This is a genomic window from Terribium retamae (assembly GCF_022347545.1).
GTDB classification, from domain to species: domain Bacteria; phylum Pseudomonadota; class Alphaproteobacteria; order Rhizobiales; family Rhizobiaceae; genus Mesorhizobium; species Mesorhizobium retamae.
Genome location: NZ_JAKREW010000001.1, coordinates 627,188 through 682,933, shown reverse-complemented (window position 1 = coordinate 682,933; position 55,746 = coordinate 627,188). Strand labels below are relative to the sequence as shown.

The window sequence follows — 55,746 nt, the reverse complement described above, 5'->3', positions numbered from 1 at the left end:
TTGAAGGTAACGTCCAGGGTTTCTCGGTTGTAGCGCTTGCCGTGGCAGACGTCGCAGGTGACATAGACGTCCGGCAGAAAGTGCATCTCGATCTTGATGACGCCGTCGCCCTGGCATGCCTCGCAGCGGCCACCTTTGACATTGAAGGAGAAGCGGCCGGGCTGGTAGCCGCGCGCCTTGGCTTCGGGCAGGCCGGCAAACCAGTCGCGGATCGGCGTGAAGGCGCCGGTATAGGTTGCCGGGTTGGAACGCGGGGTACGGCCGATCGGGCTCTGGTCGATGTCGATGACCTTGTCGAGGAACTCCAGACCCTCGATGCGATCGTGCTCGGCAGGATGTTCACGCGATCCCATGATGCGGCGCGACGCTGCCTTGAACAGCGTCTCGATCAGGAAGGTCGACTTACCGCCGCCGGAAACGCCAGTCACCGCAGTGAACGTGCCGAGCGGAAACTCGGCGGTGACGTTCTTCAGATTGTTGCCGCGGGCGCCGACAACCTTGACGCGCTTGCCCTTCTTACCGGGGCGTCGTTCGGTTGGTGTGGCAACCTCGAGCTCTCCGGAAAGATATTTGCCGGTAATGGAGGCCGGGTTTGCCATGACGTCGCGCGGCGTGCCTTGCGCAATGATACGGCCGCCATGAATGCCCGCTGCCGGCCCGATATCAACGACATAGTCGGCAGTCAGGATGGCGTCCTCGTCATGTTCGACGACGATCACCGTGTTGCCGATGTCGCGCAGGTGTTTCAGCGTGTCCAGCAGGCGCGCATTGTCGCGCTGGTGCAGGCCGATCGACGGCTCGTCCAGCACATAAAGCACGCCGGTGAGGCCCGAGCCGATCTGCGAGGCGAGGCGGATACGCTGGCTTTCACCGCCGGAAAGCGTGCCGGAATTGCGCGACAGCGTCAGGTAGTCAAGACCGACATCGTTGAGGAAACGCAGCCGCTCGCGGATCTCCTTCAAGATGCGGATGGCGATTTCGTTTTGCTTTTCGTTCAGTTGCGCCGGCAGTTCATTGAACCACAGGTCGGCCTTGCGGATCGACAGCTCCGTCACTTCGCCAATGTGTTTGCCGGCGATCTTTACTGCCAGCGCCTCCGGCTTCAGCCGATAGCCGCCGCACGCGGGGCAGGGTGTGGCAGCCATGAAGCGCTCGATTTCTTCGCGCATCCATGCCGATTCCGTTTCTTTCCAGCGCCGTTCGAGGTTGGGAATCACGCCCTCGAAGGTCTTGGTGGTCTTGTAGGAGCGCAGGCCGTCGTCATAATTGAAAGTGACTTCGCGCTCGCCGGTCCCACGCAGGATGGCCTGCTTGGCCTCTTCTCTCAGATCCTTGAACTTGTCGCCAAGCTTGAAGTCATAGACCTTGCCCAAAGCTTCCAGCGTCTGGGAGTAGTATGGCGAGGTGGACTTCGCCCAAGGTGCCACCGCGCCGTCGCGCAAGGTCACATTATCGTCGGGCACGACCAGGTTTTCGTCGATGGCGCGCTGGCTACCGAGGCCATCGCAGGTCGGACAGGCGCCGAACGGGTTGTTGAAGGAAAACAGCCTTGGTTCGATTTCCGGGATGGTGAAGCCGGAAACCGGACAAGCGAACTTTTCCGAAAAAAGGATACGTTCGTGCGTCTCGTTCTTGGATTTATAGGCAGATTCTTCCGCCGTTGCTTCGGCTGGCAAGGGCCGGTCGGCGAATTCCGCGACAGCCAAACCGTCTGCAAGTTTGAGGGCGGTTTCCATGGAGTCGGCCAAGCGCGTGGCAAGGTCGGCACGAACGACGATGCGGTCGACGACAACATCGATGTCGTGCTTGTATTTCTTGTCGAGTGCCGGCACGTCGGCGATCTCGTAGAAGATGCCGTCGACCTTGACGCGCTGGAAGCCCTTCTTCTGGAGTTCCAGCAGTTCCTTCTTGTATTCGCCCTTGCGGCCGCGAACCATCGGCGCGGTGATGTAGAGGCGTGTGCCTTCCTCCAGGGCCAAGACGCGATCGACCATCTGGGAAACGGTCTGGCTCTCGATCGGCAGGCCGGTGGCTGGTGAATAGGGCACACCGACGCGCGCAAACAGGAGGCGCATATAGTCGTAGATTTCGGTAACGGTGCCGACTGTCGAGCGCGGATTGCGCGACGTCGTTTTCTGCTCGATCGAGATGGCCGGCGACAGGCCGTCGATTTGGTCGACGTCCGGCTTCTGCATCATTTCCAAGAACTGACGCGCATAGGCCGAAAGGCTCTCGACATAGCGACGCTGGCCCTCGGCATAGATAGTGTCGAACGCGAGTGAGGACTTGCCCGAACCGGACAGGCCGGTCATGACGACAAGGCTGTCGCGGGGCAGATCCAGGTCGACGTTTTTCAGATTGTGTTCGCGCGCGCCGCGAATGGAAATATATTTATGGTCGGCCATGCCGGTCCGCCGCCTCTGCAAGATCTCGGATTGGCGAACCTGCCGCCGCCCGCTCATATGGGTATTATCGCCGCGAGATCGAGAGATCCCCAACATTTCAGCGTTTAACCGCCTTTCGCGCGGGCGAGCAAGCAAAAAAGAACAAAGGCCGAACGTGCTCCTGACAATGCTATGTCAGCAGAACGTGACGTTCCGGACCGTTCCGATCACAATTTTTGGAATCGGCTGGCTGCCGGTTGACGCTGCGGAAGTGAAAGCGCAAGGTTGTTCCGTCGCCTGAACCGATCGCCCACTGGCGATCCTCGAGCCGGAAGGCGGTCTGCGAGGCGCCGCAGACCAGACGAGTGAGAGTTCAGGAAGACGGCAAGAGCAACCAACAGAAGGAGCGAGGTATGACCCCACCGGACAGTCCCTACGGGCTCCAACTGTCGTTGGAGCCGCGGCAGGCATAAGTGTCAGGAAGGCAGCGCCTATCCGAGGCAAGCGGTGACCTGTCGATCCCTCACAATCAGAGACTACTAGTCGGGTCGTCGGCTGTGAGCCGCGAAGCACCCGAAATCCCAAAACCGGTAAAACGCTCCCGGTAGATTTGGGTACAGCCCTTAAAAGCCCCGTCCGCATGCAAACGCTGCGGCGGGGCTGTTCTTATTGGTCAATGCACCGGCTCTAATTCAGCGTCGTGGTGTGGAAATATCACCAGCACCGATATCCACGGTCACCGATCCGGAAATCCGTACATCCATATTGCCGATCTTGAACTGACGACCTGTGGCGGGGTCGTAATCGTCCGGTTCAGGTTGCGGGGCTGCCGGCTTGACGATGCTGTAGCCTCCGTTGACACCGGGCAGCGGCTTTTGCACCTGTTTGCCCGTGTCTCCGGCCAATGCTGCCGAAGCCGAGAGGATTATCACGAGAGTTGCGAGTGCAGGGGCGGCCATAGAGGTCATCGCCGGAACATAAGCGTAATGAACCGACACGACCAGTGCCGGCTCAACCTTCTATTAGTCAGATGATCTGGGACTTCACGCTGCCCGTTTTCGCGAGTCATAAACATGGTCGACCAGCCCCCAAGCCTTGGCTTCCTCGGCATTCATGAAATGGTCGCGGTCGAGCGTGGCCTCGACCTCCCCGGTGGTGCGGCCGCAATGCCGGGCGTACAGGTCGATCATCTGTCGCTTGGTTTTCAGGATGTCCTCGGCGTGACGCTGGATGTCGGATGCCTGGCCCTGGAAGCCGCCTAGCGGCTGGTGCAGCACGATCTTGCTGTTGGGAAGGGCGATGCGTCGACCGGCGTCGCCAGCCATCAGCAGGAACGAACCCATGGAGGCAGCAAAGCCCATGCAGACCGTGGATATCGGGCAAGAGATGTAACGCATCGTGTCGTAGATGGCGAAGCCGGAACTCACCACGCCACCTGGAGAGTTGATGTAAAGCGACACCTCCTTCTCGGGATTGTCTGCCTCCAGCGTGAGCAACTGCGCGCAGATGATTGCGGCCATGTTGTCCTCGATCTGGCCGTTGACGAAAATGATGCGCTCGCGCAGCAGCCGGGAGAAAATGTCGAAGGAGCGTTCGCCGCGGCTCGACTGCTCGATCACCATGGGCACGAGGTTGGCAATGCCGGACATCATCTTGTTCCTTCTCGGTTCAGGCCGCCATGCGCCATTGTGGTGCATTGGTAATGGCGAGCGGTTTGTTGTTCTTCAACGCATTGATGGTGACGCTGCATTTGGCACCGGCGATGCTGCAGGCCATTGTCGTGATTGCGACGAAACCGTCATGGACGACACGTAAATGCGTTCCGCCGCTTGCCGAAGGTTCCAATTCGAAAGTAACCACGCTGGCGAAGCCTTGCGCCTGCTCCGATCCCGCGGTGCCTTGCTCGCGCCAGGAATAGCGCAGCAGCCTTCCGGGCTCTGCATCAAGAACCTTGCAATCGATGCGGCCTTCAGCCCCGAGCGAAAAACGATGCCCCGTTTCGGCTTTGATGTCGTTCGGCATCAGCCAGGCGGCGACGATTTCCGGCTCGGTAAGCGCACGCCACACCTTTTCCGGTGCCTGCGGCAAATCGCATTCGAGAACGATGTCTTCGTGGCAAGGTTTTTCATGGGTCATTGATCCATCTCCTTCAGCACGGTCTTCAGCCTTTCGATGCGCTCAGGCCAGAAGGCGCGGTAGCGTTCGACCCAAGTGAATAGCGGTGACAGCCCTTCCGGGTCGGCCCGGTAGAAGGCGTTGCGTCCGACGCGTCGCTCACTCACCAGTCCGGCATTGCGCAACACCGCGAGGTGCTGCGAGACGGCAGGCTGCGAGATGGGTGTGCCAGTACGCAATTCAGAAACGGTCATCTCGTCTGCGGCAAGTCGTTCGAACAGCGCGCGGCGGGTAGGGTCGGCCAGGGCTTTGAAGATTTCGGATTCGATCATGTCAAAAGCATAAGTGGATACTTATAGATTTGGCAATAGCCTTTCCGCGCAAGCTTCAGAAATACGTTTACACAAGCGTCTTTGCTGACATTCCTTGACAAGTCGGTGTATTAAGAATTAGAACATAAATAGAACAAAAACCTTGTGGGAAAGGCGTGTCCGTGGAGGCGGGCAGGTCACCCAGCCTATATGGTGCGGCGAGAATTGGTTTCGGATGAGCGCGGAGATGTGTGATGGCTGGTAGCGTCAACAAGGTCATTTTGGTGGGCAATCTGGGCGCGGACCCTGAAATCCGCCGGCTGAATTCGGGTGACCCGGTCGTCAATATCCGTGTCGCCACATCGGAAACCTGGCGCGACAAGAATTCGGGCGAGCGCAAGGAAAAAACCGAGTGGCACAATGTCGTGATCTTCAATGACCAACTCGCCAAGGTGGCCGAGCAATATCTGAAGAAGGGCATGAAGGTTTATGTCGAGGGCCAATTGCAGACGCGTAAATGGCAGGACCAGAGCGGCCAGGAGCGCTATACGACCGAAGTCGTGCTGCAGAAGTTCCGTGGTGAATTGCAGATGCTCGATGCGCGCGGTGGGCAGGGCGAAGGCGGCCAGGTCGGTTATTCCGGCGGCAACCGTGACAGCTTCGGTCAATCCGGCCCCAGTGATTTCGGTGGCGGTCGCAGCTCCGGCGGTGGCTTTGGCGGCGGGAACGGCAATCGCGGCGGTGGGGGTGGCGGTTCGCGCGAACTGGACGACGAAATCCCGTTCTGATTTCTGCCGACAGCCCTGACATGATGATCTGGCGAGGAACTGTGACATGAGTGCCTTCGCACGCGTGATGACGTTCGGCCTGCTGTTCTTCGCTGCGTTGTCCGCTGCCGTTTCGGCAGCGGAGCGGCTTGATGACAAACCACGCATCGCGGTCGTTTCTGCCTTTCCACCCGAATGGATCTCTCTCCAGGCCGATCTCTCCGATCAGGTCGAACACGAAATCAACGGGCGCAAATTCATCACTGGAAAGCTCGCCGGCAAGGATGTCGTGCTGTTCCTCAGCGGTGTCAGCATGGTCAACGCGGCAATGACCACGCAGTCGGCGCTCGACCGCTTTGTCGTGACCTCCGTGATATTTTCAGGCATCGCCGGTGGCGTTGACCCTGCGCTCAACATAGGCGACGTCGTCGTTGCGGATCGGTGGGGGGAATATCTCGAGGCGGTTTTCGCGCGCAAAGTCGGCGATGGTTACGAAATTCCGCCCTTCATCTCCAAGGATCAATTTGCCGGTTACGGAATGATCGTGCCGCGTTCGGTGACTGTCACCCGCAAGGGCGGCGAGGAGACGAAGTTCTGGTTCTCATCCGATCCAGCATTGCTGGAGGTGGCTCGCAAGGTTGCGGCCAAGCTCGACCTGCAAGCATGCGCACCGGAAAACAAATGCCTTGCCAAACCGCCGAAGATCATCGTCGGCGGCAACGGTGTTTCGGGCCAGGCTTTCGTCGACAATGCCGAGTTTCGCGACTATGTGCACAGGACCTTCGACGCCAAAGTGCTCGACATGGAAAGTGCTGCGGTCGCGCATGTGACCTACAGCAACGGGGTTCCGTTCCTGGCGGTGCGGAGCCTGTCGGATCTCGCCGGTGGCGGAGAAGGCGCCAATCAGATGGCGACTTTCATGGCGCTGGCGTCAACGAATTCGGCCAATGTGGTCAAGGCTTTGCTGGCAGAAATGCCGTAGGGCGGTTGAGGCAGGTAAGGACACGAGGATGAAGGCGCGTATCAAATGGGTCGAGGGGCGTACCTTCGTGGGCGAGTCTGCGAGTGGTCACAAGCTGGTTCTCGGCACGACGTATGGCGACGACGGCAAGACCCCCGGCCCAAGCCCGATGGAATTGCTCTTGATCGGAACTGGCGGCTGCTCGGCCATCGACGTCGTGCACATTTTGGAAAAGGGGCGCGAGCAGGTCGAGGATTGTGTTGTGGAGCTGGATTCCGATCGTGCGCCGACGGATCCGAAGGTTTTCACGCGCATCCATATGCACTTCATCGTCAAGGGCAAAAATTTGTCACACGACAAGGTCAAGCGCGCGGTTCAGCTGTCGGCGGAAAAATACTGCTCCGCGTCCATAATGATGGGCAAGACAGCGACGGTGACGCACGACTTCGAAGTAATCGATACGGCTGCACAATTGCCTAGCCCGGCCGGTGTATGACCGCGCTGATTGGCGTCTGATCGATCTTGCCGGTTCGATCACGCCGTTGGGAAGCGATCAGCCCGCGGCCAAGGCCTTGATGCCGTCGGCTACGAACTGGACAGCCAGCGCGGCCAGGATCACTCCGAGCAGTCTGGTCAGGATCGAGCGTCCGGTCTGTCCGAGAATTCCGTCGATGCGTTCCGCCAACACGAACACCAGATAGGTGATGAGCAGGCAGGCCAGGATGATGGCGAGCAACGCCAACTGACCGCCGATACCTTGAAACGAACTCGACAGCAGGACGGTGGCCGAGATGGCGCCAGGGCCGGCGATCAGTGGGATGGCCAGCGGAAAAGCCGCGATGTTGTGGATGTGATCCTTGGTGATCGCTACATCCGCGCTTTTTTCTTTGCGATCCTGCCGACGTTCGAAAACCATCTCGAAGGCGATGAAGAACAGCAGGAAGCCGCCGGCCACACGGAAGGCCGGCAGAGTGATGCCGAATACCGATAGGATCGAAGCGCCAGCCACTGCAAACAGCGCGATGACCAGAAAACCGATGATCGAAGCGCGAACCGATACCTGGCTGCGCTGCTCCCTGTTCATGCCTCGGGTCACCGCGAGAAAAAGCGGCGCGAGCCCTGGTGGGTCTATGGTCACGAGCAGTGTCACGAAGGCGTTGAAGAGGCTTTCGTAGCTCGGCATGCCGTTCCCTCTCTCGGCGCAACCGGATCATTGGTAGCGCTATTATGAGGGAGTTGCCAACGCTCAGTCAGGCAACAATCGGCGTTAGTCGTCTGAACTGCAATAGGCCTCTATTCTGTAGCCGTCAGGATCGATGGCAAAGGCCGCGAAATAGCCGTCGCCATAATCGGCGCGCAGGCCGGCCTCGCCATTGTCGTCGCCGCCATGAGCAAGTGCTGCTGCGTGGAAGGCACGAACACTGTTCCGGTTTGGTGCGGCAAAGCAGAAATGAAGACCCGATGCCATATCGGCCGGCACCGGCCGGTCAGTTTGGAGAATCCAGAGAGAGACGCCGTCGCGACCGTAACCCAGCGAACCCGGAAATTCACTGAGGCACGAATAGCCGAGCGGGGCCAGGACAGCGTCATAGAAGGTCTTGGAGCGGGATTGGTCTGCAACGCCGATAGAGACATGGTCGAGCACTTTGAACCTCGCTTTGAGTTGTTTTTAAAAGGGAGATCACGCGATGCGTCGCGCCAGGAATTCCACTTGCAGATGCCAGTCTCCTTCATCACTGGCACGCTCCCCAAGCCAGCGGAACGAATGGTCGCTGATTTCGGTAAAGCGCCAGCGAGTTCTTGTTCCGCTGTCATCGCTGCCGAGCTGGACGATGTCCGCACCGTCGGAACGGCCTGTCTGTCGACTGTAGTATTGCGTGCGCGGATCGCTCCACAGGATATGCCAGGCATCGATGCCGGGGTCATAGACCCGAAGAGTCGTGCCATAAAATTTCCAGGGGCCGAGTTCAGGCGAGGGGCCAGCGTCGCGCGCAGGCAGGATCCAAACGTCCTGGATCGCCCGTCCCTCCAGCGCCCAGCCGAAATGGATTTCGCCGCGACCGGTGAGCAGCTTGCCCTCATCGGTCCAACGTTTGGCGTCGAAACTCCATGCTCCGACAAACCGGCCGTAGAGCGCGAGCTTATCAACATGGGCGGAGAAGGGCTCCGACGCGTGTAGGGCCTCGGCGAAGGAGTTTGGGCGATGCATAGCAACCTCGAACCTGTCAGGAGACATCAGCGGCATAGCGCTTGCCTGCTGTCTGGGCTTGGGAAAAATTGCTAAATCCCGACGATGAGCCAGCAGGTACGGATACTTGCCCAAGGGTCCGGATGGAGCGTTGCCGACATTGTTTGTACGGCGGCGGTGGACGAGCGCCCGTTCGAGGAAGAGCACGGCTCGTTCTGTGTCGCGGCCGTCATGCGCGGGACCTTTCGTTACCGCTCGAACCAAGGAGCGGCGGTCATGACGCCAGGCTCTTTGCTGCTCGGCAACGCAAAGACCTGTTTCGAATGCGGGCACGAGCACAGCAATGGCGACCATTGCCTGTCCTTCCAATTCTCTCCTGAGGCATTGGAAAGCGTTATGGCGACTGTGCCTGGCGCCAGGCACATGAAGTTCGATGCACCGAACCTGCCGGCGCGGCCGGAGCTTGCTGCACTTCTTGCGGATGCCGAAGTCGCGCGCAGTGAAGGTGACGCCAAGGAATTGGAGGAGGTCGCGTTGCGACTGGCAGGTGCTACCGCGACTTTGACGACCGGATCGCCAAGAAGACCGGTAAAAGTCAGCCAACGCGATGAAAAGCGGGTCGCGGAAGCGATACGCCTAATAGAGTCACAAAGCGAGGAGCATCTGTCGCTGTCCGACTTGGCAGGCAAGGCTGCGACCAGCCCATATCATTTCCTGCGTTCATTCCGCGCGATCGTTGGCCTGACCCCTTATCAGTTTCTGCTGAGGACAAGATTGCATCGCGCTGCCGTCCGGTTGCGGATCGCCGGAGATGCGGTTTCGAGGATCGCCTTCGAGGCCGGTTTTGGAGATTTATCCACCTTCAATCGCCGTTTCCGGAGAGTGATGGGGCAAACGCCGAGCGAATACAGGTTATCCAGCCGGCCTGTTCCGGAACTGCGCCGGCTACGTGTGTAAGGGGCAAAAATCCGTCGCAACCTTGGATGGTTGAGGGAGGGATTTCGCCGGTAGGGCAGCGGCAAGGGGCGGGCGCATTTCACACGGCTGCCACAATCTCTCGAGCTTCATCGGTGCCGTCTTTCCGGGCTCTGGCTATCTCTTTGAAAAGACTTCAAAAATAAGCGCTGGAAAACATCGGTTCGTTGGTGAAAAACCTCGCTCTCGCATTGGAGAATGGCCCGTCTTTCCTATATAAGAGGCCAGTGATTCCCAATTGATTGCGATCCATTTTGACCGACCAGAAAACACCGCAGGGGCCTGAGGGTCCTTCAGGCATCGAGCCGATTTCCATCATCGAGGAGATGCAGCGCAGCTATCTCGATTACGCCATGAGCGTGATCGTCAGTCGCGCGTTGCCCGACGTGCGCGACGGCATGAAACCGGTGCACCGGCGCATCCTGTTTGCCTCGCATGAGAGCGGCTATCATTGGAACCGCAAATATGTGAAGTCGGCGCGTCCGGTCGCCGACGTGATGGGTAAATACCATCCGCATGGCGACGCTTCGATCTACGACGCCTTGGTGCGCATGGCGCAGGACTGGTCGATGCGCGTTCCGCTCATCGATGGACAGGGCAATTTCGGCTCGATCGATGGCGATCCGCCGGCGGCGATGCGTTATACGGAATCGCGCCTGACCAAGGTCGCGCACGAATTGCTGGAAGACATCGACAAGGATACTGTCGATTTCCAGGATACCTATGATGCGTCCGGGCAGGAGCCGCGTGTCCTGCCTGCGCGTTTCCCGGCACTGCTGGTCAACGGTGCCGGCGGTATCGCCGTCGGCATGGCGACGAACATCCCGCCGCACAATCTGGTGGAGGTCTGTAACGGCGCTATCGCCGTCATGGAAAACCCGGCCATCGACCTGACCGAGATGATGGAGATCATTCCCGGCCCGGACTTCCCGACCGGCGGCCTTATCCTTGGCCGCTCCGGCATCTACAATGCCTATTCGTCCGGCCGTGGTTCGGTCGTCATGCGCGGCAAGGTGCATGTCGAGGAAATGCGCGGCGATCGCGAAGCCATCGTCATCACAGAGGTTCCCTATCAGGTGAACAAGGCCTCGATGATCGAGAAGATGGCCGAACTGGTGCGCGAGAAACGCATCGAAGGCATCTCCGACATCCGCGACGAGAGCGATCGCCAAGGCTATCGCGTGGTGATCGAACTGAAGCGCGACGCCAATACCGAGGTGATCCTCAACCAGCTTTATCGCTTCACGCCGCTGCAGACCTCGTTCGGCGCCAATATGGTGGCGCTCAACGGCGGCAAGCCGGAAGTGATGACGCTGCTCGACATGCTGCGTGCCTTCGTGGCTTTCCGCGAGGAAGTCATCAGCCGGCGTACCAAGTTCCTGCTGCGCAAGGCGCGCGACCGCGCCCACGTCCTGGTCGGCCTGGCCATCGCCGTCGCAAACATCGACGAAGTCATCAAGCTGATCCGCAACGCGCCGGATCCTCAATCGGCGCGCGACCAGTTGATGACGCGCCGCTGGCCGGCTGCCGATGTGGAGGGGCTGATCCGCCTGATCGACGACCCGCGTCATCGCATCAACGAGGACGGCACTTACAATCTCTCCGAGGAACAGGCTCGTGCCATCCTCGAACTGCGCCTGCAGCGCCTGACCGCTCTGGGGCGTGACGAGATCGCCGACGAATTGAACAAGATCGGCGCCGAAATCGCCGATTACCTCGATATTCTGGCATCCCGCGCGCGCATCCAGCAGATCGTCAAGGACGAGCTTATCGCCGTCCGCGACGAGTTCGGCACGCCGCGCCGTACCGAGATCACCGATGCCGGCTCCGACATGGAGGACGAGGACCTCATCCCGCGCGAGGATATGGTCGTCACGGTCTCGCATTCGGGCTACATCAAGCGTGTGCCTCTCTCGCTCTACCGGGCGCAGCGCCGCGGCGGCAAGGGTCGCTCGGGCATGTCGACCAAGGACGAGGATTTCGTCACGCGACTGTTCGTAGCCAACACGCACACGCCGATCCTGTTCTTTTCCTCGCGCGGCATCGTCTACAAGGAGAAGGTCTGGCGCCTGCCGATCGGTAACCCCCAATCTCGTGGCAAGGCGCTGATCAACATGCTCCCGATCGAGAACGGCGACCGTATCACTGCCATCATGCCGTTGCCTGAGGACGAGTCGAGCTGGGGCGAACTGGACGTCATGTTCGCCACCACGCGCGGTACTGTGCGCCGTAACAAGCTGTCGGACTTCGTCGACGTCAAGCGTAACGGCAAGATCGCGATGAAGTTCGACGAGGAGGGCGATGCCATCCTCGCGGTCGAAACCTGTACCGACAATGACGACGTTCTGCTCACCGCGAACAGCGGCCAGTGCATCCGCTTCCCGGTTTCCGACGTGCGCGTCTTCGCAGGCCGCTCGTCACAGGGGGTGAGGGGCATCAATCTCGCTGAAGGTGATAGCGCCATCTCGATGGCGATCATCGAACATGTCGACGCGGATCCGGCAGAGCGTGCGGCCTATTTGAAACGTTCCGTGGCCGAGCGTCGCCTCGCGGGCGCTGGAGAAGAGGAAGAGGTCGCGCTGACCAACGAGGAAGTTTCGGAGGAAGCCCAGCTTTCCGATGAGCGCTACGAATTCCTCAGGCAGCACGAACAGTTCGTGCTCACCGTTACCGAATATGGCTACGGCAAGCGGTCTTCGTCTTATGACTTCCGCCTGACCAGCCGTGGTGGCAAGGGTATCCGCGCCACCGACGTCTCGAAGGTGGGTGAGATCGGTCCGCTTGTCGCGGCATTTCCGATCGGCAACGACGACCAGATCATGCTGGTTTCCGACGGCGGTCAGGTCATCCGCGTGCCTGTGCACGATATCCGCTTCGCCAGCCGCGCCACCAAGGGTGTCACAATTTTCAACACCGCCGAAGGTGAAAAGGTGGTGTCGGTGGAACGCATCTCCGAGCCGCAAGGCGAAGATGAGGGTGGCGACGAGGAAGCCGCGGAAGGAAACGAAAATCCTGCTGAAAGCGACGGCAATGAGGGTGGGGAAGTCTGATCGGCCTGACCGATCTCCTGCATGAGCCGTCTGGGGCAAGTGCGAATTTTACCTGATGTTTTTGAAAGGCGGCTTTCTGAAGCCGCCTTTCTTTTTGAAGCGTGTCCAGGCTTGCCCGATCAACTTCGACCGGCTGGCGCATGGGGCTTTTCCTGATGATGGTTTCTGGTGTTGCGCCTGCCGGCTTGCACAATCCACGTCTGAGAGAACGAATGGAACAGAAGGAACCGAACCTCCGGCTAGCAGATCCATCGGAGCTCGAGGCTGTGGTATCGCTGACTGAACGAGCCTATGCGGTCTATACGCAACTGCTTGGCGCACCGCCCATTCCAGTCAGCGAGGATTACGGTCCGCGTATCGCGTCGAAACAGGTGTGGTTGCTGGAACTGTCAAACACGCCGGTTGGCCTGGTCGTCCTCGAACCGCATACCGATCATATACTGATCTTTTCCATAGCCGTTGCGCCGGAATTCCAAGGTAGGAAATTTGGTGCCCGACTGCTGCAGTGGGCTGAGGAAAAAGCGGGCGAAAACGGGATCGACCTGATCAAGCTCTATACAAACGCCAAAATGGAACGGAACATCGCGCTGTATTCAGCCTTTGGCTATCGCGAAACCGGCAGGCGGGACAACCCAAAACGTCCGGGTTGGATCGTGGTGGATATGGAAAAGCGGCTCACCTAGCACAGCAGATGAGCGTGAGATTGCCTAGCGATGCTTGCCGAAACGATGGCGGCGATCGAGATCGTCGAGGCGCACGCGCTCGGCTTCCTGGTGCAGGCCGAAAACGGTCGCGATCAGCATGGCTACGGTCATTGCGGTGGCGAGCATGAGGATCATCATGGCTTTAATCTCCTGTTCCCTAAACGAGCAGAAGGTGAATTGGTTTCACCGCGTATGATCATCTGTACGTGAACAGACTTTAACCGTGTGTGATCGTGCCGTTCATCTGCTGTTCATGGTTGACGAAGGGTTCACGGGCGCGCTGGTGGGCATTTGCGTTCCGGCCCGCTGCCCGCTAGAAGCAGCATCATGACCGAACGCATCGCTCTCTATGCCGGCTCTTTCGACCCACTGACCAACGGCCATCTCGATGTGCTGAAGGCATCGCTGGCGATCGCCGACACGGTCTTTGCGGCGATCGGCATCCAAGCGTCGAAGACACCGCTGTTTTCCTTCGATGAGCGTGCGGAACTGATCGAAAAGGCTGCCGCTGCCGAGTTCGGCAGTGAAGCCAAGCGCATCCGCGTCGTCTCCTTCACCGGGCTGGTTATCGATGCGGCCCGAAAAAACGGCGCCTCGATCATGATCCGCGGCCTGCGCGACGGCACCGATCTCGATTACGAGATGCAGATGGCCGGCATGAACGAAACGATGGCGCCGGAGCTGCAGACCGTTTTTCTGCCGGCGAGCCCGTCGGTGCGCACGATTACGGCCACATTGGTCCGCCAGATAGCCTCGATGGGCGGCGACATTCGCCCCTTTGTTCCGGTGGCTGTTGCCGGCGCACTCAAAGCCAAATTCGCGAAATAGGTTCTGAACCCTAGATATTTCGGAGATCATTCCATGCAGCTCAAAAAGCTTGCCGCTTTCCTCGTCGTGCTTGCCGGCCTTTTCGGCGCGTCGCAGGCTTTTGCGGCAGATCCTGAAAACACCATGGTTATCACGTTGAAGGATGGTGACGTGATCGTTGCCCTGCGGCCTGACCTCGCGCCCAAGCATGTCGCCCAGATCAAGAAGCTGGTCCGCGAGGGTGCCTACGACAACGTAGCCTTCCACCGTGTCATCGACGGCTTCATGGCTCAGACCGGTGATGTGCAGTATGGCAATATGAAAAAGGGCTTCGATGCCAGCCTCGCAGGCACCGGTGGTTCGAAGGAACCCGACCTGCCGGCCGAATTCTCCAAGGAAAAGTACGTGCGGGGTGTCGTCGGCATGGCGCGGTCGCAGGATCCGAACTCGGCGAATTCGCAGTTCTTCATCATGTTCGCGCCCGCGTCGTCGCTCAATGGCCAATACACCATTGTCGGCAATGTCGAGAAGGGCATGGAATTGGTCGACAACATCAAGAAGGGCGACGCTGCCGACAACGGGTCGGTTTCCGACCCCGACCGTATGGTCAAGGTTCGCATTGCCGCTGACAAGAACTAAGTTTTATCAAAAGGATATCCAAAATGGCTGAAATCAAGGATCGCGAAAACGCGCTGATCATGGAAACGACCAAGGGTCAGGTCGTCATCGAATTGTTCCCGGATCTCGCACCGGGCCATGTCGGCCGCATCAAGGAACTGGCACGTGAAGGCGCCTATGATGGCGTCGTCTTCCATCGCGTCATCGACGGCTTCATGGCCCAGACCGGCGACGTCAAGTTCGGCAAGTCGGGCGGCAAGGATTTCAATCCATCGCGCGCCGGCATGGGCGGTTCCGAAAAGCCGGACCTGAAGGCCGAATTCTCCAACGTCAATCACGCACGCGGCACCTGCTCGATGGCACGCGCACAGAACCCGAATTCGGCGAATTCGCAGTTCTTCATCTGCTTCGAGGATGCCGGCTTCCTCAACCGTCAGTACACGGTCTGGGGTCAGGTCATCGAAGGCATGGAGAATGTCGACAAGATCAAGCGCGGCGAGCCCGTGCAGGATCCCGACAAGATCGTGTCGCTGAAGGTCGCAGCGGACGTCGCGGCCTAAATCCGATGGCTGGCGTTCTCTGGTCGCTTCTCGGCGTCCTTGCGGGCGCCTTCATCGCCATCCAGGCTCCTATCAATGCCCAGCTCGCTCGCGGGCTGGGTGTGCCTGTCGCCGCTGCCGCCATTTCGTTCCTGGCCGGCGCGATCGTCCTTGGTGTCGTCACGTTCTTCACCACCCGGGCACAGGGCATCGCCATCGACTGGCGCGCACCGGCGCCGTGGCTCTTCCTCGCAGGCGGAGCGCTTGGTGCGGTCTATGTCACGAGCTCAGTGCTTCTTACGCCCAGGATCGGCGCCGCCGCGCTGATGGCTTTCCTTGTCGCTGGGCAGCTTCTGGCAGGCATGCTGGTCGACCGGATCGGTTTTCTCGGCGTGGCGGTCCGCGAAATCTCGATGGGGCGCATTGTCGGTGCTGCACTGTTGCTGGTGGGCGCGCTGATGATCCGGCTCTATTGATGTCGAGCAGAGAATGAGACTACCGCCGGATCAGGGCGTTGGTGGTGCAAAAGCCACGGTGGCGCATTGGTCCGGATCGCGCTATTGCCGCTGCCATGAAAGTGGATCTCTTCGATTTCGACCTGCCTGAGGAGCGTATCGCGCTTCGCCCTGCCGAACCACGCGATGCCGCGCGGCTCTTGGTCGTGCGGCCGGGCGCGGAGCTGACCGACAAGGTGGTGCGCGACCTGCCGTCGCTGCTCGATCCGGGCGACGTGCTGGTCTTCAATGATACCAAGGTCATTCCCGCGCAACTGCGCGGTATCAGAAGGCGTGGCGAGGCTGCCGCCCAAGTGGAGGCTACGCTGCACATGCGCACGGGTGCCGACCGTTGGTTGGCGTTCATGCGTCCGGGCAAGCGTATCGCGCAAGGCGACCGCATCCATTTCGGCCATGACGCCAATTCCTGTTTCCTCGGCCAGCTTGATGCCACGGTGCTCGAAAAGCGTGATGGTGGCGAGGCGCTCCTAGGTTTCGATCTTTCCGGCGCTTTCCTGGACGAGGCGTTGCACGCAGTCGGCCACATCCCGTTGCCGCCGTACATCGCTTCCAAGCGCGATGACGATTCACGCGACCTTGCCGATTACCAGACCATCTACGCGCGGGAGGAAGGAGCCGTGGCTGCGCCAACCGCCGGCCTCCACTTCACTCCTGATTTGTTCGCGGCACTGGATGCAAAGGGCATCGAGCGCCGGTTCGTGACCCTGCATGTCGGCGCGGGTACCTTCCTGCCGGTGAAAGTCGACGATACTGCCGACCACAAGATGCATGCCGAGATCGGTTATGTCTCGACTGAGGTGGCGGATGCATTGAACGCCGCCAAGGCGCGCGGCAATCGCATTGTCTGCGTCGGCACGACGTCTATGCGGCTGCTGGAAAGTGCCGTGAGCGAGGATGGCCTGCTTCGCGAGTGGTCCGGCGCGACCGACATCTTCATCACGCCCGGCTATCAGTTTCGCACCGCCGATGCGCTGATGACGAATTTCCACCTCCCGCGTTCGACGCTGTTCATGCTGGTTTCGGCCTTTGCCGGACTGGACACGATGCGTGCCGCTTATCGGCATGCCATCGACGCCGGGTATCGCTTCTATTCCTACGGCGACGGCAGCCTGCTCTTCAGGGCGTAGCGGTCCCGAGGTCGGATTTCGGTGCCTTGGCCTTGTCGAATCCTGGAACCGGGCTGCCGAAAACGCAGTCGGGCCGAACAAGGGTTTTACCCCGGATTGTCTTGCTCCGCGCCGGCGGCTAAAGGCAGCGCATGAACGACAACTTTTCCTTCTCCCTGATCGCCACGGACGGCAAGGCGCGACGCGGCGAAATCTCCATGCCGCGCGGCAAGATCCGCACGCCGGCCTTCATGCCGGTGGGCACCGGCGGCACGGTCAAGGCCATGTATATGGACCAGGTGCGCGGCGTCGGCGCCGACATCATCCTGGGCAACACCTATCACCTGATGCTGCGGCCGGGCGCCGAGCGTGTGGCGCGACTGGGCGGCCTGCACGAATTCGCGCGCTGGCCGCATCCGATTTTGACCGATTCCGGTGGCTTCCAGGTCATGTCCTTGTCGAAGCTCAGGAAACTGACCGAACAGGGTGTCACCTTCCGCTCGCACATCGACGGCTCGCCATACGAGATGTCACCGGAGCGCTCGATCGAAATCCAGGGCCTGCTCGATTCTGATATCCAGATGCAGCTCGACGAGTGCACGGCGCTACCGGCTGACGCCAAGGAGATTGAGCGGGCAATGGAATTGTCGCTTCGCTGGGCCGAACGCTGCAAGACGGCCTTTGGTCATCAGCCCGGCAAGGCGATGTTTGGTATTGTACAGGGTGGCGATATCGCGCCGCTTCGCGTGCGTTCAGCGCAGGCGCTGTCGGCGATGGATCTCAAAGGCTACGCGGTTGGTGGGCTTGCCGTCGGCGAGCCTCAGGCCGTGATGCTCGACATGCTCGACATCACTTGTCCGGAATTGCCGGTCGAAAAGCCACGTTATCTGATGGGTGTCGGCACACCCGACGACATTCTGAAATCGGTGGCGCGCGGCATCGACATGTTCGATTGCGTGATGCCGACGCGGGCAGGGCGTCACGGGCTTGCCTATACCAGGCGAGGCAAGATCAATCTGCGCAATGCACGTCATGCCGACGACCCGCGTCCGCTTGACGAAGAGAGCGACTGTCCGGCCGCGCGCGATTATTCGCGCGCGTATCTGCATCATCTGGTGCGTTCGCAGGAGGCGTTGGGCGCCATGCTGCTGACCTGGAACAATCTCTCCTACTACCAGAGGCTGATGCAGGATATCCGCGACGCGATCGCGGCCGGTCAGTTCCAGGATCGCGCTGCCGTGATCACTGAGGGTTGGGTGAGGGGCGATCTGCCGCCCCTCTAGTACGCCGCCATGTCAGCCCTGGAATTCGGGAAGCCCGTTGGGCGCTATCCATCAATCGAGCTTTGACCAGCCGAAAACCTGCCATTTGTATTTGGACGTTTTTTCGGGCTCCGCCGTGTAAGTCATCTGGATATCGCCACCCTCGGCGTAGATGTCGAGCCGAGGCGCCGTGTCAAGTTTAAGCCACAGCGAATCGTTCTCGAACGACCAACTCCCGCACCAGACGCAAGGCCCTGACGCGGGGTCGCCCGGCTGATGGAAGTTGTAGGTACCGTCGGCTTTGATCTCCAGATAATCGAAAGCGGAGTAGAACGCGGTCACCGTCTGCTGGAACTCGTTGGCAGCCGCTTCCTCCTTCTCGGTGGGGGATCCCTTCAGATCCCGCGGTGGCCGAATAGCCGATCCAGCCAGTTTCCACTTGCCGATGAAATCCTTCTTGGTCGGCAGGTATTCGGTCTGAGCCTGTGCTGGCGCAACGGGTGCGATGGAGGGGGCCGCACCGATCAGGCCTGTCGCGAGCAACAATGCGGCCGCAGCCCTGGTTCGGTTTTTGAGGAGGCGCATCGTTTTCTCTGGAATGGGAAGGTTTGTCGGAGCCTGGCGAAGCCGGATTCGGTGATCAAAATCGCTTGGTTGGAAATCTCAATTCGAGCGGCTAGCACTGCTGGTCCAGGCGTCAATCGTTGTCCTATGCAGGGCCACAGTTCGGTGTTCTCATTCGGCTACGATGTGTTGGCGACGCGCGGCACCCATAGCCAGATGTCTGGATGGAATGTGCCGTGGCGGCAAGCGACGGGTGGTCATTCCTGTCTGAAATCGGCTTGAATGCATCGGGCGCGTCTGCCAAAACGGACGCGAAACAAAGGAAGGCCTGCCCGTGAAGACGTTTTTTGTGCAGTTCAAATGTGAACTCGGCAAGGCCTATGAAGTGGCCGCCGCGCTCGCCGATGCCGAGCTTGCCTCAGAAATTTATTCGACAGCCGGCCATTACGATCTGCTCGCGAAGTTCTACATCGACGACGACCAGGATATCGGCCATTTCGTCAATGAGAAGGTGCAGATCATTCCGGGTATCTCCGACACCTTCACGACGGTGACGTTCCGGGCATTTTAGAGAACGGTAAAGTGCCCGCCAAGTAAGCACTCCTTGCTCGGAAAGCTGTTTTGCCGCCCGATGATCGTGCAATTTTGACGGCTAGCGAGCTGTAACGATGCAAATTGCCGATTGCGCTTGATTTCCTCCCCGACGCCAGTTGAAATGGCGTCAGAGGGGAGTACGCGTTTGGCAGCTTTCGATGAGATGCTTCCGGAAACGACCGGGCTGAGGAGACCTTACTCGGCATATGATCGCTGGCTGAAAGAACAAGACCCCGGCCGACTTACCCAGAAAATGGAGGACGCCGAGCGGGTCTTCCGGAAAACCGGCATCACTTTCGCCGTCTATGGCGAGCAAGAAGCCTCCGAGCGTCTCATTCCCTTCGACATCGTGCCGCGCATCATTTCGGGCCAGGAATGGCGCCGCCTGGCGCTGGGCATCGAACAGCGGGTTCAAGCGCTCAACGCATTCCTGGACGACATCTACCATCGCCAGGAAATCCTGCGGGCAGGGCGTGTCCCGAAACAGTTGATCGCCGCCAATGAGGCCTTCCTGCCGGAGATGATCGGCGTGCGGCCTCCAGCCGGCGTCTACACGCACATCATCGGCGTCGACATCGTGCGCATCAGCGAAAACGAGTTCTATGTACTGGAGGACAACGCACGCACGCCGTCGGGCGTCTCCTACATGCTGGAGAATCGCGAGACCATGATGCAGCTCTTTCCCGAGCTATTCCAGCAGATCAAAGTGCGGCCGGTCGAGAACTACCCGGCGCTTCTGCGGCAATCGCTGGCGGCAGTCAAACCAAGGGGCGTTGAGGGCACTCCGACCATCGCGGTGCTGACGCCGGGCATCTACAATTCCGCTTATTATGAACACGCTTTCCTGGCCGACCAGATGGGCGTGCAACTGGTCGAGGGGCAGGATCTGCGTGTCGTCGACGGCCATGTCGCGATGCGCACGACCGAGGGCTACAAGCAGATCGACGTGCTTTACCGCCGCGTCGACGATGCTTTCCTGGATCCGCTGACCTTCCGTCCGGATTCAGCGCTGGGCGTGCCGGGCATCATGGATGTCTACCGCGCCGGCAACATCACCATCGCCAACGCGCCGGGTACCGGCATTTCCGACGACAAGGCGATATATTCCTACATGCCGGAAATCGTCGAGTTCTACACCGGTCGCAAGCCGATCCTCGGCAACATCCCGACCTGGCGCTGCTCCGAGCCGGACAGCCTGAAATATGTCCAGGAACACATCTCGGAACTGGTCATCAAGGAGGTGCACGGGTCCGGAGGCTACGGCATGCTGGTCGGCCCGACGGCAACCAAGAAGGAATGCGAGGAATTCGCCAAGAAACTCGCTGCCAAGCCTGCCAACTACATCGCCCAGCCGACCCTGGCGCTCTCCACCTGTCCGATCATGACCGAGAAGGGGCTGGCGCCGCGCCATGTCGATCTCAGGCCCTATGTGCTCGTGTCCGACCGCATTCAACTGGTGCCTGGCGGGCTGACGCGCGTGGCGCTGAAGGAGGGTTCGCTGGTGGTCAATTCCTCTCAAGGGGGAGGCACGAAGGATACGTGGGTGTTGGATGATTGAGAGCGAGTAGCGAATAGAGAGTAGCGAATAGTCGTGGAAGGGAAGACGGGCATCAAATCGTATCGGGACCTGCTGGTCTGGCAGGCCGCGGTTGAACTTGCTGTGACATGTTATTCGGTGACCCGGAATTTTCCTGCGAGCGAGGTCTGTGGCATGACCTCACAGATAAGACGTTCTTCAACGTCTATTGCCGCGAACATCGCCGAGGGGCATGGAAGAGAGAATACAGGTGCTTTTGTCCAGTTCCTGCGAGTAGCTCAGGGCTCTCTCAAGGAGCTGGAGACGCATTTGATCTTATCTGGAAGGGTCGGCCTGATCCCTGAGAAGGAAGCGAGGCCTTGCTCGGATCGGCAGATGAAATCGGCAAAATGCTTCGTTCTATGATCAGGAGTTTGCAGCAGAGATTATGATCCCCTACTCACTACTCCCTATTCGCTACTCGCTCGTCTGCGGAGCAGAATGATGCTTCTCGGACGCACCGCCAATGGCCTCTACTGGATGAACCGCTATATCGAGCGGGCGGAGAACATGGCGCGGCTGGTCGATGCCGGCTTGCGGATGGCGCTGACGCGCACGCAGGATGCCTCGGAAGAATGGCACTCGGTTTTGATCAGTGCGGGTTCCGATGTCGCTTTCGAGCAGAAATATTCGGAATTCACCGCAGCCAACGTTGCCGACTTCCTGTTGCGGGATACGTCGAACCCGTCCAGTGTCATGTCGTCGATCGAGACGGCGCGCAACAATGCACGCATGGTGCGCACTGCGCTTACGCGAGAGACATGGGAAAGCACCAATGAGGCCTGGATGGCCCTGAAGCGGATGCTCGCCAGGCCGATCGATCAGCGCGACCTGCCTTCGGTGCTCGATGCGGTCAAACGCGAAACGGCTTTGATCCGCGGCTCGCTCTTCGGCACGCAATTGCGCAACGAGATTTTCGATTTCTCGCAGCTCGGCACTTATCTCGAACGTGCCGACAACACTGCCCGTATTCTCGATGTGAAGTATTACGTGTTGTTGCCGTCGATCTCTTGGGTGGGCTCGACCCTCGACAACTACCAGTGGGAATCGATCCTGCGCTCGGTATCGGCGCATCGTTCCTACCGCTGGGTCTACGAGGCAGAGTACAAGCCGACGAACATCGCTGATTATCTGATCGTCAACGCGCGCATGCCGCGTTCATTGACCTTCTGCTATCGATTCATCCTCGAGCACCTGAATTTCCTGTGCGGCGACTATGGTGCGCGCCATGCCAGCCATGCGACGGCAGAGCGAATCCATGCAATGCTGAAGGTTGGCTCGATCAAGGACGTCTTCGACGCCGGGCTGCACGAATTCCTCGGCAATTTCATAGCCGAGAACACGCGTCTTGGCGACCAGATCGCGGAAGACTACCGGTTCTACTAGGGCGTACCAGATGGATCCAGCCATTCCACCTCGCCCTAAACTCAACACGCCCTGATCGGCTGCATCACCATGCGTCTCAAGATCTCCCACAGGACCGAATACAGCTACGACGCCCCGGTGAGCTATGCGCTGCAACGCCTAAGGCTCGTGCCGGGTTCGGGACCGACACAAACGGTGCAATCCTGGGCGCTGCAGATCGAAGGTGCCAGGGAAGAAGTGCATTTCCGCGACCAGTTCGCCAACGACACACGTCTCGTCAGCGTCGAAGGCGAGCCGCATGTCATTGCGGTCGAGGCGAGCGGCGAAGTGGAGACCATCGACAAGGCGGGCGTCTATGGCCCGCATCAGGGGTTCGCGCCGCTTTGGCTATTCCTGCGCGAAACGCCGTTGACGGCTGCCGGCGAAGGCATTCGCGGTCTTGTCGGCGGACTCGGCGAGGGCACCGAGATCGAACGACTGCATAAATTGATGAGGCTCGTGCGCGATCGGATCAGCTACCAGCCAGGCAGTACCAACGCCGAAACGCTAGCAGAGGAAGCGCTCAGCCTTGGAACCGGTGTGTGCCAGGACCACAGCCACGTCTTCATTTCCGCTGCGCGGCTGCTCGGCCTGCCGGCGCGTTACATCAGCGGTTACCTGATGATGGATGGTGTTCTCGAGCAGGTGGCGAGCCACGCCTGGGCTGAAGCCCATGTCACGGGATTAGGGTGGGTCTCTTTCGATGCCGCCAACGGAATCTCGCCGGACGAGCGTTACGTTCGGGTGGCGACCGGCCGCGATTATCGCGACGCCATGCCGGTGTCCGGCATTCGTCTGGGCCAGGGGCGCGAACAACTCGCGGTTTCGATCACGGTCGTGCAGCAATAGCCGTAACGGCGATAGCAAACGCCTCGATGCGCCTTGCGTGCTGCGGTCCAGCATCTTAATGCACATGTTAATCATGCTTGGGCCGAATTCGAGGAGGAGGCGGTATGGATAGCCAAGAGTTCCGTGCGTGGTCGCGGCGTGCCGCGGACTGGGGCGCGGATTACCGCGATACGGTACGCGACAAGCCGGTGCGGCCACAGGTAGCGCCGGGTTCGATCATGAAGCAGATCGCGGCCTCGCCGCCGGAACAGGCTGAGGAGATGGAGGCGATCTTCGCCGATTTCGAGGTCAAGATCATGCCCGGGATGACCCATTGGCAGCATCCGCGCTTCTTCGCCTATTTTCCGGCGAACGCGGCACGTGTTTCGGTTATCGCCGAGTATCTGGTCACCGCCGTCGCTGCTCAATGCATGTTGTGGCAGACCTCGCCTGCCGCGACCGAACTTGAAACGAAAATGATCGACTGGCTGCGCCAGGCTTTAGGGCTGCCTGAAGGATTCTCCGGGGTAATCCAGGATTCGGCTTCGTCGGCCACGCTGGCTGCCGTGCTGACGATGCGGGAGCGTGCGCTCGACTGGGACGGCAACAAAAAAGGTCTGCCCGGACAGAGGCGGCTGCGTATCTACTGCTCGAACCAGGTGCATACGTCGATCGATCGCGCGATCTGGGTCGCCGGCATAGGCGATGAGAACCTGGTGCGTATTCCCACCATTGGCGCGCTGCGTTCGATGGACGCAGCTGCGCTGGAAGCTGCAATTCTGGCTGACAAGGAAGCGGGCTTCCTGCCTGCAGGCATCGTCGCTTGCGTCGGGGGGACCAGTATTGGTGGCACCGATGACATCGCGGCTGTTGCGGAGATCGCCCGGCGTTACGACCTTTATCTGCATGTCGATGCAGCCTGGGCCGGCGCCGCGATGATCTGCCCGGAGTTCCGGCATTTTTGGAACGGCGCGGAATCGGCCGATTCCATTGTCTTCAATCCGCACAAATGGCTGGGCGCCAGCTTCGACTGTTCGGTCCAGTTCGTGCGCGATCCGGAAAGTCATGTGCGTACGCTGGCGATCAAGCCTGAATATTTGAAGACACATGGCCATGACGGCATCATCAATTACTCGGAATGGACGGTGACGCTGGGTAGGCGCTTCCGGGCACTGAAATTGTGGTTCCTGATGCGCGCACACGGACTGGAAGGACTGCGCACCATGATCCGCAACCATGTGAGATGGAGCGCCGCACTGGCGGAGCGGCTTTCGAAAGAGCCGGATTTCGAGCTCGTAACTGCACCGATGCTCTCGCTGTTTTCATTCCGTCATCAGGCAGGCGAGGGACAGGACGCGGACGAACACAATCTGAGACTCGTCAATGCCATCAATGACGATGGCCGCATCTATCTCACGCAGACACGCGTTGATGATCGGGTGGCGATCCGTTTCCAGGTCGGGCAGTTCGATGTGGAACAGGTAGATGTCGATGCGGCTTTCGACGTGATTGTCGAGATCGCGCGCGGTCTTTCATAGATCATCGCCGAAGGAGACAATCAGGAAGAAGGGCATCTCCCCGCTGCAGGCTCTTGCATTTCTTCCATTTTCGTTTTTGGCTATACGTAACAAAAACGAAAATGGGAACTGCTACAATGTACCTGTCGCCACGCCATGCCGAGATCATCCAGATGGCCAAGGAGGCAGGGCGTGTGCTGGTGGATGATCTTGCCGCGCATTTCGATGTAACCCCGCAGACCATCCGCAAAGATCTCAACGACTTGTGCGACCAGCGGCTCTTGACGCGTGTCCACGGCGGTGCGCTGTTCCCGTCAGGCATCGAGAATATGGAGTATGAAGCAAGACGACAGATCGCTGCCGATGAAAAGGAAGCGATCGGGCAAGCTGCCGCGCGGCTTATCCCGGACAACGCCTCGCTGTTCATCAATATCGGCACCACGACAGAAGCCGTAAGCAAGGCTCTTCTCGATCATGCCGGCCTGATGGTTATCACCAATAACATCAATGTTGCCAACAGGATGCGTGTCTATCCTTCGATAGAGGTGGTGATTGCGGGCGGCGTCGTGCGCGGTTCGGACGGCGGTATCGTCGGCGAGGCCGCGGTCGATTTCATCAAGCAGTTCAAGGTAGACTATGCAGTGATCGGCGCTTCGGCCATCGATCATGATGGCGCGCTGCTCGATTTCGATTTTCGCGAAGTGAAGGTGGCACAAGCAATCATCGCCAATACGCGCCATGTCATCCTGGTTTCGGATTGCACCAAATTCGAACGCACGGCACCCGTGCGCATCGGTCATCTCTCGCAGGTCAACACCTTCATAACCGACCGCTGCGATATCCCGTCGGTGCGCAAGATCTGCGCGGACTCCGAAGTTCAACTCATCGAGACGTCACGATCCTGATACAGAGAAGCGCTACATTTTTTCGTTGGGCTGAATTTCGTTTGACATTCGTTCTATTTTCGAAATAACATCCAACCGCTTTCGAAATGCGGCTCTCAATGCTGCAATGCGAAAACCTGGGAGGGCGGTTTGGACGGAACTCCGGTCTATGACATTTTTGTCATCGGCGGTGGCATCAACGGTTGCGGCATCGCGCGCGACGCGGTCGGCCGCGGCTATTCCGTTTTTCTTGCCGAGATGAACGATCTGGCGAGTGGGACATCTTCCGGCTCGACAAAGCTCATCCATGGCGGCCTGCGTTATCTCGAATTCTATGAGTTCCGCCTTGTGCGGGAGGCGCTGATGGAGCGCGAGGTGCTCTGGCGCAACGCGCCTCACATCATCTGGCCGATGCGATTTGTGTTGCCTTTTTTCGCCGGCGGACCGCGTCCGGCCTGGATGCTGCGGCTCGGTCTTTTCCTCTATGATCACATCGGCGGTCGCAAGCTTTTGCCGGCAACGAAGACGTTGGACATGCGGAGCGATCCGGCAGGAAAGCCGTTGAAGCCGCTGTTTTCCAAAGCGTTTGAGTATTCCGACGGTTGGGTCAACGACGCGCGCTTGGTCGTGCTGAATGCCCGCGATGCCGCTGATCGCGGCGCGATTATCCGCACACGTACCAAGGTGGTTGCTGCCCGCCGCGAAGGCAATCTGTGGGTGGTCACGGTCGAAGATCTGCGCGACCGCAAGACGGAAACCGTCAGGGCGAAGCTGCTGGTCAATGCCGCGGGCCCCTGGGTCGATCATGTGCTGGCGAAAACCATCGGCAAGAACGATGTACACAATGTGCGGCTGGTGCAGGGCAGCCACATCGTCGTGCGTAAGAAATTCGACGATCCGCGCGCCTATTTCTTCCAGAACAAGGATGGCCGCATCATCTTCGCCATTCCCTACGAAGAAGAATTCACGCTAATCGGTACGACGGATCGCGATTATTCCGACGATCCGCATCATGTGACGATCAGCGAAGGCGAGATCGACTATCTGTGTGCGGCTGCAAGCGAGTATTTCGCAGACCCGGTAACGCGCGCCGATATTGTCTGGACCTATTCGGCGGTCCGTCCGCTTTTCGACGACGGCGCTTCCAAGGCACAGGAGGCAACGCGCGACTATGTGCTGAAAGCCGAAGGCGGGGAGGGTGTAGCTCCTCTTGTCAACGCTTTTGGTGGCAAGATCACCACCTATCGCCGGTTGGCGGAATCGATGTTGGAGAAGATCGAGGGCTTTCTCGGCAAACGCGGTGAGCCCTGGACGGCCAAAGGTACGCTTCCCGGCGGCGATTTCCCCGCAACCGGCTATGATGCTGAAGTCGCCAAACTCAAGACGTCTTATCCGTTTCTGGAAACCCGCATGGCGAGGCGTCTGGTGCGGCTCTACGGTACGCGCGCGCGCTCCCTGCTCGGGCTGGCCAAGTCGACGGCCGATCTTGGCCAGGATTTCGGCGCCGACCTCTACGAGGCAGAGGTGCGCTATCTCGTCGAAAATGAATGGGCGCGGACTGCCGAAGACATATTGTGGCGCAGGACCAAGCGTGGTCTGCATTTCGATCGTGAGCAAACTGCCCAGTTGGAAGCATTCCTGCGCCGCATCAGCGGTCCGCATATAGCTGCCGCCGAATAGCGGCATAGGGAGGAAACCGAATGCTGGAATTGCGGAACGTCTCGAAGGTCGTCGGTGCGGCAACGCACATCGACGACGTATCGCTGACGCTGCAGCATGGCTCGCTGAATGTGCTTCTGGGGCCGACGCTGTCCGGCAAGACGAGCTTGATGCGGTTGATGGCCGGGCTCGACCGGCCGACTTCGGGCAGCATCTGGTTCGACGGCAAGGACGTGACCGGCGTGCCGGTGCAGAAGCGCAACGTCGCCATGGTCTACCAGCAGTTCATCAACTATCCCGCGATGACGGTCTATGAAAACATCGCCTCGCCGCTTCGCGTCGCCGGCGCCGACAAGACCAAGATCGACCGAGAGGTGCGGCAGGCTGCGGACCTCCTGAAGCTGACGCCCTATCTGGAGCGCACGCCGCTTCATCTGTCCGGCGGCCAACAGCAGCGCACCGCGCTTGCCCGCGCGATCGTCAAGAACGCCAGCCTGGTGCTGCTGGACGAGCCGCTGGCCAATCTGGACTATAAGCTGCGGGAAGAGTTGCGTGCCGAATTGCCGAGGATCTTCGCCGAGGCCGGCACCATCTTCGTTTATGCAACCACGGAACCGCATGAGGCGTTGCTGCTCGGCGGCAATACGGCGACGCTGTCGGAAGGCAAGGTCACGCAGTTCGGTCGAACCATCGAGGTTTTCCGCAAGCCGAACGACTTGATCACGGCCCGGACCTTTGCCGATCCGCCGCTCAACACGATCGTCCTGCGCAAATCCGGCGCCAAGTTCCTGCTTGACGGCGGCGTGAGCCTGCCGGTGCCGGCGGATATCACCGGTGTTGCCGATGCCAGCTACACGGTCGGTTTCCAGCCGCATCATCTTTCGCTGGAACGACCGAACGATCAGGCCGTGCCCGTACGTGCAAAGGTTTCGATCACCGAGATCACCGGCTCGGAAAGCTTCGTGCATCTCGATTTCGCCGATGCGCGCTGGGTCATGCTTTCCCACGGCATCCTCGATCTGACAGCTGACGAGGAGGTCGAGGTGTTCATCGACCCGCGTCACATCATGGTTTTCGACGCGTCCGGCCGAGCGGTCGGCGCGCCGCGGCTGGCAGCGTGAGGCATCAAAATGGCACGCATCGATCTCGATCATATCCGCCATTCCTACCTGCCTAACCCGCAGAAAGAGACGGATTTCGCGCTGAAGGAAGTGCACCATACGTTCCAGGACGGCGGCGCCTATGCGCTTCTCGGTCCATCGGGCTGCGGCAAGACGACCCTGCTGAACATCATTTCCGGCTTGCTGCATCCGTCGCATGGCAAGCTGCTCTTCAACGGACATGACGTCACCAAGCTGTCGACGCAGGAACGCAACATCGCGCAGGTGTTCCAGTTTCCGGTCATCTACGACACCATGACAGTCTACGACAATCTGGCCTTCCCGCTCCGTAACCGCGGCGTGCCGGAAGGCGATGTCGATCGCAAGGTGCGCGAGACACTCGACATGATCGGGCTCGCCGACTGGGCCAAGCGTAAGGCGAGGGGCCTCACCGCCGACCAGAAACAGAAGATCTCACTCGGCCGCGGCCTTGTGCGCTCGGACGTCAACGCGATCCTCTTCGACGAGCCGCTCACGGTCATCGATCCGCATATGAAGTGGGTGTTGCGCTCGCAGCTCAAGCAGCTTCACCGCCGCTTCGGCTACACCATGGTCTACGTCACGCACGATCAGACAGAGGCGCTCACCTTCGCCGACCAGGTGGTTGTGATGTATGATGGCGGCATCGTCCAGATCGGTACTCCGGCGGAACTGTTCGAGCGGCCGAAACATACCTTCGTCGGTTATTTCATCGGCTCGCCCGGCATGAACGTGCTGCCGGTCGAGGTCGAGGGCAAGACCGCGAAGTTCGGCTCACTGGCGATCGTGCTTCCCGGAGCTCCGGAAAAAACCGGCGGATCGATGGAGCTTGGGATAAGACCCGAATATGTGCGCCTCGGTCGCGTCGGGATCGGCGTATCGATCAGCAAGGTCGAGGATGTCGGTCGCCACAAGGTTGTCCGCGCCAAATTGGAGGGCCGCGAGATCGCGGCGATCGTCGGCGAAGACGAGGAAATTCCCGCTGAACCGAAGCTGCGTTTCGAACCGGCCGGCATCAATGTCTATGCCGATTCCTGGCGCGTCGAGATGAGGGCCTGACCATGGAGAAAACCTGGAACAACAAGGCCTGGTTTCTCGTCCTGCCGGTGCTGGTGCTGGTGGCTTTCTCCGCCGTGATCCCGCTGATGACGGTGGTCAATTATTCGGTTCAGGACACGTTCGGGAATAACCAGTTCTTCTGGGCAGGCACCGAATGGTTCGAGGAGTTGCTCGGTTCCTCTCGCTTCTGGCAAGCGATGGGGCGGAACCTGGTCTTCTCCGCCATCATCCTCGCCATCGAAGTTCCGCTCGGTATCCTGATCGCGCTCAACATGCCGAAGAAGGGCTGGGGCGTCCCGGTCTGCCTGGTGTTGATGGCGTTGCCGCTGCTCATTCCCTGGAATGTCGTCGGCACGATCTGGCAGGTGTTCGGCCGCAGCGACATTGGCCTGTTCGGCTACTACCTGAACAAACTGGGCTTCAACTACAACTACGTGCAGGACCCGCTCGACGCCTGGTTCACGGTCATCATCATGGATGTGTGGCACTGGACGAGCCTTGTCGTGCTGTTGTGCTATGCAGGCCTCGTCTCGATCCCGGATGCCTTCTACCAGGCGGCCAAGATCGACGGCGCTTCGCGCTGGGCGGTTTTCCGCTACATCCAGTTGCCGAAGATGCAGCGGGTGCTGCTGATCGCGGTTCTGCTGCGTTTCATGGACAGCTTCATGATCTACACCGAACCGTTCGTCGTCACTGGCGGCGGCCCCGGCAATTCGACCACCTTCCTCTCCATCGATCTCGTCAAGATGGCTCTCGGCCAGTTCGACCTCGGTCCGGCGGCTGCGATGTCGCTGGTCTACTTCCTGATCATCCTGTTGCTGTCATGGGTATTCTACACCGTCATGACCAACTACGACGCGGAGCGCTGATATGGCGAGCGCAAACGAACGGACAAATCCGACGGATACGGCGGTTGCCGCGGGTTCACTGAGGAGCGGTCTTTCGCAGGAGCAGCTTGCGCAGCGCATGCGCAAGCGTGGCGAGGAATCGAAGTTCTGGTGGGTGATCCCCACGCTTTACATCATCTTCCTGCTGCTGCCTATCTACTGGCTGGTCAATATGAGCTTCAAGACCAACACGGAGATCGTGTCCGGCCTGACGCTCTACCCGCACGAGCCGACATTGCGAAACTACCGGATCATCTTCACCGATCCGTCCTGGTACATGGGCTACGTGAACTCGATCACCTATGTCGTTATGAACATGGTGATTTCGGTTGCAGTTGCCTTGCCGGCGGCCTACGCCTTCTCGCGCTATCGCTTCCTTGGCGACAAGCACCTGTTCTTCTGGCTGCTGACCAACCGGATGGCGCCGCCGGCCGTGTTTGCGCTGCCGTTCTTCCAGCTCTATTCAGCCTTCGGCCTGATCGACACGCATATCGCCGTGGCGCTTGCGCACTGCCTGTTCAATGTGCCGCTGGCGGTGTGGATCCTTGAGGGCTTCATGTCGGGCGTGCCGAAGGAGATCGACGAGACCGCCTATATCGACGGTTATTCATTCCCGCGGTTCTTCTTCAAGATCTTCATGCCGCTGATCGCGAGCGGCATCGGCGTGGCCGCCTTCTTCTGCTTCATGTTCTCATGGGTTGAACTGCTGCTCGCGCGCACGCTGACCACCACGGATGCCAAGCCGATCGCCGCCGTCATGACGCGAACCGTCTCGGCGTCCGGCATGGACTGGGGCCTGCTCGCTGCCGCAGGCGTGCTGACGCTGATCCCGGGCGCCATCGTGATCTGGTTCGTGCGCAACTACATCGCCAAGGGCTTCGCCCTGGGGAGGGTTTGATGGCTGTCTCTCGCAACTGGATCTTTCCTCTCATTGTCGTGATCGCCGTCTATCTTGGCGCATCGGGGCTGCTGGCATCCTTCGTTCCGGTTCAGGATGGTGCGCGCGATTGGGGCGCGCCGCTGATCGCCGGCGGCTGGATGGCCTGGACCTTCCCGACGGCCATGTTCTTCCTGACCATCTTCTGCATCCTGTCGCTCATGGCAGTGTGGGAATATGCGTCGCCGGGCGGCAATCCGCGCGTCGGTGTGCTGCGTTTCGAGACGACGCGCGGCGACCGCCTCTTCATTTCGCTGCTCGGCAGCGCCTTCATCCATCTCGCTTGGCTGGGTCTCGTCGGAGCCGGCCTGTGGTGGGCTCTCGCTCTCTCCGTGGTCTACGCCATTGCGGTGTTCCGCTACGTATAGAGGGAGAAAACCGTCGGGGAGACAGCGGGTTCGCTGTCGATCCGGAGCATACTAAAACTATTTTTGGAGGAGACCTATGCGACGGCAATTTCTGATATCGACCACCGCGCTCGCCCTGCTTGCTGGCATGGGCAACGCCTACGCAGGCATGGATGAGGCGAAAGCCTTCCTGGACAAGGAAATCGGCGATGTGTCGACGCTTTCCCGCGCCGACCAGGAAAAGGAGATGCAGTGGTTCATCGACGCCGCCAAGCCGTTCGCCGGCATGGAGATCAAGGTGGTGTCGGAAACCATCACCACGCATTCCTATGAATCGGAAGTGCTGGCGCCGGCCTTTTCGGCAATCACCGGCATCAAGCTGACGCACGACCTGATCCAGGAAGGCGACGTCGTCGAAAAGATCCAGACCCAGATGCAGACGGGTCAGAACCTTTATGACGCGTGGGTCAACGATTCCGACCTGATCGGTACGCACTGGCGCTACAAGCAGGTGCGCAACCTGACCGACTGGATGGCGAACGAAGGCAAGGACGTCACCAACCCGAACCTCGACCTCGCCGATTTCATCGGCACCTCGTTCACTTCAGCACCGGACAAGAAGCTCTACCAGTTGCCTGACCAGCAGTTCGCGAACCTCTATTGGTTCCGCTACGACTGGTTCAACGATGAGAAGAACAAGGCCGACTTCAAAGCCAAGTACGGCTACGACCTTGGCGTGCCGGTCAACTGGTCTGCCTATGAAGATATCGCCGAGTTCTTCAACGGTCGCGAGATCGAGGGCAAGAAGGTCTTCGGCCACATGGATTATGGCAAGAAAGACCCGTCCCTTGGCTGGCGCTTCACCGACGCCTGGCTCTCGATGGCCGGTAACGGGGACAAGGGCATCCCGAACGGTCTTCCGGTCGACGAATGGGGTATCAAGGTCAACGAGAAGTCGCAGCCTGTCGGATCCTGCGTGGCTCGTGGCGGCGACACCAACGGCCCAGCTTCGGTCTATGCGATCCAGAAATATCTGGACTGGCTGAAGGCCTATGCTCCGGCTGAGGCGCAGGGCATGACGTTCTCCGAAAGCGGCCCGGTTCCGGCTCAGGGCAACATCGCCCAGCAGATGTTCTGGTATACGGCCTTCACCGCCGACATGGTCAAGGACGGTCTGCCGGTGGTGAACGCCGACGGCACGCCGAAGTGGCGCATGGCGCCGAGCCCGCATGGCGTCTATTGGAAGGAGGGCATGAAGCTTGGCTACCAGGACGTGGGTTCCTGGACCTTGATGAAGTCGACCCCGGATGATCGTGCCAAGGCCGCGTGGCTCTATGCACAGTTCGTCACCTCGAAGACCGTCGATGTGAAGAAGAGCCATGTCGGTCTCACCTTCATCCGCGAAAGCTCGATCCACCACAAGAGCTTCACGGACCGCGCGCCGAAGCTCGGTGGTCTGATTGAGTTCTATCGCTCGCCGGCCCGCGTGCAGTGGTCGCCGACTGGCACCAACGTGCCGGACTATCCGAAGCTGGCGCAGCTGTGGTGGCAGGCAATCGGTGATGCATCCTCGGGCGCCAAGACGGCGCAGGAGGCGATGGACTCGCTGTGCGCTGAGCAGGAGAAGGTGCTGGGTCGCCTCGAGAAGGCTGGCGTGCAGGGTGACATCGGTCCCCAGCTCGCCGAAGAGCACGACCTCGAGTACTGGAACAAGGATGCCGTCTCGAAGGGCAACCTGGCGCCGCAGCTCAAGATCGAGCCGGAGAAGGACAAGCCGATCACCATCAACTATGACGAGCTGGTGAAGAGCTGGCAGAAGTAAAAACGGTGCGGGCTACAGCCCGCATTCGAAAAAACGGGGAGGCGGCGTTAAGCCGTCTCCCTTCTCGTATCGCGCAGAGGGGAAGATATGACAGGCTTCGTGTTAGCGATCGACCAGGGCACGACATCCTCGCGTGCGATCCTCTTCGACGGCGCCATGAAAGTTGCCGGCGTCGGTCAGCAGGAATTCACCCAGCACTTTCCGGCATCCGGCTGGGTCGAGCATGATCCGGAAGAAATCTGGGCAAGCGTTGTCCACACCGTCAAGGCCGCGCTGAAAAAGGCGAACTGCAAGGCCTCCGACGTTTCCGCAATCGGCATCACCAACCAGCGCGAGACGGTCGTCATCTGGGATAAGGCGACGGGCAAGCCGATCCATAACGCCATCGTCTGGCAGGACCGCCGCACCGCGCCGCTGTGCGCCAAGCTGCGCAAGCAGGGCCTGGAGCCGAAATTCACCAAGAAGACCGGCTTGCTGCTCGATCCTTACTTCTCCGGCACCAAGATCGCCTGGATGCTGGACAAGGTGAAAGGTGCCAGGAAGCGCGCTGAGCGCGGCGAGCTTCTCGCCGGCACCATCGACAGTTTCCTGATCTGGCGGCTGACCGGCGGCAAGGTACATGCAACTGACGCCACCAATGCCTCGCGAACATTGGTCTACAACATCGCCACGAACAGCTGGGACCATGAACTGCTGCGCATCCTCAACATCCCGGCGCAGATGCTGCCCGAGGTGAAGGATTGCGCCGATGATTTCGGAACGACTGAGAAAGAGCTGTTCGGCGCCGAAGTCAGGATCCTCGGCGTCGCCGGCGACCAGCAGGCTGCCACCATCGGGCAGGCCTGTTTTGAACCGGGCATGATGAAATCCACCTATGGCACGGGCTGCTTTGCACTGCTGAACACCGGCGCGGACATCGTGCGGTCGAAGAACCGGTTGCTGACGACCATCGCCTACCGGCTGAACGGCAAGACGACTTACGCGCTCGAAGGTTCGATTTTCGTCGCGGGGGCAGCTGTGCAATGGTTGCGCGATGGCATCAAAGTGATCGGCAAGGCCGAGCATAGCGGTGAGCTTGCCGCGCAAGCCGACGATGCACAGGACGTCTATCTGGTGCCGGCTTTCGTCGGATTGGGCGCGCCGCACTGGGATGCCGACGCGCGCGGCGCCATCTATGGCCTGACGCGCAACTCGGGCCCGGCGGAATTCGCCCGTGCGGCACTGGAATCAGTGGCTTTTCAGACGCGTGACCTGCTCGATGCGATGAAGAAGGACTGGAAGACCGCCAACGGCAAGACGGTGCTGCGCGTCGATGGCGGCATGGTGGCGTCGACATGGACCATGCAGCGGCTCGCCGATCTATTGGACGCGCCGGTCGATCGTCCGACCATCCTGGAAACCACGGCGCTCGGCGCAGCCTGGCTGGCCGGCTCGAAGGCCGGGGTTTGGCCCAAGATGAAGGACTTCGCCAAAGCCTGGTCGCTGGACCGCCGCTTCAAGCCGGAAATGGATGCGAAGGTGCGAATAGCCAAGCTCAAAGGCTGGCACGATGCCGTGAAGCGAACGCTGACGGCGTAATTTTGATGCCTATGGGCATTGTTATTGCTGCAAAAAAGCCGGTTGTCCGCAGCGGTTTGGAAATCGGCTTTTTTCCGGTTGACCATGGGGGGCACTCTCCCTATGTTCCGCCCACTTTTCAGGCGGACCGGCATTCGGAAACGCGGTCGGCAAAAGCCGGGCGATGTTCCGGCCAGAAAGCCAGGATGGGCCGGTAGCTCAGCGGTAGAGCACGTGACTTTTAATCATGTGGTCGAGGGTTCGATCCCCTCCCGGCTCACCATCTTAACCAGCTGAAAAATTTTACATTGTTCTAATTTAGTGCGCTGCTACGCTGTGCAAAACGCGCGTGGCCCAATTGCCTGTTTCGTTGCCCGCAGCACAGTGGGCCCATCATGGCGGCGGAGTTGGATACAGTCCTGTTCGAGATGGCGGTTCGGGCCGCCGGCTCGCTGTCGACCAGTTTTTCGGAGAAGGTGACGGATATCGCCGCCCGCACCGCAGGTCAGTTGGCCTTTGATGTGCGCGTAGAAGGAGACTATCGCTTCCAGCGGATCGCCGGTATCCGTTACGATGCCGGCGAGGTCGGTATCCTGGCGCTGACCAAGAACGGCCAGGCGCTTGACGCCTGCAGGGTCAATGGCGCGCTCACCGGTTTCATCGAGCCGCTTGAGACCTGGCATGGCCTGCCGTTGCAGGCCCAGGCGCAGGCCGACGTTCTCGGCCACACCAGCCTGCTGATCGCTGCACTCAGGAATGCCGGCAACCTTCCAGGCAGATCGGCGGATTGAGCGCGAGGCACATGATCCCGAAAGCCTGGGGCTTTCTGCTCCGGTAGTCTCCGATTCGGGATCCTGCGCTAGGCTTCTAGCGCGGCGGTGAGACCCGCCATCAGGTCGGCCTTGAGGTCCTCGATATCTTCGAGGCCAATCTGGAGGCGGATCAGCGGACCTTCATATGGACCTTTGGCGATCGTGCGGTCGCCGAGGAAGACCGGTACGGCGAGGCTTTCATAGCCGCCCCATGAATAGCCGAGGCCGAAGATCTTCAATGCATCCAGGAATGCGTGCGCCTGTTTCTGGCCGCCACCGGCAAGTACGATCGAAAAGACGCCGCTGGCGCCGGAGAAGTCTCGTTTCCACAAAGTATGGTCGGGATGGCTCGGCAGGGCTGGATGGAGCACGCGCGCGATCCCGGCCTGGGTTTCCAGCCAGCGGGCGATTTCCAGGGCGTTCTTGCCATGGTGTTCCAGCCGCACACCCATGGTGCGCAGCCCGCGCAGCACCTGATAGACGTCGTTGGGGCCAGCACAGCAGCCCAGCGCATCGAAGCCGGCGAGCAATTGCGGCCAGCATGCCTCGTTGGCCGAAACGGTGCCCAGAAGCACGTCGGAATGGCCGCCGGGGTATTTGGTGGCGGCGTGGATGGAAATGTCGACACCGTGGTCGAGAGGACGCAGATACAGCGGCGTCGCCCAGGTGTTGTCCATCATGACCACCGCACCGATGGCATGCGCCTCCTTCGAGATCGCTGGTATGTCCTGGACTTCGTATGTGTTCGAGGCTGGCGATTCGGTGAACACGATCTTGGTGTTCGGCCGAAACAGAGCCTTGATACCGGCACCGATCCGGGGCTCGTAATATTCGATATCGACGCCCATGCGCTTCAACATGGTGTCACAAAAGTGCCGCGTCGGCCGGTAGATGGAGTCAACCACCAGGACGTGGTCGCCGGCCGCGGCGAATGCGAGCAACGGCACCGTCACAGCCGCCAGGCCCGACGGCACGATGATGGTGCCGGCAGAACCCTCGAGTTCATCGATTGCTGCGGCGAGCGCGTCCGATGTGGGCGTCCCATGCGTGCCGTAGGTGTATTTCTGGCCGCGCGAATTCATCGTGGCGGCATCGGGATAGAGCACGGTGGAGGCATGCACCACCGGTGGATTGACGAAGCCGAAGAAGTCGCGCGGATCGTTGCCGCTATGAGCGAGCCTTGTGTTGATGCCCCAATTGCCGTTGTTTTTCGCCATGATCCTGCTGCCTGCTGAGGTTGGGAAGGGATAGAGCGGGCAGGACGACGGCGCAACCGCTGGATGGTTGCCAGTGTAGCGCTTCAGGTGGACCAGAAAGCGCGGAACTTGTCCTGCTTTTTGAGCAATTTGGGGTTGAATTTCGTCGATCTGCCGAAGGTTGCGGCAGTGCTAAGTGGGCGTTTGTTGGAGCGTCGATATTATTTGCTTATTGGCCGCTACGGTTCGGTCATTTTTCTTGACCTCACGGGAATTATCGCCTTCGATGCTCTTCGTGAACGGGAGCAGCTCGTGCGTCGGCTAGGAAGCCGCGTTCCGGAAGTGGGCCGGAATGGCTGATGGGGTTCGCACAAAAAATCGGGCAACGCGCCCAAACAACCGAAAAGGGTCTGAGGGTTATGAAACACATTGCAATCGGCATTCTGGCGGCGACGACGATGGGTCTGATGGCGTCCGCTGCTTCGGCCGCAAGCACTTTGGAGGCCGTAAAGGCGAAGGGATTTATCCAATGTGGCGTCAATACCGGTCTCTCGGGCTTCTCCTCGCCGGATGACAAGGGCGAATGGAAGGGGCTGGACGCCGATTTCTGCCGCGCGGTTGCAGCGGCCGTATTCGGTGACGGCACCAAGGTGAAGTTCACGCCGCTGTCGGCCAAGGAACGTTTCACGGCTCTGCAGTCGGGCGAGATCGACCTTCTGTCGCGCAACACAACCTGGACGATCAACCGCGACACCGCGCTCGGCCTGAACTTCGCCGGCGTCACCTATTATGACGGTCAGGGCTTCATGGTGAACGCCAAAAAACTGCCGGGCGTGAATTCGGCACTCCAGCTTTCGGGCGCTGCGGTCTGCGTGCAATCGGGCACGACCACCGAGCTCAACCTCGCCGACTATTTCAAGGCGAACAAGATGGAGTACAATCCGGTCGTCTTCGAGAAGGTCGAGGAAGCCAACGCGGCCTATGATTCCGGCCGCTGCGACGCCTACACGACCGATCAATCAGGTCTCTATGGTATCCGTTTGACGCTGTCGTCGCCGGGCGACCATGTCGTACTTCCGGAAATCATCTCCAAGGAGCCGCTCGGCCCGGCCGTGCGCCAGGGTGACGACCAGTGGTACCACATTGTGAAGTGGACCTATTTCGCGCTTCTGCAGGCGGAAGAACTCGGCATCACACAGGCCAATGTCGACGAGCTTAAGGCTTCGGGTGGTCCCGAAGTGAAGCGCGTGCTCGGCCAGGAAGCCGATACCAAGCTCGGCACCGATCTCGGTGTTTCCAACGACTGGGTCGTCAACATCGTGAAGGCCGTCGGCAATTACGGCGAAATGTTCGAGCGCAATGTCGGCGCCGGCAGCCCGCTCAAGATTGCGCGCGGCCTCAACGGCCTCTGGACGAAGGGCGGCCTGCAATACGCTCCGCCGATCCGCTGATCGAGAACATCGCCCGGGAGGCGGTACGCCGCCTCCCGGTTTCTCATTCAGGGGATTGACCCATGGCATCGCAGGAAGTTCTTCGCGAGGAGCCCGCTCGCGGCTCCTTGATCAATGACCCGAGGGTCCGCAGCATCTTCATCCAGGTCGTCGCCGCCCTGGCGTTGATCCTGCTCATCTGGTGGATCGTCGACAACACCATCGACAACCTTCAGCGCTTGCGCATCGCGTCCGGTTTCGCCTTCCTCAAGGGACGCGCCGGCTTCGACATCGCCGACAGCGCCATCGCTTATTCGTCGGATAACACATATGGCCGCGCCATCCTCGTCGGCTTGCTGAATACGGCGATCGTGGCCCTTGCCGGCATTATAACGGCAACCATCATCGGTTTCATGGTCGGTATCGGCCGGCTTTCCAACAACTGGCTGATCCGCAAGATTTGCACGATCTATGTCGAGGTGTTCCGCAACATCCCGCCGCTGCTGGTCATCTTCTTCTGGTATTTCGGCGTGCTGTCGGTGCTGCCGTTGCCGCGCGACAGCATCGAGTTGCCTTTCGGATCCTACCTGAACAGCCGGGGTTTTTATTTCCCGCGCGCGGTCTGGGGCGAGGGTGCATGGCTGATCCTGCTCGCTTTCGTGCTCGGCATCGCCATGTCATGGTTCGTGGCGCGCAAGGCCCGCCAGCGGCAGATGGCAACAGGCCAGCAGTTTCCGGTGTTCTGGACATCGGTGGCTTTGATCGTCGGCCTGCCGCTGCTTGCGTATGTTGCCAGCGGTTTTCCGCTTTCCTTCGACCTGCCGAAGAAATCCACTTTCAATCTGACGGGTGGCTTCCAGGTCAAGCCGGAATTCCTGTCGCTTTACCTGGCGCTCTCCTTTTATACCGCATCCTTTATCGCCGAGATCGTGCGGGCCGGCATTCGCGGCGTTAGCAGGGGACAGACAGAAGCTGCCGGAGCGCTTGGATTGCGCTCAGGGCCGATTCTTCGCCTCGTCGTCGTCCCTCAGGCGATGCGCATCGTCATTCCACCGCTAACCAGCCAATATCTCAACCTGACCAAGAACTCGTCGCTGGCCATCGCGATCGGCTATCCCGATCTGACTGCCATCGCCGGAACCGTGCTCAACCAAACCGGCCAGGCGATTGAACCCATCATGATCATGATGGCGGTCTATCTCGGTCTCAGTCTGTTGACGTCGGCCATTATGAACGTCGTCAACGCCAAGATGGCATTGGTGGAAAGGTAAGATCATGACACAGACTGATCTTTCCTGGGTCCGTACCGAGATGGCGCAGGCAATGCCTGCGCCTGCCGGAGAGCGAGGGCTGGTTGCCTGGGTTCGCAAGAACCTTTTTGCCTCGGTTGGTGACACCATCCTGACCCTGCTGGGGCTGGTACTGGTCGCCCTGATCCTGCCACCGATCATCGACTGGGCGTTCGTCCAGGCGGTGTGGACAGGTCCTGACCGCACGGTCTGCGCGACGATAGCGCAAGGCGGCATCCAGCCTGACGGTTGGTCCGGCGCCTGTTGGGCTTTCGTCAACGCCAAGTTCGGCCAGTTCATGTTCGGGCGCTACCCGCTGGAAGAGCGTTGGCGGCCGATCCTGGTCGGTATCCTGTTCGTGGCCCTGCTTGCGCCGTTGCTGATCCCGCGTGTTCCCCACAAGGGGCTCAATGCTGTGCTGTTCTTCCTGGTGCTGCCGATCGTCGCCTTCATCCTGCTGGTGGGCGGCATGTTCGGCCTGCCGCATGTCGAGACGCCGCTGTGGGGTGGCTTGCTGGTGACGCTGACGCTGTCCTTTGTCGGCATCGTTGTCTCGCTGCCGCTCGGCATCCTGCTGGCACTTGGCAGGCGTTCGAGGATGCCGGTGGTCAAGACAATCTGCATCGTCTTCATCGAGACGATACGCGGCATCCCACTGATCACAGTGTTGTTCATGGCGAGCGTGATGCTGCCGCTGTTCCTGCCCGCGGGCGTCACTTTCGACAAGTTCCTGCGCGCACTGATCGGCGTCTCGCTGTTTGCCGCGGCCTATATGGCGGAAGTGGTGCGCGGCGGTTTGCAAGCCATCCCGAAGGGACAGTACGAGGGCGCCGATTCATTGGGGCTGAGCTACTGGCAGAAGATGTATTTCATCGTGCTGCCGCAGGCGCTGAAGCTGGTCATTCCCGGCATCGTCAACACCTTCATCGGCATGTTCAAGGACACCAGCCTCGTCTACATCATTTCGATGTTCGACCTGCTGGCGATCGTGCGCCAGAATTTTTCCGATGCTTCATGGGCATCGCCGCAGACACCTGCGTCGGGGCTTATTTTCGCGGCGGTGGTATTCTGGCTGTTCTGCTTCGGCATGTCCCGTTATTCTATGTTCATGGAACGCCGGCTAGACACCGGCCACAAGCGCTGACGGCCAAGTCAGCGCCAGAATCAACCAAGGGGAAATCGGCTTATGGCCACAGAAAATGCAGTCGGCGCGGAAGAGCTGAGCGTCAACACCAAGAAGATGCATGTGTCGGACACCGACGTGGCGATCGAAATCGTCGGCATGCACAAATGGTATGGCGAGTTCCATGTGCTGAAGGACATCAATCTGAAGGTGATGCGCGGCGAGCGCATCGTCATTTGCGGGCCTTCCGGCTCGGGCAAGTCGACCATGATCCGCTGCATCAATCGGCTGGAAGAACATCAGAAGGGCAAGATCATCGTCGACGGCAAGGAGCTCACCAACGATCTGAAGAAGATCGACGAGGTGCGCCGTGAGGTCGGCATGGTGTTCCAGCACTTCAATCTGTTCCCGCATCTGACCATTCTGGAGAACTGCACGCTGGCGCCGATCTGGGTGCGCAAGATCCCGAAGAAGCAGGCGGAGGAGACCGCCATGCATTTCCTCAAGCGGGTCAAGATCCCCGAACAGGCACACAAATATCCGGGCCAGCTGTCAGGCGGCCAGCAGCAGCGCGTGGCGATCGCGCGTTCGCTGTGCATGAACCCGCGCATCATGCTGTTTGATGAACCGACCTCGGCACTCGATCCGGAAATGATCAAGGAAGTTCTGGAAACGATGGTCGGTCTTGCCGAGGAAGGCATGACGATGTTGTGCGTGACGCACGAGATGGGTTTTGCGCGCAAGGTCGCCAACCGGGTGATCTTCATGGATCAGGGTCAGATCGTGGAGGAGAACACGCCGGTCGAGTTCTTCGATCACCCGCGCCACGAGCGTACCAAGCTCTTCCTCAGCCAGATCCTGCACTGATCGCGCTGCGATAACCTAAAAGGCCTCGTTACAAGACGGGGCCTTTTGCTTGGCTGGATCAAAGCTGTCCCACGCCGAAAGGCTTTCGCGAGGTGCCGAGATGAGACGAGCCTTTCGCTTCAGTCTCCGTATCCTGGCTCTGATTGCTGTGATTGCCGTACTGGGTACGCTTATTCCACGCCCCCTTTGGTCGGCAGGTCGCGGTGAAGGCGCGGTGACGCATCGCATCTATGTGATCAGCAACCCGATCCATACAGACATCGCCATTCCGGTCGATACCGCGATCCTGGAGCGTTTCCGGTTCCTCGTTGAAGACGGTATTCCGGCAAACGGGGAAGGGGTGCGCTACCTGGTCTTCGGCTGGGGCGGTCGGGCGTTCTACCTGGAAACGCCGACCTGGTCGCAACTGAAGGCGGCACCGGTGTTCAAGGCACTCACCGTGGACGCTGCTGCAATGCATGTCGATGTCGCGGGCTCTATCCCCGAGTCGGATCCAGCTGTTGCCGGCTACGATGTCAGCGAAGCGGGGTTTACAGCGTTGCTCGACTTCATCGCCCTGAGCTTCACTCGCAACGCGGACCGACCAAAATTCATCCCGGGTGCCGGCTACGGCGTCAGCGATGGCTTCTACGAAGCAGAGGGCGCTTTCAACGCACTTGTCGGCTGCAACACGTGGACGGCCAGAGCTCTGCGGGTAGCCGGCCTCAGGACGGGTTGGTGGAATCCGCTGCCCTGGTCGCTGAACTTGTCGATGCAACTCTACAATCGCGATGAGAGTATTCTCTCACCATAGTAAGGCGCGTTTGTCAGACTTGGCGTGCAGCGCCCGTATTCGGCGCTCGCCAGCCATAAAGCCAGTCGAGATCGCCGGCGAGGCGTTGCGGCGGACGCAGCGCCAGAACGAGGTTGCGCCCCAAGGCCAGTGGACCGGAAGCATGCCAGGCAAGATGGTTGAGCGCGCCGCGCCGCGCGACCTTGGCAATGCGCGGTTTGCGCTGGTGTTCCCAATTCGTCAACGCATGGGCGATGTCAGCCGAACCCATGGCAATGCAGGCAGCGAGAGTGGCGGCGTCTTCAATCGCCATGCCTGCGCCCTGTGCCGCAAAAGGTGTCATGGCATGTGCCGCATCGCCGATTAAAGCGACGCCTTGTGGTAGTGTCCATGCCGATTTCTGGTCAACGGCATGCAGAGGCCAGGCCAACCAGGTTCCCGCCTCGGCAATCAGCTTCGCCAAGGCAGGAGCGGCACCCTTGAGCGCTCCAGTCAGGATCGCCGGATCGGCATGGCCGGACCAGTCCTCGGCGATACGCTCGCCCGCTGTAAACGCGACAAGATTGATGGCCTCACCTGCGCTGACCGGATAGGCAATGAGATGAAAACCGGAATGCAGGAAAGCGGTGACGCAGCCCGCTGCGCCTGCGGAGGCAAAGGTCCTGCCTGCCGGACTGTCTGCGGCAACGGTGACACGCCAGGCGAGTTCGCCGGTGAAACGGCTCTTGCCGGCAAGGCCGGGCAACTGTCTTACCTTGGACCAAACACCATCGGCACCGACCAAGAGCGAGCCGTCAGGCTGGATTTCGGTGCCATCATGATCGAAGGCGCTGAGAATGCTTTTTCCGCTGATGCTGACATCTTTAAGCGTCGCGCCGGTAACGAGCCGAATGCCCGCGCTTGCAGCCACTTGCGCCAGCAGGGCCGCCTGCACGTCGGCGCGATGGGCCGTGAGATAAGGTGCTCGCCAGCGCTGTTCGGCAAGGGCACCGAGCGGTATGCGCGCGCGCTCCCTCAAGCTCGACGCGTCCTTCAACACGACGGCTTCGGGCTTGACTGCCCTCGGTAAGAGCCGGTCCAGCACGCCCAGTTCCGCCAGGACGTGCGTCGCATTGGGTGAAAGCTGGATGCCGGCGCCCACGGTTTCGAGGCGAGCTGCCTGTTCGTACACCTCGACGGCGAAACCACGCTGGGCAAAGGCGAGTGCTGCCGTCAGTCCGGCAATACCGCCGCCCGCGATCACGACCGGGCGGGATCGCGCATCCATCGTCATCGCCGGGTGACAAGAAAGCTCAGGCGGCGCGGTCGACGTAGAGGCAGCCAGCCGGAACGGTTTCGGTCGCTTTCAGCTTCGCCGAATAGCGATAGAGGGTCGAGCAATAAGGGCAGACCTTCTCGTCGTCGCTGCCGAGGTCGAGGAAAACATGGGGATGATCGAAGGGCGGGTTGGCGCCGACACACATAAATTCGCGTACGCCGATCTCGATCACCGGGTGGCCCGCATCGTTCTGGAAATGGGGAATGGAACCGCCGGCCATCATAGTCTCCTTCAGCGCGTACGACATGCGTTTGAAGCATAACTGTGTTCTTTGCAAGTTCGATGAAATGAAACTGTCGCAAAACCCTGTCACAGGATAAATTGAGCCGGTTAACCGGTGTGACTCGCTGGAGAGAAAGGCGAATATGAACGAGCTCAAGCCGGTCCAGGCCGACTTCATCAATATCGAAACGGCAGGTGTCGATGGTGGCAACCCCGACCGGTTCGTCAATCGCGAGTTTTCCTGGCTGCAATTCAATCGTCGAGTGCTGGAGGAATCGCTCAACGCGAACCATCCGCTGCTCGAACGGGTCCGTTTCCTGTCGATTTCCGCCGCCAATCTGGACGAGTTCTTCATGGTGCGCGTTGCCGGCCTTGCGGGCCAGGTGCGCGAAGGCATCGCTCTGAAAAGCCCGGACGGCCGCACACCGGAACAGCAGCTCGAGCAGCTGCTGCGCGAAGTGGAACGCCTGCAGGAGGACCAGCAGAAGAGCCTGTCGGCGCTCATGGCGCTGCTCAACAAGGAAGGAATCGAAACCATCGCCGGCGATGCGTTGAGCAAGGATGAGCGCGCCTGGCTGGAAGAGCATTTCCAGGAACAGGTCTTCCCGGTGTTGACGCCGCTGTCGATCGACCCGGCACACCCGTTTCCATTCATTCCCAATCTCGGTTTTTCAATTGCGCTGCAGCTCAGGCATCGCAAGAACGGCGAAACGATGAGCGCGCTTCTGCGCCTGCCGCAAGCTCTAAAACGCTACATTCGCCTGCCGGATCGCAAGGGCCATGTGCGCTTCATTCCGCTTGAGGCGGTGGTCGGCCTCTATATCGGCAAGCTCTTCCCGGGCTATGAAGTTACCGGTTCCGGCACGTTCCGCATCATTCGCGACAGCGATATCGAGGTCGAAGAGGAGTCCGAAGATCTCGTACGGCTCTTCGAGACGGCGTTGAAGCGCCGCCGCCGCGGTTCGGTGATCCGTATCGAGTTCGACAATTCGATGCCTGGGGAACTGCGTGAGTTCGTCGCCGGCGAACTGGGCGTTTCGTCGAGCCGCATCAGCGTTTTGACCGGTCCGCTGGCACTCAGCCAGATTTCCGAAATTGTCTCCGTCGCGCGCGACGACCTGAAATTCGTGCCCTACAATCCGCGCTTTCCGGAACGCATCCGCGAGCATGGCGGCGACTGTTTCGCGGCCATCCGCGAGAAGGACATTGTCGTCCACCATCCGTACGAATCATTCGACGTGGTGGTGCAGTTCCTGCGTCAGGCTGCGGCTGATCCGGAAGTCGTGGCGATCAAGCAGACGCTTTATCGCACCTCCAATGACAGCCCGATCGTGCGCGCACTGGCCGATGCCGCGGAAGCCGGAAAGTCGGTGACTGCGCTGGTCGAACTGAAGGCGCGTTTCGACGAGGAAGCCAACATCCGCTGGGCCCGCGATCTCGAGCGTGCAGGGGTCCAGGTCGTGTTCGGTTTCCTGGAATTGAAGACCCACGCCAAGATGTCGTTGGTGGTGCGGCGCGAAGATGGCCGGTTGCGCAACTACGTGCATCTCGGCACCGGCAACTATCATCCCATCACGGCGCGCATCTATACGGATCTCTCCTTCTTCACCACCGACGCCCGCATCGCCCGCGACGTGGCGCAGATCTTCAATTTCATCACCGGCTATGCCGAGCCGACCGGCGAGATGCGTCTCGCATTGTCGCCCTATACGCTGCGAAGCCGCATCCTCGATCACATCAAGGAAGAAATCGAACACGCACGCAACGGCAAGCCAGCGCGCATCTGGATGAAGATGAACGCGCTGGTGGACCCGACAATCATCGATGCGCTCTACGATGCCAGCCGTGCCGGGGTCGAAATCGATCTTGTCGTGCGCGGCATTTGTTGTTTGAGGCCGCAGGTTCCTGGGCTTTCCGAAAACATCCGCGTGAAGTCGATCGTCGGCCGTTTCCTGGAGCACAGTCGAATCTACTGCTTTGGCAAGGGACACGGACTGCCGTCGGACGAAGCCATCGTCTACATCTCATCGGCCGACCTGATGCCGCGCAATCTCGACCGTCGCGTCGAGTGCATGGTGCCGATCACCAATCCGACTGTGCATGAACAGATTCTTGGCCAGATCATGCTGGGCAACATCATGGACAACCAGCAAAGTTTCGAAGTATTGGCCGATGGTACCTCGCGGCGGCTTGTGCCTGACGAGGGTGAAGAGCCGTTCAACGCGCAGGAATATTTCATGACCAATCCGAGCCTGTCTGGACGGGGTGACGCTTTGAAATCCCATGCGCCCAAACGCATTGCTCAGTTCAAGCGTCGCAAGAAAGACCTGGCCGGATGATGGCCGCTTCCCAGGGGCGGCTGCAGGATCGTCGCCCACTGTCGATCATCGATATTGGTTCGAACTCGATCCGCCTTGTCATTTACGAGGGGCTGGCACGTTCTCCAACGGTGCTGTTCAACGAGAAGATGCTGGCCGGTCTTGGCCGGGGCATCGTTTCCACCGGCAAGCTGGATCCCGAAGCCGTTACGCGCTCGATGGAGGAATTCCGCCGTTTCCGGGCGCTGTCGGAACAGGCCGGTGCGGAACGCATGTATGTGCTGGCCACCGCCGCCGCACGCGAGGCCATCAACGGCCCGGATTTCATCCATCGCGCGGAGCAGGTTCTGGGCACTGAAGTCCACGTACTGAGCGGGCGCCAGGAAGCTTATTATTCGGCGCTCGGCGTCATTTCCGGCTTTCATCCTGCCAACGGTATCGCAGGCGACTTGGGTGGTGGCAGCTTGGAGCTGGTCGACATCAACGGCGAGGCCATCGGGGACGGCATCACGCTGCCGCTCGGCGGTCTGCGCCTGCAGGACATGGCCAAGAATTCGCTGGCGCAAGCCACTCGTATCGCCAAAACGCAATTGGCCAAGGCAAAGCCGCTCAAGGGCGGGCAGGGCAGGGCTTTCTATGCAGTCGGCGGCACCTGGCGAAATCTGGCGCGTCTTCATATGGAGATGAACAACTATCCGCTCGGTGTCATGCACCATTACGAGATTGGCACCGAAAGCGCTTCAACCTTTCTCAAGCAGGTCGCAAAAGGCGATGTCGAAAAGGTGAAGGGCATCGAGGGCGTATCGAAGGCCCGCCGGTCGTTGCTTCCCTATGGCGCCGTGGTGCTGCAGGAAATCCTCAATGTCATGCAGCCGTCGAAGATCGTGGTTTCGGCGATCGGCGTGCGCGAAGGCTATCTATATTCTCTATTGGACGAGATCGAGCGCAAGGCTGACCCGCTGATCTCGGCTGCCGAGGAACTGGCGCGGCTGCGCTCACGCTCGGTCACCCATGCGCATGAACTGGTTGACTGGACCGGGAAGTCGTTCGAAGCGTTCGGGATCGATGAGACGCCCGACGAGGCGCGTTATCGCCGGGCAGCCTGCCTGCTGGCCGATATCGGCTGGCGAGCGCATCCCGAATATCGCGGACGACAGTCGCTCAACATCATCGCGCATGCCTCCTTCATCGGCGTCGATCATCCCGGCCGCGCGTTTCTGGCGCTGGCGAATGCCTATCGCCACGATGGCGTGTTCAATGAGAACATCGCGCCGGAGATCAAGGCACTGGCGACGCCGCGCTATCTGGAACGGGCGCGTATCCTTTCGGCGATGATGCGGGTTGTCTATTTGCTCACCGCGTCCATGCCGGGGGTTATGCCTCGTCTGCGCTGGGAAAGTCGGGGTAACGGCGCATTGGCGCTGGTTATTCCCGCGGATCTCGCCGGTCTTTACGGCGAGCGCCCGGCCGGACGGCTGGCGCAACTGGCCAAGATCACCAATCGCCGCCTGTTCCTCTCCGTGGATGGAGGCCCAAGCGTCGGAGCCAAGTGATGGCTTCAGCGTCGCCAGCCGTCGATGGATAACGCCCCTGCACCGGCTGCTGCCAGGGCGATGAAACCACCCGCGATAGCGATGTCCTTCATCAGCATCTGCCTGTGAAGGAAAGCGAGCGCCGGATCGGCGGCGCCTTGACCATAGTGACCAAGATAGCCCGCGACGAGGCAAAATGCAGCGAGCAGGAGGGCGGCGATCCGGGTCTGGAAGCCGACCAGAACGGCAAGCCCGGCGATCAGTTCGAACAGGCCGACAGTCCATGCGGAAAGATGGGGCAAAGGCAGGCCCAGGCCTGCGAAGTAGCCGGTGGCGCCGCTGATGTCGCCAAGCGTCTGGATGCCAGCCGGCACGAACAGAGCCGCCAGCAGGAGCCGAGCCAGGAGCAGCAAAAGATTTACCGGCATTGAACGCCACGCATCCAAAAACTCCCGTCCAATGCAGAGTATATTGGCCCGAGCATCCACGCCAGAAACGAAAAAGGCGCGGAGTTCATCCGCGCCTTGGTCTCTTGTCAGCCAGATCGATCAGCCGCGACGGCCGTCGATCGAGTAGGCACCGGCGCCAACCAGTGCGAGCAGCAGCAAGCCGCCGGTGATGCCGAGGTTCTTCTGCAGCATCAGCGGATTCAGGGGCTGCGAGAAATCGAGATGTGCGACTGCCGTGGCACCCAGAACGAAAACGGCCAGCACGATCGCGGCGATGCGCGTCTGGAAACCGATCAGGATAGCCAGACCACCGAGGAGTTCGACCAGGCCGACCACGATGGCGGTAACGGACGGGACCGGCAGGCCAACGCTACCGAAGAAGCCAGCGGTGCCGGCAAGGTCGGTCAGCTTTGCGTAGCCGGCAAGGATGAAGAGAATCGACAGGAGAATGCGACTGGCGAGAATGACACCGGAAGCATTCGAGCTAGCGCCGTAACCGGCGGATGAGTTGACGGACAATGTACCCTCCAATGGCAAGCGCCCCCCCGGGGAGCGCAACACAATGAAGGTAACGCAGTTTCAGCGTTCACTAAATACGATTGTCCGGCAACACATCGTTCACAGGTTGATCACGTCACCGGTCTCATCCCGGGTGCGTCATGTCTTCCGGCTTGACCAGACGATCGAAGTCGGCGTCGCTGACATAACCGCCGCCAACGGCTTCTTCGCGCAGTGTCGTGCCGTTCTTGTGCGCGGTCTTGGCGATCTTGGCTGCATTGTCGTAACCGATCGTCGGCGCCAGAGCGGTGACCAGCATCAGCGAGCGCTCCAGAGCCGCCTTGATGTTGTCTTCACGGGCTTCGATGCCGACGACACAATTGTCGGTGAAGGAGACTGCCGCGTCGGACAACAACTGGACTGACTGCAGGAAATTGTAGGCCATCAGCGGGTTGTAGACGTTAAGCTCGAAATGACCCTGGCTGCCGGCAAAGGTGAGAGCGGCATTGTTGCCGAACACCTGCACGCACACCTGGGTCAGTGCCTCGCACTGGGTCGGGTTGACCTTTCCGGGCATGATCGAGGAGCCTGGCTCATTTTCCGGCAGCGAAAGCTCGCCGAGACCCGAGCGCGGGCCCGAGCCGAGGAAACGGATGTCGTTGGCGATCTTGAACAGAGCGGCAGCCGTCGCGTTGATGGCGCCATGCGAGAACACCATGGAATCGTGCGCTGCGAGCGCCTCGAACTTGTTCGGTGCCGAGGTGAAGGCGATGCCGGTTATCTTGGCAATGTTTTCCGCGACTTTCTCGGCGAAACCGATCGGAGCGTTGAGGCCGGTGCCGACCGCTGTGCCGCCTTGCGCCAGTTCCTGCAGTCCAGGCAGCGTCAGTTCGATGCGCTTGATCGAGGATGCCACCTGAGCGGCGTAGCCGCCGAACTCCTGACCGAGCGTAAGGGGGGTGGCGTCCTGCGTGTGCGTGCGACCGATCTTGACGATGTGGTCGAAGGCCTTCGCCTTGGCTTCGAGTGCGGCATGCAGATGTTTCAGAGCCGGCAGCAGATCATGCACGATGCGCTCGGCGCAAGCGATGTGCATGGCCGTCGGATAAGTGTCGTTGGACGACTGGCTCATATTGACGTGGTCGTTCGGATGCACCGGCTTCTTGGAGCCCATGGTGCCGCCGAGCAATTCGATCGCCCGGTTGGAGATAACCTCATTGGCGTTCATGTTGGACTGCGTGCCCGAGCCCGTCTGCCAGACGACGAGCGGGAAATGGTCGTTCAGCTTGCCGTCGATCACTTCCTGTGCAGCCTGAATGATGGTCTTGCCGAGTGCCGGGTCGAGCCTACCGAGCTCCATGTTGGCTTCCGCAGCGGCGCGCTTGACGATACCGAGCGCGCGAACCACGGAAAGCGGCTGCTTTTCCCAGCCGATCTTGAAATTGCCGAGCGAACGCTGCGCCTGTGCACCCCAGTAACGATCGTTGGCCACCTCGATCGGGCCGAACGTATCGGTTTCGGTTCTGGTCTTCTCAGCGCTCACGGCCTCACTCCAATCTGATGCGGTGGCAAGGGCCTATCGCGTTGCACAAAACGCTTCAAGCGGAGATTGCGCAGCGTCGCGAACCAAATCGGTTGAAGGCAACGGGGCTGCTGCCTAACGGAGCAGCGATCGTGAAGTGGGCGAGAGCCACAGCGTTTCGATGGTTCTTGCGAAGACGAAACGCCGGCTGCTGAACTGGCTCCATGGGTCCGGCATGACCGGTGGGATGTCGGATTGCCTGTTCAGGCCAATGATGGAGACAAAGACGTTCTTGTTCTCGCGCACCGGCAGGCGAGGGAAAGTGTTCTCGGCAGGCTCGGTGACGTAAGCGCCGAGAAGGCAAGCGGACGCCTCTCTCAGAGCGGGTGCAGCCAGCGTCCGGTAGGAGGCCGCGAAATCGGCTTCAGCTCCTGGTTCGAGATGGTGGATTTCGATGCTGACGGAGGCCAGCAGGCGCTCGGACGCGGGATTTGTTGCCCCCGTGTCGTCGGTAGCCTGCCTGGAAACGAGGGGTCGTTTTAAGCCGCCCAGATCGAATCCGGATCCTGGCCAAGCTGGTTTCAGCAACAGGACATCATCCGAAGAGATCATGGTGGCGTTGGCCTGGTCTTTGTAACGTGCCCAGATCGGTCCGCCATAAAACGCTCCCAGGCTCTGTCGCCGTGCGTCCATCGAGGAAAAGCCGCGTAGCCACACGAATGTGTCGGGCCTGCCGAGGTCGCGGAATTGTCCGATGATCTTGGTGCCGGTTGCTTCCTGGGTCTCAATGAACTCGCGGTCGAACAATTCGATCAAGGTTTCGCGCTGGCCAGGGATCAATGCGTAGCGTCGCAACTCGACGACGGAAATATCCATGGCCGAGCCGGAAGCGGGCAGTGCGGTATCAAGGGCCGTCACGTGCAACTCCAAAACAGGGTGATCATCCTGTTTATAAACAAACCGGTTGCCCTGTTTTGTCAACCTGATACTTGTGTCGCCGTGATCACCTCCTGACAGTCCGTGTGCTTCATGTGGAATGGCTGAACCGGGGCAAGGATCGATCAACGAAAGGGCGATCGCCAATGCCGTCTGAACGCCAGAAACGCACAAACGATCCGGAAGGCATGCGCCAGCGCGTGCTCGACAAAACTGCGGAATTTTTCCAGACGAGAGGCTTCCACGCCACGAGCCTGGGTGACGTGATGACTGCTTCCGGTGTCAGCGGCGGCGCGCTGCACCATCATTTTCCAACGAAGAAGGCGCTTGCGCTGGCGGTGATCGAAGAACGCGTCGCCAAGGTGGTGCGCCGCACCTGGATGGAGCCGCTGCAGAACGCAGTTTCGGCGCGTGATGGCGTCAGGCTGGTCTTCGCTGCCGTCGCGGACAGGCTGGAGCGGCAAGGTTTCGTGCGGGGCTGTCCGCTCAACAACCTGGCGCATGAGCTGTCCCTGGCCGATCCGGATTTCCGAGCCGTTCTCGCCGGTATCTTTGAAGAGTGGCGAAACGCGATCGCCGACAAGATGCGGGCCGACCAGCAAGCCGGGCGTGAGATCGACGTTGATCCCGAGCGGTTCGCTGCTAGCGTCGTCGCGCTCTATTCGGGTGCCATGTCCATGGCAAAAACCGCGCAGGATTCCAGTCTGTTACGGCTGTGCGCGAGAGAGCTGGGCGAGAGTGGGAGGGACATGCTGAATTAGGCCTCCAAGGCCGATCGGCTGCCATCCTCGATCTGGAGGTGCGCGGCGGTAGGTGCAGCCGGCCGTGTTGGAAAGCTTGCAATGTCATTGCCATCTTTCACAGCCATCAGCACGAAACACCGATCTATAAAAAGCACGGACTCGATAGCAGAAAGCCGGAGGCAGCCCATATGGTCGGCTTCGCGTGGCCAACAACCATCTTCGGCATGGATGTGGTGCTCGGCGATGCGAGCGGCGACGGTGCGGGAAAAATCGCCAATGCAGACCAACGCTGGAAAATCTGAAGTCTGCCCTGTCAGCGCTCGGGATGCGCGCTAGATAGCGCAGCGATGCGGGGCGTCGATTTTTCCAGGAGCAGAGACATGACGATTACTGTTTCCGCGCGCCCGCTCGCGGGCAAGGTGGCTCTTGTCACCGGTGCTTCTTCCGGAATCGGCGAAGCGACGGCGCTGGCGCTCTCCATGGCCGGAGCTGACGTTGCGATCGTGGCCCGCAGGGCGGAGCGGTTGAAGGCGCTGGCGGAGCGCATCGAGAAGGCAGGTGGCAAGGTGTTTGCCATCGAGGCTGACATCGCCCGTGCGAACAGTGCCCAGGGCCTCGTCAACGACGTGCTGGCGCATGGCAAGCGGTTGGACATCATTGTCAACAATGCCGGCGTCATGCTTCTGTCGCCTGTCTCTGAAGCACATTCGGAGGATTGGCGGCAGATGATCGAAGTCAATCTGGTTGCGCTGATGGAGTTGACGCGGGCAGCTCTTCCTCATCTCAAGGAGAGCAAAGGCCACATCGTCAACGTGTCGTCGGTGGCAGGCCGTGTCGCCAATCCGGGCGCGGCAGGCTACGCGGCAACCAAGTTCGGTGTCGTTGCCTTTTCGGAAGCACTGCGCCGGGAAGTGTACGCCGACAAGGTACGCGTTACGGTGATCGAGCCGGGCATGGTCGAAACAGAACTCGGCGATCACATCACCAATCCCGGCATGAAGGCCAATCTCGAGCAGCGCCGGGCAGCAATGGAGCCGTTGCAGTCGGAAGATATCGCCGCAGCCGTGCTCTTTGCGGTGACACAGCCGCCACGCGTCAACGTCAACGAGATCCTGATCCGTCCGACTGACCAGGAACGCTGAGCCGGAGCGACCGCGCAGGGGCGGATAGGAAAGGTATCCGGGTGTTGCAGTTGGAGTGACTTTCTCTCCTTCAGTGCAGCTGTGCGGCAGTTCCCAGGTGGCGTAGCTTGTCCGGGTTGCGCACGATATAGATCGCGCAGATCTCGCCATTCTCGATTTTCAGTGCCGTGGTCTGCAACGTGTCGCCGCCTTCGATGGTGACGAATCCCGGCAGCCCGTTGATGAAGCAATAACGACGAAGCTCCGATCCGGTCGTTGCAAAGATCGAAACAAGGGCGTGGTGTACGCTCATCACCGCTTCGACACCAACGATCGGCTGCTCACTGGCTGGTTTCCGGCCGCCGCCGTCCGACTGCGCCACCACATCGGCGGCCAGCAGTGATCTTAGCCGGCGCATGTCACCTTGGCGTGAGGCTTGGAAAAACGCCATGGCGATCTCCAGGCCTTGCTTGCCGGACATTTCGAAGCGTGGCCGTGCCGCCCTCACATGTATGCGGGCGCGGGTCGCCAATTGCCGGCAGGCAGCGATATCCCTGCCGATGGTTTCTGCGACTTCGTCGAAGTCTGCTCCGAAGACATCGTGAAGCAGGAAGGCGGCGGGGGGGGGGGGGGGGGGGGGGGGGGGGGGGGGGGGGGCGCCCGCGGGGGGGGGGGGGGGGGGGGGGGGGGGGGGGCGGGGGGGGCGGCGGGGGGGGGGGGGGGGGGGGGGGAGGGCCCGCCCGGCTGGGGTGGTCCGGCCGCTGGCGCGTGCCCCCCCCCCCCCCCCCCCCCGCCGGCGGGGGGGGGGGGCGGGGGCCCCCCCCCCCCCCCCCCCGCCAACATCAAGGGCAAGGTAATGTCATCGATGTCGCCAGAAACGTCTGCCACCAGCGGTTCCGGCAGCCATGGGCCTACATAGGTCTCGCGTCGCCGGTGTGCGGATTTGAGCAGATCAAGGCTGAGACGCGTGACGATGCGGCGAAGATAGGCTTCCGGCTCCCGCACCGCGGCGCGGTCCACAGCCAGCCAGCGCAGAAAGGTCTCCTGGACCACATCCTCGGCATCAGCGACGGAGCCCAGCATACGATAGGCGATGCGAGCGAGTTTTGCGCGTTGCGAATTGAACGACGCGGCAGCATCCTCCTCCGGAGCGGATGCCATCAGGCAGCCTGACGGGCCGGCGAGGGCGCTTCGCTGAGGCGGAAGCCGATGCCCAATCTGTTGAAGCCGTTTACGGCGACGATCAGCAAGGTCAACCGCACCTGTTCCTCTTCGTTGAATTCGGCTTTCAGTGCCGCATAGACATCATCGGGTGCGTGTGTTTCGGAGACAAGAGTGAGTGTGTCGGTCCAGCCGAGCGCGGCGCGTTCCCGTGCATTGAACAACGGGGAAGCCCGCCAGGCATCCAGGAGGTAAAGCCGCTCTTCGGTTTCGCCGTGAGCACGGGCGACGCGCGTGTGTAGCCCAAGGTTCATGGCGCAGCCATTGATCTGCGAGGCACGCACCTTGACCAGATCCATGAGCGACGGCTCCAGGCCGGTCTCGGTGATGGCCGTACCGAAATCAGTCAGCAGCTTGATGAGGTCCGGCGCTGCGGCGAAGGGGTTCAGTCTGGGTTGCATGGTTCGTCCTTTCAGTTTCGAGGCATTCCCGAAACCAGGACGAGGCAGCGGTGGCGTCGCGTGACATCCGCCGAAAATTTTCTACCGCCGGCTCTTGCCCACTTCTGTGTTCAACCTCAAGGTCGGTAGTCACTGAACACTGCATCGATGATCCGCATTGCCAGGGCGACCTCCTCGGCACTGCGGCTGATCTGGCCCGAAACAGTGATCATTGCCTTCCATAACGTCCAGGCACGGCCTCGCGCCCAGGTGCCGTCATCGAGGGGCAAGGCGTTGCGGAAGGCACGGCGGCTTTCGTTTCGGAACAGTGTCCAGGCAATCGCCAGATCGCAGGCTGGATCGCCGATCGCCGAACTGCCGAAGTCGATAACGGCAGACAGCTTGCCATCCTTCATCAGGAGATTGCCCCAGGCAATGTCGCCGTGGACCCAGACGGGCGAGTGCTGCCATTCAGTGGCGAGCGCCTCTTCCCAGATCGCTCGAGCCGCCTTTGTGTCGATCTTGCCCTCGATCAAGCGGAGTGCTTCCCGCGTCTGGCTGTCATAAACAGTGAGCGAACCTCCCCGGAAGTAGTTCTGCGGTCCGGCCGGCGGGCCTTCGGCAGCGTCGATCCGATGGAGTGCGGCGAGGAAACCTGCCAGGTCGATAGCGAATTCGCCGAAGTCTCCGATGCGTTCGTCCGTTGCTGGCTCCCCCTCCAGCCAGCCATAGATCGACCATGACCAGGGATAGCCTTCGCCGGGCTTGCCCATTGCGAGCGGCTTGGGGATCGGCAGTGGCAGTTGCGGTGCAAGCTTCGGCAGCCAGCGTTGTTCGTTGGCCACCTGTGCTGCATAGCCAGCCGCGCTCGGCAGCCGCACACTCATTTCGTCACCCAGCAGGAAAGTGCGATTGTCCCAG

The 55,746-nt window shown here is 60.3% G+C and carries 57 protein-coding genes, 1 tRNA gene and 2 pseudogenes (2 of these 60 only partly in view); 39 read left to right on the top strand and 21 right to left on the bottom strand.

The genetic code is table 11. The annotated features are described in order from the left end of the window. The 5 genes from uvrA to L4923_RS03240 form a co-directional block, all read right to left on the bottom strand. Window positions 1–2,405: the 5' portion of an excinuclease ABC subunit UvrA gene (gene uvrA, locus L4923_RS03260; protein WP_239361989.1), read on the bottom strand. It extends 517 nt beyond the left edge of the window; the window shows 2,405 of its 2,922 coding nt (coding positions 1–2,405); the start codon lies at window positions 2,403–2,405; its stop codon lies beyond the left edge, outside the window. 671 nt (window positions 2,406–3,076) lie between these two features. After that, entirely contained in the window at window positions 3,077–3,382 is a 306-nt protein-coding gene (locus L4923_RS03255; RefSeq protein WP_239361985.1) for a hypothetical protein, read from the bottom strand. Window positions 3,383–3,427: 45 nt separating this feature from the next. Further along, a complete protein-coding gene (locus L4923_RS03250) occupies window positions 3,428–4,033 on the bottom strand; it encodes an ATP-dependent Clp protease proteolytic subunit (protein ID WP_239361983.1) in 606 nt (201 codons plus the stop codon). A 19-nt stretch (window positions 4,034–4,052) separates the two neighbouring features. Next, a complete protein-coding gene (locus tag L4923_RS03245) occupies window positions 4,053–4,520 on the bottom strand; it encodes an SRPBCC family protein (protein ID WP_239361981.1) in 468 nt (155 codons plus the stop codon). After that, window positions 4,517–4,831 (bottom strand): ArsR/SmtB family transcription factor, encoded by a 315-nt coding sequence (locus L4923_RS03240; RefSeq protein WP_239361978.1) that lies wholly within the window; start codon window positions 4,829–4,831, stop codon window positions 4,517–4,519. Before L4923_RS03240 ends, L4923_RS03245 begins: the two co-directional genes overlap by 4 nt. 233 nt (window positions 4,832–5,064) lie before the next feature. Here L4923_RS03240 and ssb point away from each other — a divergent pair, with 233 nt between their 5' ends. From ssb to L4923_RS03225, 3 genes are read left to right on the top strand one after another with little or no spacing between them, the layout of a single operon-like run. Further along, window positions 5,065–5,598 carry a single-stranded DNA-binding protein gene (gene ssb, locus L4923_RS03235; protein WP_275448201.1) on the top strand — a complete coding sequence of 178 codons (534 nt, stop codon included), beginning with the start codon at window positions 5,065–5,067 and terminating at the stop codon, window positions 5,596–5,598. Between the two features lie 46 nt (window positions 5,599–5,644). Beyond that, window positions 5,645–6,559, top strand: coding sequence for a 5'-methylthioadenosine/S-adenosylhomocysteine nucleosidase (locus L4923_RS03230; protein WP_239361975.1), 915 nt, complete (start codon window positions 5,645–5,647; stop codon window positions 6,557–6,559). A 28-nt stretch (window positions 6,560–6,587) separates the two neighbouring features. Further along, window positions 6,588–7,034, top strand: coding sequence for an OsmC family protein (locus L4923_RS03225; RefSeq protein WP_239361973.1), 447 nt, complete (start codon window positions 6,588–6,590; stop codon window positions 7,032–7,034). A gap of 57 nt (window positions 7,035–7,091) precedes the next feature. On the opposite strand, the gene L4923_RS03220 is transcribed toward L4923_RS03225, so the two are convergent. From L4923_RS03220 to L4923_RS03210, 3 genes are all read right to left on the bottom strand, one after another. After that, complete coding sequence (locus L4923_RS03220) at window positions 7,092–7,721, bottom strand: MarC family protein (protein WP_239361971.1); 630 nt, start codon at window positions 7,719–7,721, stop codon at window positions 7,092–7,094. Window positions 7,722–7,805: 84 nt separating this feature from the next. Then, the gene (locus L4923_RS03215; protein WP_239361970.1) at window positions 7,806–8,183 is read right to left on the bottom strand and encodes a VOC family protein; all 378 of its coding nucleotides are present in this window, start codon (window positions 8,181–8,183) and stop codon (window positions 7,806–7,808) included. 36 nt (window positions 8,184–8,219) lie between these two features. Next, window positions 8,220–8,747: a hypothetical protein gene (locus L4923_RS03210; RefSeq protein WP_239362071.1), complete on the bottom strand. Its 528-nt coding sequence runs from the start codon at window positions 8,745–8,747 to the stop codon at window positions 8,220–8,222. Window positions 8,748–8,831: 84 nt separating this feature from the next. Here L4923_RS03210 and L4923_RS03205 point away from each other — a divergent pair, with 84 nt between their 5' ends. From L4923_RS03205 to L4923_RS03195, 3 genes are all read left to right on the top strand, one after another. Continuing rightward, window positions 8,832–9,683: a helix-turn-helix transcriptional regulator gene (locus tag L4923_RS03205; protein ID WP_239361969.1), complete on the top strand. Its 852-nt coding sequence runs from the start codon at window positions 8,832–8,834 to the stop codon at window positions 9,681–9,683. 272 nt (window positions 9,684–9,955) lie between these two features. Beyond that, window positions 9,956–12,751, top strand: coding sequence for a DNA gyrase subunit A (gene gyrA / locus L4923_RS03200; RefSeq protein WP_239361968.1), 2,796 nt, complete (start codon window positions 9,956–9,958; stop codon window positions 12,749–12,751). A 212-nt stretch (window positions 12,752–12,963) separates the two neighbouring features. Then, window positions 12,964–13,434: a GNAT family N-acetyltransferase gene (locus L4923_RS03195; protein WP_239362069.1), complete on the top strand. Its 471-nt coding sequence runs from the start codon at window positions 12,964–12,966 to the stop codon at window positions 13,432–13,434. A gap of 24 nt (window positions 13,435–13,458) precedes the next feature. Here L4923_RS03195 and L4923_RS30870 read toward each other — a convergent pair whose 3' ends face one another. Further along, on the bottom strand, window positions 13,459–13,593 hold the full coding sequence (locus tag L4923_RS30870; RefSeq protein WP_275448200.1) for a hypothetical protein: 135 nt from the start codon (window positions 13,591–13,593) through the stop codon (window positions 13,459–13,461). Window positions 13,594–13,782: 189 nt separating this feature from the next. Here L4923_RS30870 and coaD point away from each other — a divergent pair, with 189 nt between their 5' ends. From coaD to tgt, 6 genes are all read left to right on the top strand, one after another. Beyond that, window positions 13,783–14,283, top strand: coding sequence for a pantetheine-phosphate adenylyltransferase (gene coaD, locus L4923_RS03190; RefSeq protein ID WP_239361967.1), 501 nt, complete (start codon window positions 13,783–13,785; stop codon window positions 14,281–14,283). 33 nt (window positions 14,284–14,316) lie between these two features. Then, window positions 14,317–14,901 (top strand): peptidylprolyl isomerase, encoded by a 585-nt coding sequence (locus tag L4923_RS03185; RefSeq protein WP_425530894.1) that lies wholly within the window; start codon window positions 14,317–14,319, stop codon window positions 14,899–14,901. A gap of 23 nt (window positions 14,902–14,924) precedes the next feature. Continuing rightward, window positions 14,925–15,440 (top strand): peptidylprolyl isomerase, encoded by a 516-nt coding sequence (locus L4923_RS03180; RefSeq protein WP_239361966.1) that lies wholly within the window; start codon window positions 14,925–14,927, stop codon window positions 15,438–15,440. 5 nt (window positions 15,441–15,445) lie between these two features. Beyond that, window positions 15,446–15,895: a DMT family transporter gene (locus tag L4923_RS03175; protein WP_239361965.1), complete on the top strand. Its 450-nt coding sequence runs from the start codon at window positions 15,446–15,448 to the stop codon at window positions 15,893–15,895. A 95-nt stretch (window positions 15,896–15,990) separates the two neighbouring features. Then, the gene (gene queA, locus L4923_RS03170) at window positions 15,991–17,061 is read left to right on the top strand and encodes a tRNA preQ1(34) S-adenosylmethionine ribosyltransferase-isomerase QueA (RefSeq protein ID WP_239362067.1); all 1,071 of its coding nucleotides are present in this window, start codon (window positions 15,991–15,993) and stop codon (window positions 17,059–17,061) included. Window positions 17,062–17,192: 131 nt separating this feature from the next. Beyond that, window positions 17,193–18,323 carry a tRNA guanosine(34) transglycosylase Tgt gene (gene tgt, locus L4923_RS03165; RefSeq protein WP_239361964.1) on the top strand — a complete coding sequence of 377 codons (1,131 nt, stop codon included), beginning with the start codon at window positions 17,193–17,195 and terminating at the stop codon, window positions 18,321–18,323. 51 nt (window positions 18,324–18,374) lie between these two features. Here tgt and L4923_RS03160 read toward each other — a convergent pair whose 3' ends face one another. Beyond that, window positions 18,375–18,887 (bottom strand): hypothetical protein, encoded by a 513-nt coding sequence (locus L4923_RS03160; protein ID WP_239361963.1) that lies wholly within the window; start codon window positions 18,885–18,887, stop codon window positions 18,375–18,377. Between the two features lie 313 nt (window positions 18,888–19,200). Here L4923_RS03160 and L4923_RS03155 point away from each other — a divergent pair, with 313 nt between their 5' ends. The 17 genes from L4923_RS03155 to L4923_RS03075 all read left to right on the top strand — a co-directional run bounded on the left by L4923_RS03155 (window position 19,201) and on the right by L4923_RS03075 (window position 35,867). Then, window positions 19,201–19,437, top strand: coding sequence for an Lrp/AsnC ligand binding domain-containing protein (locus L4923_RS03155; protein WP_054311233.1), 237 nt, complete (start codon window positions 19,201–19,203; stop codon window positions 19,435–19,437). 168 nt (window positions 19,438–19,605) lie between these two features. Then, window positions 19,606–21,018: a circularly permuted type 2 ATP-grasp protein gene (locus tag L4923_RS03150; protein ID WP_239361962.1), complete on the top strand. Its 1,413-nt coding sequence runs from the start codon at window positions 19,606–19,608 to the stop codon at window positions 21,016–21,018. A 33-nt stretch (window positions 21,019–21,051) separates the two neighbouring features. Beyond that, entirely contained in the window at window positions 21,052–21,402 is a 351-nt protein-coding gene (locus L4923_RS03145) for a four helix bundle protein (protein ID WP_343302643.1), read from the top strand. 78 nt (window positions 21,403–21,480) lie between these two features. Then, window positions 21,481–22,422, top strand: coding sequence for an alpha-E domain-containing protein (locus L4923_RS03140; RefSeq protein WP_239361961.1), 942 nt, complete (start codon window positions 21,481–21,483; stop codon window positions 22,420–22,422). 69 nt (window positions 22,423–22,491) lie between these two features. After that, window positions 22,492–23,289, top strand: coding sequence for a transglutaminase family protein (locus L4923_RS03135; RefSeq protein ID WP_239361960.1), 798 nt, complete (start codon window positions 22,492–22,494; stop codon window positions 23,287–23,289). A 104-nt stretch (window positions 23,290–23,393) separates the two neighbouring features. After that, entirely contained in the window at window positions 23,394–24,806 is a 1,413-nt protein-coding gene (locus tag L4923_RS03130; RefSeq protein ID WP_239361959.1) for a pyridoxal phosphate-dependent decarboxylase family protein, read from the top strand. Between the two features lie 116 nt (window positions 24,807–24,922). Continuing rightward, complete coding sequence (locus L4923_RS03125) at window positions 24,923–25,690, top strand: DeoR/GlpR family DNA-binding transcription regulator (protein WP_239361957.1); 768 nt, start codon at window positions 24,923–24,925, stop codon at window positions 25,688–25,690. 129 nt (window positions 25,691–25,819) lie between these two features. Next, window positions 25,820–27,349: a glycerol-3-phosphate dehydrogenase gene (gene glpD, locus L4923_RS03120; RefSeq protein ID WP_239361955.1), complete on the top strand. Its 1,530-nt coding sequence runs from the start codon at window positions 25,820–25,822 to the stop codon at window positions 27,347–27,349. Window positions 27,350–27,369: 20 nt separating this feature from the next. Further along, on the top strand, window positions 27,370–28,449 hold the full coding sequence (locus L4923_RS03115) for an ABC transporter ATP-binding protein (RefSeq protein ID WP_239361953.1): 1,080 nt from the start codon (window positions 27,370–27,372) through the stop codon (window positions 28,447–28,449). Between the two features lie 9 nt (window positions 28,450–28,458). After that, entirely contained in the window at window positions 28,459–29,526 is a 1,068-nt protein-coding gene (locus L4923_RS03110) for an ABC transporter ATP-binding protein (protein ID WP_239361952.1), read from the top strand. A gap of 2 nt (window positions 29,527–29,528) precedes the next feature. Then, the gene (locus tag L4923_RS03105; RefSeq protein WP_239361951.1) at window positions 29,529–30,395 is read left to right on the top strand and encodes a carbohydrate ABC transporter permease; all 867 of its coding nucleotides are present in this window, start codon (window positions 29,529–29,531) and stop codon (window positions 30,393–30,395) included. A 1-nt stretch (window position 30,396) separates the two neighbouring features. Further along, the gene (locus L4923_RS03100) at window positions 30,397–31,311 is read left to right on the top strand and encodes a carbohydrate ABC transporter permease (protein ID WP_425530893.1); all 915 of its coding nucleotides are present in this window, start codon (window positions 30,397–30,399) and stop codon (window positions 31,309–31,311) included. Beyond that, complete coding sequence (locus tag L4923_RS03095; protein ID WP_239361950.1) at window positions 31,311–31,718, top strand: DUF2160 domain-containing protein; 408 nt, start codon at window positions 31,311–31,313, stop codon at window positions 31,716–31,718. The genes L4923_RS03100 and L4923_RS03095 overlap by 1 nt, the downstream gene beginning before the upstream one ends. Before the next feature lie 76 nt (window positions 31,719–31,794). Further along, entirely contained in the window at window positions 31,795–33,519 is a 1,725-nt protein-coding gene (locus tag L4923_RS03090) for an ABC transporter substrate-binding protein (RefSeq protein WP_239361949.1), read from the top strand. A gap of 87 nt (window positions 33,520–33,606) precedes the next feature. After that, on the top strand, window positions 33,607–35,097 hold the full coding sequence (gene glpK, locus L4923_RS03085) for a glycerol kinase GlpK (RefSeq protein ID WP_239361948.1): 1,491 nt from the start codon (window positions 33,607–33,609) through the stop codon (window positions 35,095–35,097). A gap of 187 nt (window positions 35,098–35,284) precedes the next feature. Next, window positions 35,285–35,359: transfer RNA gene (locus L4923_RS03080), tRNA-Lys, on the top strand. A 124-nt stretch (window positions 35,360–35,483) separates the two neighbouring features. Continuing rightward, complete coding sequence (locus tag L4923_RS03075; protein ID WP_239361947.1) at window positions 35,484–35,867, top strand: hypothetical protein; 384 nt, start codon at window positions 35,484–35,486, stop codon at window positions 35,865–35,867. 68 nt (window positions 35,868–35,935) lie between these two features. Here L4923_RS03075 and L4923_RS03070 read toward each other — a convergent pair whose 3' ends face one another. Further along, window positions 35,936–37,105: a cystathionine beta-lyase gene (locus L4923_RS03070; protein ID WP_239361946.1), complete on the bottom strand. Its 1,170-nt coding sequence runs from the start codon at window positions 37,103–37,105 to the stop codon at window positions 35,936–35,938. 63 nt (window positions 37,106–37,168) lie between these two features. Here L4923_RS03070 and L4923_RS03065 point away from each other — a divergent pair, with 63 nt between their 5' ends. The 6 genes from L4923_RS03065 to L4923_RS03040 all read left to right on the top strand — a co-directional run bounded on the left by L4923_RS03065 (window position 37,169) and on the right by L4923_RS03040 (window position 42,586). Next, the gene (locus L4923_RS03065) at window positions 37,169–37,444 is read left to right on the top strand and encodes a hypothetical protein (RefSeq protein ID WP_239361945.1); all 276 of its coding nucleotides are present in this window, start codon (window positions 37,169–37,171) and stop codon (window positions 37,442–37,444) included. A gap of 59 nt (window positions 37,445–37,503) precedes the next feature. Further along, window positions 37,504–38,535, top strand: coding sequence for an amino acid ABC transporter substrate-binding protein (locus L4923_RS03060; protein ID WP_239361944.1), 1,032 nt, complete (start codon window positions 37,504–37,506; stop codon window positions 38,533–38,535). 62 nt (window positions 38,536–38,597) lie between these two features. Further along, window positions 38,598–39,785 carry an amino acid ABC transporter permease gene (locus tag L4923_RS03055; RefSeq protein WP_239361943.1) on the top strand — a complete coding sequence of 396 codons (1,188 nt, stop codon included), beginning with the start codon at window positions 38,598–38,600 and terminating at the stop codon, window positions 39,783–39,785. A gap of 4 nt (window positions 39,786–39,789) precedes the next feature. Then, window positions 39,790–40,947: an amino acid ABC transporter permease gene (locus L4923_RS03050; protein ID WP_239361941.1), complete on the top strand. Its 1,158-nt coding sequence runs from the start codon at window positions 39,790–39,792 to the stop codon at window positions 40,945–40,947. A gap of 42 nt (window positions 40,948–40,989) precedes the next feature. Beyond that, entirely contained in the window at window positions 40,990–41,793 is an 804-nt protein-coding gene (locus L4923_RS03045) for an amino acid ABC transporter ATP-binding protein (RefSeq protein WP_275448199.1), read from the top strand. A gap of 100 nt (window positions 41,794–41,893) precedes the next feature. Next, entirely contained in the window at window positions 41,894–42,586 is a 693-nt protein-coding gene (locus L4923_RS03040; protein WP_239361939.1) for a TIGR02117 family protein, read from the top strand. 13 nt (window positions 42,587–42,599) lie between these two features. Here L4923_RS03040 and L4923_RS03035 read toward each other — a convergent pair whose 3' ends face one another. Together L4923_RS03035 and L4923_RS03030 are read right to left on the bottom strand one after the other, a co-directional pair. Next, entirely contained in the window at window positions 42,600–43,832 is a 1,233-nt protein-coding gene (locus tag L4923_RS03035) for an FAD-dependent monooxygenase (RefSeq protein WP_239361938.1), read from the bottom strand. A gap of 25 nt (window positions 43,833–43,857) precedes the next feature. Beyond that, a complete protein-coding gene (locus L4923_RS03030) occupies window positions 43,858–44,103 on the bottom strand; it encodes a zinc-finger domain-containing protein (RefSeq protein WP_239361937.1) in 246 nt (81 codons plus the stop codon). Window positions 44,104–44,248: 145 nt separating this feature from the next. On the opposite strand from L4923_RS03030, the gene L4923_RS03025 reads away from it, so the two are divergent. Then, window positions 44,249–46,444 (top strand): RNA degradosome polyphosphate kinase, encoded by a 2,196-nt coding sequence (locus tag L4923_RS03025; protein ID WP_239361936.1) that lies wholly within the window; start codon window positions 44,249–44,251, stop codon window positions 46,442–46,444. Continuing rightward, a complete protein-coding gene (ppx, locus tag L4923_RS03020) occupies window positions 46,441–47,976 on the top strand; it encodes an exopolyphosphatase (protein ID WP_239361935.1) in 1,536 nt (511 codons plus the stop codon). The genes L4923_RS03025 and ppx overlap by 4 nt, the downstream gene beginning before the upstream one ends. 5 nt (window positions 47,977–47,981) lie before the next feature. Here the strand turns inward: ppx and L4923_RS03015 are convergent, their stop codons facing one another. The 4 genes from L4923_RS03015 to L4923_RS03000 all read right to left on the bottom strand — a co-directional run bounded on the left by L4923_RS03015 (window position 47,982) and on the right by L4923_RS03000 (window position 51,342). Then, the gene (locus L4923_RS03015; RefSeq protein WP_239361934.1) at window positions 47,982–48,383 is read right to left on the bottom strand and encodes a DoxX family protein; all 402 of its coding nucleotides are present in this window, start codon (window positions 48,381–48,383) and stop codon (window positions 47,982–47,984) included. Window positions 48,384–48,503: 120 nt separating this feature from the next. After that, window positions 48,504–48,923 carry a DoxX family protein gene (locus L4923_RS03010; RefSeq protein WP_239361933.1) on the bottom strand — a complete coding sequence of 140 codons (420 nt, stop codon included), beginning with the start codon at window positions 48,921–48,923 and terminating at the stop codon, window positions 48,504–48,506. Window positions 48,924–49,047: 124 nt separating this feature from the next. Beyond that, complete coding sequence (gene fumC, locus L4923_RS03005) at window positions 49,048–50,445, bottom strand: class II fumarate hydratase (protein ID WP_239361932.1); 1,398 nt, start codon at window positions 50,443–50,445, stop codon at window positions 49,048–49,050. A gap of 114 nt (window positions 50,446–50,559) precedes the next feature. Beyond that, window positions 50,560–51,342 carry an NIPSNAP family protein gene (locus tag L4923_RS03000; RefSeq protein WP_239361931.1) on the bottom strand — a complete coding sequence of 261 codons (783 nt, stop codon included), beginning with the start codon at window positions 51,340–51,342 and terminating at the stop codon, window positions 50,560–50,562. A 164-nt stretch (window positions 51,343–51,506) separates the two neighbouring features. Between L4923_RS03000 and L4923_RS02995 the strand changes: the two genes are divergently transcribed. Both L4923_RS02995 and L4923_RS02990 read left to right on the top strand, forming a co-directional pair. Further along, window positions 51,507–52,121, top strand: a complete 615-nt coding sequence (locus L4923_RS02995) for a TetR/AcrR family transcriptional regulator (protein ID WP_239361929.1) — start codon at window positions 51,507–51,509, stop codon at window positions 52,119–52,121. A 362-nt stretch (window positions 52,122–52,483) separates the two neighbouring features. Then, window positions 52,484–53,245, top strand: coding sequence for an SDR family NAD(P)-dependent oxidoreductase (locus L4923_RS02990; RefSeq protein ID WP_239361927.1), 762 nt, complete (start codon window positions 52,484–52,486; stop codon window positions 53,243–53,245). A 70-nt stretch (window positions 53,246–53,315) separates the two neighbouring features. Here the strand turns inward: L4923_RS02990 and L4923_RS02985 are convergent. From L4923_RS02985 to L4923_RS02970, 4 genes and pseudogenes are all read right to left on the bottom strand, one after another. After that, window positions 53,316–53,855: pseudogene (locus tag L4923_RS02985) on the bottom strand (sigma-70 family RNA polymerase sigma factor family protein); the annotation flags it as partial. A gap of 105 nt (window positions 53,856–53,960) precedes the next feature. Next, window positions 53,961–54,385: pseudogene (locus L4923_RS02980) on the bottom strand (sigma factor); the annotation flags it as partial. Further along, complete coding sequence (locus tag L4923_RS02975; RefSeq protein ID WP_239361926.1) at window positions 54,385–54,846, bottom strand: carboxymuconolactone decarboxylase family protein; 462 nt, start codon at window positions 54,844–54,846, stop codon at window positions 54,385–54,387. The gene L4923_RS02975 and the pseudogene L4923_RS02980, both read right to left, overlap by 1 nt. A gap of 116 nt (window positions 54,847–54,962) precedes the next feature. Further along, window positions 54,963–55,746 carry the 3' portion of an aminoglycoside phosphotransferase family protein gene (locus L4923_RS02970; RefSeq protein ID WP_239361925.1) on the bottom strand. The gene runs 116 nt beyond the window's last position, so only the last 784 of its 900 coding nucleotides appear in the window; its start codon lies off the right edge, out of view — the gene reads right to left on this strand; the stop codon is at window positions 54,963–54,965.

Excerpts from the sequence above, each read along its gene's own strand:
- L4923_RS03045 (WP_275448199.1), top strand. The coding sequence starts at position 40,990 with ATGGCCACAGAAAATGCAGTCGGCGCGGAAGAGCTGAGCGTCAACACC.
- ppx (WP_239361935.1), top strand. The coding sequence starts at position 46,441 with ATGATGGCCGCTTCCCAGGGGCGGCTGCAGGATCGTCGCCCACTGTCG.
- L4923_RS03180 (WP_239361966.1), top strand. The coding sequence starts at position 14,925 with ATGGCTGAAATCAAGGATCGCGAAAACGCGCTGATCATGGAAACGACC.
- L4923_RS03060 (WP_239361944.1), top strand. The coding sequence starts at position 37,504 with ATGAAACACATTGCAATCGGCATTCTGGCGGCGACGACGATGGGTCTG.
- coaD (WP_239361967.1), top strand. The coding sequence starts at position 13,783 with ATGACCGAACGCATCGCTCTCTATGCCGGCTCTTTCGACCCACTGACC.
- L4923_RS03245 (WP_239361981.1), bottom strand. The coding sequence starts at position 4,520 with ATGACCCATGAAAAACCTTGCCACGAAGACATCGTTCTCGAATGCGAT.
- L4923_RS03205 (WP_239361969.1), top strand. The coding sequence starts at position 8,832 with ATGAGCCAGCAGGTACGGATACTTGCCCAAGGGTCCGGATGGAGCGTT.
- L4923_RS30870 (WP_275448200.1), bottom strand. The coding sequence starts at position 13,593 with ATGATGATCCTCATGCTCGCCACCGCAATGACCGTAGCCATGCTGATC.
- L4923_RS03040 (WP_239361939.1), top strand. The coding sequence starts at position 41,894 with ATGAGACGAGCCTTTCGCTTCAGTCTCCGTATCCTGGCTCTGATTGCT.
- tgt (WP_239361964.1), top strand. The coding sequence starts at position 17,193 with ATGAACGACAACTTTTCCTTCTCCCTGATCGCCACGGACGGCAAGGCG.
- L4923_RS03240 (WP_239361978.1), bottom strand. The coding sequence starts at position 4,831 with ATGATCGAATCCGAAATCTTCAAAGCCCTGGCCGACCCTACCCGCCGC.
- L4923_RS03035 (WP_239361938.1), bottom strand. The coding sequence starts at position 43,832 with ATGGATGCGCGATCCCGCCCGGTCGTGATCGCGGGCGGCGGTATTGCC.
- queA (WP_239362067.1), top strand. The coding sequence starts at position 15,991 with ATGAAAGTGGATCTCTTCGATTTCGACCTGCCTGAGGAGCGTATCGCG.
- L4923_RS03125 (WP_239361957.1), top strand. The coding sequence starts at position 24,923 with ATGTACCTGTCGCCACGCCATGCCGAGATCATCCAGATGGCCAAGGAG.
- L4923_RS03220 (WP_239361971.1), bottom strand. The coding sequence starts at position 7,721 with ATGCCGAGCTACGAAAGCCTCTTCAACGCCTTCGTGACACTGCTCGTG.
- L4923_RS03250 (WP_239361983.1), bottom strand. The coding sequence starts at position 4,033 with ATGTCCGGCATTGCCAACCTCGTGCCCATGGTGATCGAGCAGTCGAGC.
- L4923_RS03055 (WP_239361943.1), top strand. The coding sequence starts at position 38,598 with ATGGCATCGCAGGAAGTTCTTCGCGAGGAGCCCGCTCGCGGCTCCTTG.
- L4923_RS03160 (WP_239361963.1), bottom strand. The coding sequence starts at position 18,887 with ATGCGCCTCCTCAAAAACCGAACCAGGGCTGCGGCCGCATTGTTGCTC.
- glpK (WP_239361948.1), top strand. The coding sequence starts at position 33,607 with ATGACAGGCTTCGTGTTAGCGATCGACCAGGGCACGACATCCTCGCGT.
- L4923_RS03185 (WP_425530894.1), top strand. The coding sequence starts at position 14,317 with ATGCAGCTCAAAAAGCTTGCCGCTTTCCTCGTCGTGCTTGCCGGCCTT.
- L4923_RS03095 (WP_239361950.1), top strand. The coding sequence starts at position 31,311 with ATGGCTGTCTCTCGCAACTGGATCTTTCCTCTCATTGTCGTGATCGCC.
- ssb (WP_275448201.1), top strand. The coding sequence starts at position 5,065 with ATGGCTGGTAGCGTCAACAAGGTCATTTTGGTGGGCAATCTGGGCGCG.
- L4923_RS03070 (WP_239361946.1), bottom strand. The coding sequence starts at position 37,105 with ATGGCGAAAAACAACGGCAATTGGGGCATCAACACAAGGCTCGCTCAT.
- L4923_RS03210 (WP_239362071.1), bottom strand. The coding sequence starts at position 8,747 with ATGCATCGCCCAAACTCCTTCGCCGAGGCCCTACACGCGTCGGAGCCC.
- L4923_RS03130 (WP_239361959.1), top strand. The coding sequence starts at position 23,394 with ATGGATAGCCAAGAGTTCCGTGCGTGGTCGCGGCGTGCCGCGGACTGG.
- L4923_RS03025 (WP_239361936.1), top strand. The coding sequence starts at position 44,249 with ATGAACGAGCTCAAGCCGGTCCAGGCCGACTTCATCAATATCGAAACG.
- L4923_RS02990 (WP_239361927.1), top strand. The coding sequence starts at position 52,484 with ATGACGATTACTGTTTCCGCGCGCCCGCTCGCGGGCAAGGTGGCTCTT.
- L4923_RS03090 (WP_239361949.1), top strand. The coding sequence starts at position 31,795 with ATGCGACGGCAATTTCTGATATCGACCACCGCGCTCGCCCTGCTTGCT.
- L4923_RS03105 (WP_239361951.1), top strand. The coding sequence starts at position 29,529 with ATGGAGAAAACCTGGAACAACAAGGCCTGGTTTCTCGTCCTGCCGGTG.
- L4923_RS03110 (WP_239361952.1), top strand. The coding sequence starts at position 28,459 with ATGGCACGCATCGATCTCGATCATATCCGCCATTCCTACCTGCCTAAC.
- L4923_RS02995 (WP_239361929.1), top strand. The coding sequence starts at position 51,507 with ATGCCGTCTGAACGCCAGAAACGCACAAACGATCCGGAAGGCATGCGC.
- L4923_RS03100 (WP_425530893.1), top strand. The coding sequence starts at position 30,397 with ATGGCGAGCGCAAACGAACGGACAAATCCGACGGATACGGCGGTTGCC.
- L4923_RS03065 (WP_239361945.1), top strand. The coding sequence starts at position 37,169 with ATGGTTGCCAGTGTAGCGCTTCAGGTGGACCAGAAAGCGCGGAACTTG.
- L4923_RS03175 (WP_239361965.1), top strand. The coding sequence starts at position 15,446 with ATGGCTGGCGTTCTCTGGTCGCTTCTCGGCGTCCTTGCGGGCGCCTTC.
- L4923_RS03230 (WP_239361975.1), top strand. The coding sequence starts at position 5,645 with ATGAGTGCCTTCGCACGCGTGATGACGTTCGGCCTGCTGTTCTTCGCT.
- L4923_RS03225 (WP_239361973.1), top strand. The coding sequence starts at position 6,588 with ATGAAGGCGCGTATCAAATGGGTCGAGGGGCGTACCTTCGTGGGCGAG.
- L4923_RS03015 (WP_239361934.1), bottom strand. The coding sequence starts at position 48,383 with ATGCCGGTAAATCTTTTGCTGCTCCTGGCTCGGCTCCTGCTGGCGGCT.
- L4923_RS03140 (WP_239361961.1), top strand. The coding sequence starts at position 21,481 with ATGCTTCTCGGACGCACCGCCAATGGCCTCTACTGGATGAACCGCTAT.
- L4923_RS03115 (WP_239361953.1), top strand. The coding sequence starts at position 27,370 with ATGCTGGAATTGCGGAACGTCTCGAAGGTCGTCGGTGCGGCAACGCAC.
- L4923_RS03050 (WP_239361941.1), top strand. The coding sequence starts at position 39,790 with ATGACACAGACTGATCTTTCCTGGGTCCGTACCGAGATGGCGCAGGCA.
- L4923_RS03195 (WP_239362069.1), top strand. The coding sequence starts at position 12,964 with ATGGAACAGAAGGAACCGAACCTCCGGCTAGCAGATCCATCGGAGCTC.
- L4923_RS03135 (WP_239361960.1), top strand. The coding sequence starts at position 22,492 with ATGCGTCTCAAGATCTCCCACAGGACCGAATACAGCTACGACGCCCCG.
- L4923_RS03030 (WP_239361937.1), bottom strand. The coding sequence starts at position 44,103 with ATGGCCGGCGGTTCCATTCCCCATTTCCAGAACGATGCGGGCCACCCG.
- L4923_RS02975 (WP_239361926.1), bottom strand. The coding sequence starts at position 54,846 with ATGCAACCCAGACTGAACCCCTTCGCCGCAGCGCCGGACCTCATCAAG.